This is a genomic window from Sphingobium sp. GW821-FHT02B05, assembly GCF_059421905.1.
This window is the reverse complement of the sequence record NZ_JBWKVW010000012.1, coordinates 1-57671: the sequence shown is the minus strand read 5'-3', so window position 1 is coordinate 57671 and position 57671 is coordinate 1. Positions and strand designations below refer to the sequence as shown.

The window sequence follows — 57671 nt, the reverse complement described above, 5'->3', positions numbered from 1 at the left end:
GTGTGTGTGGTCGAACGAATGACAGGAAGCGCGCCTGAACATGGATGAAGCCAAGCCAGCGAACCCCGCGCCCGCCATCGCCGCATTCATCGGCCTTTACGGTTCGGATCGGGCGCTGCTCGACATCTACGAAATAGGCGGTGTGCTGTTCGCAGACGGCTGTGGCCTGTCGCACCAGCCGATCGCCGATGCGGCGGGACGGCTTTTGCTATCAAACCACGGCGAAGTCACGGCGGTCATCGACGGAATAGCGCTGAAGCAGCGCGACTTTACCGGAGCGATGATCGCACAATTTCGTCGTGCGATCTCGGCCGACCTCGCGCGACTCCGCGCAGAGAGCATCAAAGTCTCGCCACCAAAGTTACCGGCGTCGGCCGGAGCGAGCGATCTCATCGACATTCGCACCGTCGATCCGAGCATTGCAATCGACATGCGCTACGCCTCCAGCAACAACTTCATGGGCCTGGCGTTGTACGATCGCGCTACCGCCTATCTCCAGCGGCCCGCGGCCAAGGCACTTGCGCGCGCGCAAGCCTCGCTGCGCGAGCACGGATACCGCCTGGTCGTCCTCGATGCCTATCGTCCGTGGTCGGTCACCTGGTTGTTCTGGCAAGCAGTGCCGCTGGAGGCACGCCAGTTCGTCGCCGACCCGGCGCTGGGTTCGAAGCACAATCGGGGTTGTGCGGTCGATCTTACCCTGATCGAGGGCGAGGGCGGCGACCCGGTCATAATGCCGAGCGACTATGACGAGGCAAGCGCTCGTGCCGGTCCCGGCTATCGCGGCGGCACCAGCCGCGCACGCTGGCATCGCGACCTGCTGCGCCGGACGATGGAGGACGCCGGCTTCAGTGTCGACCCGCACGAATGGTGGCATTACGACTTTGCCGACTGGCAGTCTTATCCGGTTCTCAACACGCCGCTCGCCGCTTTGGGCTGACGCTAGGCCGCGGCAAAGGAGAGCGGGGTCTGTTGCGGCAGCCACTTGGCGAGACGCTTGATCGCCTCCTCGACCAACGGAGTGGCTACGGCGAAGCTGAGGCGGATGAAGCCACCGCCCCGCACCGGATCGAAATCGATCCCCGGAGCTGTCGCCACCCCGGTCTCATTCAGGAGGCGCGTGCAGAAGGCCAGACTGTCCGCAGTGAGATGCGCGACGGAGGCATAGATATAGAAAGCACCGTCGGGCGGAGCAATTTCACCAAGGCCAAGTGCCGGCAATGCTTCGAGCAGCAGTGCGCGATTGCGCCGGTAGGTGTGAAGGTGCCCTTCAAGCTCGTCGATGTCGTCGAAGGCGGCCAGCGCTGCATGCTGGCTGAGCGATGGCGCGCTGAGGAACAGATTGCCCAGCCGTGCGCGTGCTGCCTCGACCAGATCGGCAGGTGCGACCACCCATCCCAGCCGCCAGCCCGCCATGCTGAAAAATTTCGAGAAGCTGCTGATGACGAACGCGTCGTCCGCATATCGCAGGATGGTCTCCGCGGGGGCGTCGTAGGTCAATCCGTGGTAGATTTCGTCGGACAGAATACGAATGTCGCGATCACGGCAGATCGCGACGATACGCTCGAGTTCTTCGGGCTCGATGATCGTCCCGGTCGGATTTGCGGGGCTGGCGATGATCAGGCCTGCGGGTGCCGGATCGAGAGCAGCGATCGCGTCTGCCGAGATTTGGAAACGGACATCTGCGCCGCAATCGATCTCGACCGGGGTCATGGCGAGGGCGCGCAAGCTGTTGCGATACGCGACATAGCCCGGGCGGGCCAATGCCACCCGATCCCCGGGCGAGAAGCCAGAGAGCAACGCCAGGACCAGCGCCGGCGAAGCGCCGCAGGTCAGCAATATGCGCGACGGATCGATTTCGACCGCCTGAGTATCGCGGTAGAACTGGCTGATGCGCCCCCGCAGAAGATCGCTTTCCCAATAGCCCATCGGATCGGTTTCGAGGACGTGGCGCGCCGCTGCGACTGCCGCAGCCGGCGCGCCGGTCGAGGGTTGCCCGAACTCCATATGGATCACCGACCTGCCCTCTGCCGCCAACCGGTGGGCGAGCCGGCTGATGGAGATGGCATGGAAAGGTTCGATAGTGTTCGGGGGCAAGGTCATATCAACGGTACCGGTTCATCGGGGCAACTACGCGGATCAGAAGCGGCTGGAGAGCGATACGCCCAGGGTCCGCGGCTGGATGACGGAGACCCGTACGTCGGGACCGAGGGTATAGGCCGCGACCTGGCCATGGGCGTCACCGACATTCTTTAGGAAGACATCGAGCGAGAATGTATCGAACCGCAGACCCGCGCGCAGATCGGCGACGGTGTAGGACGGCAGTTGATACCTTGTGACGCCCGCACCGTCGAAATAGCCGACACGATCATCGATATAGCGGATGCCGCCGCCGACGGCGCCGCGCAGGTCCTCGCCCAGCGGGAACTCATAGTCGGCATTGGCCTGCGCCGTCCATTTCGGCACGGACGGCAGGCGGTCGCCCTTGGCGGCAACGGCATTGCCCGGCGGCAGCGCCTCGGCAAGCACCGCATCGTTATAGCTGACATTGCCGTCGACGATCAGCCCCGCGACTGGCCGCCACGACAGCGATGCCTCGACCCCCTTGCTGGTTGCGCGGCCGCCATTGCCGTTATAGTTGAGGCCCGCGGCGTTGCGCTGATTGAGCTGGATGTCGCGCCAGTCGATCCAATAGGCGGCCAGATCGAGGCTCAGCCCACTGGCAAGGCCGGTCTTCACGCCGACTTCGTAATTGGTGGTGCGATCAGGCCCGTAGGAAGCCGGAGTGCCCGGCACAGGATTGTTGGGACCGCCGGGCCGGAAGCCGGTGGCAAACCGGGCGTACAGCATCGTGTCCGCCCCGAGCCGCAGCCGCGGGTTGACCAGATAGGTGACCGAATCATCGCTGGAAGTGGTATCGATCGCGGCGGCGCCGATGAAAAGGCCGTCATTGGTCTGGCGCTGGCGCTGCTGGTTATGGCTGTAGCGCAGGCCGGCAGTGATATCGAAGGCCGGCGAGAAGGCGTAGGTCACCGTGCCGAAGCCCGCGATTTCTTCGAACGTCGAGCGGACCTGAGCGTCGAGCAGCGTCGGCAGCGTTACCGGATAGGGTGCCCCGGTCGCGGCGAGGAACGCCGAGAAGAACTGGTGGGTGCGGGCCTTCTCATGGGTGTAGAAGGCCCCGACCTGCCATGATAGCGGCCCCGAACCGCTGGATGCCAGCCGCAATTCCTGGGTGAATTTATTGAGCCCGGCATCGGTGACAATGGCGACACCGGCCCCTGGGATGCCATTGGCGGCGAGGATACCGCCATAAGCGGCGGTGACGTCGAGGTTGAAGTCGAGATCCTGGTGATTGTACCCGGTTGCCGACGTCAGCGTCGCGAAGCCCAGGTCGCCCTGGACCGTGAGCGCATAGGCGCTGACGAATGTCTCGGTCTTGCCGGTACCCGGCGCGCGGGCCTGCTGGAGATTGCCATATTTCGGCGCGAAGCCGGTGATGAAGTGATCTTCTACGGCGTTGCCGTCCGATTCTTGCTTCTGCAGCGACGCCGAGGCGCGCACCGACCAGCCTGCCGCCGGGGTCCAGCCGAGCGCGCCGCGGCCCCCATAGACGCGCGACTGGTTGATGTCGCGCTCGCCGGTGGTGACGTTATCGACGAAGCCGGGATCCTCGCGGTAAAAGCCGCTCGCGCGCAGTGCGAGGGTGTCGGCCAGCGGCACGTTCGCCGCGCCGCGGAGCCCGAAGCCCGATCCGCCGCCATCGACAAACTGGCCATCGGCCTGCACCCGGCCGAACGCGGCATTGGGGTCGGGCGCGGCAGTGACGTATTTGAATAGTCCGCCAAGGCTGCCTGCACCGTACAATGTTCCTTGCGGGCCGCGAAGAACCTCGACGCGCTCAAGGTCTAGCGGGTCGAGATCGGGGACGGTCGAGCCGCCGAAGCTGCTGCTGTTGCTGCCGCCATAAGGCAGGTCGTCGACATAAATGCCGACCGTAGGATTGCCGCCGGTGCCGGTGTTGAGGCCGCGGATGGTCAATTGGTTCGCGCCGTTGGAAAAGCTGGTGTCGTCGAGGATCAGGCCGGGCACGCGAGTCACATAGTCCTGGAGCCTGGTTGCCCCGGTGCGGGCGAGCGATTCACCGCTAATCGCGCTTACGGCGGCGGGAACCTCGCGAAGCCGTTCGGTCCGCTTGTTGGCGGTGACGACGATGTTACCCTCGGACTCGCCGCCCTGCGCGGCGGTTGCGGCCGCGTCGCTGGTTTGCGCCGCCGCCGGAGCAGCAAATGCCGCCAGCGAGATGCCCGCGGCCAGCGTGAGATGATAAGATTTGCGCATGGTGTTGCCCCCTAGATGCCGACGGTCCTGCATCGCCGCCCTGTTCATCGATACGGCCGGTGTTCCGGCTCATGGTGCAACGGACCATGGCCGGAGCCTCTCTCCAATGCCGAAAAACTCAAAGGGGCATTAGCTGGAATGATAAGCGCCCGCATCGGCGGCGCGCAGCAGCGCGGCGAACTCGTCGTCGGGCAGCAGCGACCCCCCTGTCGCCCAGGCGACGTGCACCGCGTCCTGCAAATGCGGCGCGGCCTCGACGAACGGGGTGATCGCCGCCAACGCCGCTGCCGCGGAAGGTTCGAGCCGCAGTCCGGCCTCGCGCCACGCCCGTGCCACCCATTCGAGCATCATCCCGTCGGGGACGGCAACAACCGCGTCGATGCGGTCGCCCACCGTGTCGAGTACGAGATCCGACGCCAATGGAACGGCGAGGCCGTCCGCGATGGTATCATTGTCGAGCCCATATTCATAAATGGGGGCCGGGACGCCGCTATTGGCGAGCGCGATCATCATGCACGGCGACGCCACTGGCTCGACGAACACACAGTGCACCGCGGCGCCGAGGCGTTCCTTTAGCGCAAACGTCACGCCTCCAGGCGCGCCGCCCACCCCGCACGGCAGATAGACCACCAATGGTCGCTCGACACTCGGCACGGCCCCGGCATCGGCGAGTTGCTCGATGATCTCGTCGCCGGCGAGTGCGTATCCGATCATCAGATCGCGCGAACTTGTGTCGTCGATAAAGTCGTCGCCTGCGGCTTGTGCCGAAGCTTCGGCGGCAAGCACCGTCCGGGAATAATCGAACGGATGCTCGACGACCTCCACCCCCAGCGCGGTGAGCCGATCTTTTTTCCAGCGCTTCGCGTCATGCGACATATGGACCTGTGCGGCCATGCCGAAAGCGCGCGCGGCCAGGCCGATGCTGAAGCCGAGATTGCCGGTGCTGGCGACAACGATGCGATGGCGACCAAGCGCCCGCTTCGCATTGCTCGTGGTTAAGGCCAGATAATCGTCGCCTTCTCCAATCAGCCCCTCGGCAAGCGCGATCCGCTCGATCCGGCACAGCAGATCGTAGATGCCGCCGCGGGCCTTGATCGACCCGGTCATGGGAAGCGCATGATCGGCCTTGATCCGCAGATATCCGATCCCGGTGGGCACGATCGGGCAATCCAGCAATGCCGAGCGCACGCGCCCGTCCCATTCGCTTTGTGGAAACAGCCGGCGGAGCACAGGCTGGAAGCGCTCCATGCGTTTGCGCGCCGCGACCAGTTCGGCGATGGCGATCGGAGGTGCCTCGGCACGCGCGCGCTTGGCGGGTCCACGCCAGACGGTGACCTGCCTACTGCGCAATTGTCGAACCAGCGCGGACATGGCGTCCGAAAACCCAGGTTCGGGCGGAAGATCGATCGCCATGTCCTAATTGCTGCCGAGGAGGTCGGCGGTGTAGAAGGAGCGCTTCGAGATTCTGCTAAGGCTTTGGCTCATGATGCCAATGATCCCGGCAAGACCCCTTCCCGGCAACCCAGCATTGCTATTGAACTCATTAGGGGATGCTCATCCCGGATTCGTCAGGAGCGACAGGGTCTGCAACTGTGTCTCGCGCATCGCCTTGACCGACCAGGCGGCAAAGCGTCTGACCGGCGAATTGGCATTGCCGGGCCGGTGAGTCAGAAAGCGGAAGGTCGGGCCGGGGACAGGCGGCGCATCGAGGGCGAGGGTAAGCTCGCCGCGCGTCATCAGCCGGTTCACGATCACGGCGCGGCCCATTGCCAGGCCTCGTCCGCACATCGCGGCGTGATAAGCGAGATGCGCCATGTTGAAATGGCGCTCGGTACGCTTGCCGTCCGGCCATTGGCGGCCTGCGGCGTCGCGCCAGGCTGCCCATTCGTCCCCTGCGGCACCACCGATCCACGGGCTGTCGTCGTGCAACACCACGACTGGCTCGGAGGCAAGGTTGCCGTGCTGTTCTAATTGCTCGCGATATTCGCGTGAGCTCACCGGGAACAGCTGCTCCTGCAACGATGCCAATTCGTGGAGCCCGGCTGGGGCCTGGGGCGAATAGTCAATCGCCACGTCGATCCCGTCGTCCTCAAGTCGCTCGGCGGTCGACGGGAGCAGCTCGGACCGGACGAAGATTTCGATCCCCGGATGCTCGGCGTAGAAACTCTCGAGATTTGGGACCAGCCATTCGGTCGCTAATGATGGCAGGCAACTGACGACGATCGCTCCGCCTTGCTGGCGGTTTATGCCGCTGAGCGTGGTATTCAGCGTTGCGGCAACGTCGGTCATCGCCAGCATCAATGACGTGCCCGCCTCGGTCAGGCTGATGCGCCCCTTGTTTCTTGCGAACATCGCCGCGCCAAGCCGACCCTCCAGGCGAAGCACGCGCTGACTGACCGCCCCTTGGGTTACGTTCAGATGGCGGGCGGCCTCGGTGATCGACCCGAACCGCGCCGCAGCACGAAAAATCCACAGGTCGGACATGAGTTGCGCGTCAAGCCGATAGGCGTCCGGGGCGTCGTCGCGGTCTTGGTTCATGAGATCACAGTACTCACTACCCGGGCGAGCGGCAATGAACGAGATGAATAGATTAGCGATCTTGGTCGCAAAGACCGCCAACACACACGGCAAAATGCCCCGCCTCCGGCATCAGTCTTCATTGATGTAAAGCCGCATATTGCAGCGCACCGGCACGGCTGCTAACCGCTTTGCCATGATCCAGCCGCCCGAAACCATCCGAGTCTCCAAGTCCCGCGTGTCCTGCGACGGCAGCGGAGACATTCCCGCCGCCCTGGGCCATCCGCGCGTCTTTCTGGAAATCGACGAGCATGGCTATGTCGATTGCGGCTATTGCGACCGTCGCTTCGTGCTGATCGGCGGCGTGGCCGACCATGGCGACGTCGCGACGAAGCCTGACATTGCTTCGGGTGCCAGCCTCTAAAATTTCCGTTGGGCTTGGGTGATGCCGCCCCTATATCGGGTGGCATGACCGACCTCGCCCCCCTCTTCACTGATGCCCGTGGCCTTCTTTATCGTCCGGGCCTTCTCGATCCCGATGCTGCGCGCCGCCTGACCGCTCAGGCATTGGGCGCATGCGACGACGGCGAGCTCTATCTGCAATATCGGGCGAGCGAGAGCTTCGGCTTCGACGACGGGCGGTTGAAAACCGCCGATTATTCGACCGACGCCGGATTTGGCCTGCGCGGCGTATCGGGCGAAATGACCGGCTTTGCCCATGCCAACGACATTAGCGAAGCCGCGATCGCGAAAGCGGCGCAGACGCTGTCCCTGCTCGATCCGGCCAAAGGCCAGCCCGCCCCGCCGCCGCTGCACACCAATCGCCACCTTTACACCGATGCCAACCCGCTTGAGATCGTTCCCTTCGCTGAGAAGGTGAAGCTGTGCGGTGAGATCGACGCCGCCGCCCGCGCCCGCGATCCGCGCGTGGCGCAAGTGTCGGTCAGCCTGGCTGGCAGCTGGTCGGTGGTGGAAATCGTCCGCGCCGACGGCTTTACCGCGACCGACATTCGCCCGCTCGTCCGCCTGAACGTTTCCGTCATTCTGGAGGAGAATGGCCGTCGCGAGACCGGCGTGTTCGGCATTGGTGGCCGCTATCTGTATGACGAGGTGATGGACCCGACGATCTGGAACCGGGCCATCGACGAAGCTCTTGCCCAAGCGCAGGTCAATCTGCGCTCCATCGCCGCGCCCGCCGGCGAAATGACCGTGCTGCTTGGCCCAGGCTGGCCCGGCGTGCTGGTGCATGAGGCGATCGGCCACGGCCTGGAAGGCGATTTCAACCGCAAGGGCACCAGCGCCTTTTCCGGCCGCATCGGCCAGCGCGTCGCCGCGCCCGGCGTCACGGTGGTGGACGATGGCAGCATCATGAGCCGCCGCGGTTCGCTCTCCGTCGATGATGAAGGCACGCCGACGCAGGAAAATATCCTGATCGAGGATGGCATCCTCAAGGGCTATATGCAGGACCGGCTGAACGCCCGGCTGATGGGCGTCGCCCCCACCGGCAATGGCCGCCGCGAAAGCTACGCCCATGCTCCCATGCCGCGTATGACCAATACCTTCATCAAGGGCGGTCAGGACAATCCGGAAGACCTGCTGAGCCGCATGAAGTCAGGCATCTTCGCCAAGAGTTTCGGCGGTGGGCAGGTCGATATCGTATCGGGCAAGTTCGTCTTCTCCTGCACCGAAGCCTACAAGGTCGAAAATGGCAAGATCGGCGATCCGATCAAGGGCGCGACCCTGATCGGCGACGGGCCGACCGCGCTGACCAAGGTGATCGGTATCGGCAACGACTGGGCGCTGGACGAAGGCATCGGCATGTGTGGCAAGGGTGGGCAGAGCGTGCCGGCGGGTGTGGGCCAGCCCACATTGCTGCTGGAAGGCCTGACGATAGGCGGCACGGCGACCTGAGCCTGCTATCGCATGAATGGCGGAACGGCATCGCATGATCATTGTTCATTGGGTATGAACATGCTGACCGATAGCCACGATGCGGTGACGGCCGACTGGGCCGCCGCCCTGCTCGATTTCTGGTTCAACCAGGTCGGTGAACAGGGTTGGTATAGCCATGACCCCGACCTTGACCGGGCCTGTGCTGCGCGTTTCCGGACCTTGTGGCAGGAAAAGCAGGCGCTGTCCCCGGAAGGCTTTCTCGATCGCGCGGACGATGCACTCGCAGCGATCCTGCTGTTCGACCAGTTACCACGCAACATGTTCCGCGGTACGGCAGAGGCCTTCGCGACCGACCCCTTGGCGCGCGACGTGGCCCGTGGCGCTATCGCACTGGGCTACGACATCCAGATCGGCGGCGCCGGGCGCCTTTTCTTCTACATGCCATTCCAACATAGCGAAGCGATCGAGGATCAGGACTTCTCGTTGGCGTTGTTTGAAGGTGCTGGTGACGAACAGTCGCTCGATTTTGCACGCAAGCATCATGCAACTATCGCGCGTTTCGGACATTTTCCCCATCGCAACGCGGTACTGGGACGCCCTACTACGCCGGAAGAGGCAGCAGCAGTCGCCGAAGGCGCGCACTGGTAGGCGGCCGCAGGTGGCCGCTGCCCATTTTTTAGGCAGCAAAATCGCGCTGCACAATTTTTTGGCGTCATTTCGATAACCGTCGCAGCATAACCTCGCGTTAACGCGCCTTTAGTGTTTTGGCACGCCTCTTGCTGAGTATGTCCCCGCACACCAGTAACAGGGGGCGACATGAAACTTGTCATGGCTATCATCAAGCCGTTCAAGCTTGACGATGTCCGCGAGGCACTCTCCTCGCTCGGCATCGCAGGAATGACGGTCAGCGAAGTGAAGGGCTTCGGCCGCCAAAAGGGGCAGACCGAAATCTACCGCGGCGCCGAATATTCGACGAACATGGTCCCGAAGATCAAGATCGAGGTGGTCTGCGACGACGACCTCGCGCCCCGCGTCGTGGAAGCGACCCAGGCGGCCGCCAATTCGGGCGCCATCGGCGATGGCAAGATCTTCGTCCTCGATGTCGGTCAGGCCGTGCGCATCCGCACCGGCGAGACCGGCGAAACCGCGCTGTAAGAAGGGGGGAATGATGACCTTTTCCAAGAAAATCAGCAGCGTGGCGGGGGCGACCGCGCTTTCGCTCTTCGCTGCCCTGCCCGCCTGGGCGCAGGACGCTGCGGCACCCGCCGCCACGGTCGACAAGGGCGATACCGCCTGGATGATGACGTCCACCATCCTGGTGCTGGCGATGATCCTGCCGGGCCTGGCCCTCTTCTACGGCGGCCTGGTCCGCAGCAAGAATATGCTGTCGGTGATGACGCAGATCGGCGCTGCCGCCTGTCTCGCGATGCTCATCTGGGTCATGTACGGTTATTCGATGGCCTTCGGCCCCGACTATACCAGCGGCCTTTCCAACTTCGTTTCGACCTTCGACAAGGCGTTCCTGAAGGGCATCACACCCGCTTCGCAGGCTGCGACCTTCACGGCCGGCGTCGAAATCCCTGAATATGTCTTCGTCTGCTTCCAGATGACCTTCGCCGCGATCACCGTCGCGCTGGTGCTGGGTTCGGTGGTCGAACGCATCAAATTTTCGGCCGTCATGGTGTTCGCCGCCATCTGGCTGACGATCGTCTATTTCCCGATCGCTCACATGGTCTGGGCCGCCTCGGGCTATTTCTTCAAGGCGGGCGCACTCGACTTCGCCGGCGGCACCGTGGTGCACATCAATGCCGGCGTATCCGCTCTGGTGGCCTGCCTCATCCTGGGCAAGCGTATCGGCTTCCCCAAGGAACCGATGGCCCCGCACAGCCTGACGCTGACCGGCGTGGGCACCGGCCTGCTGTGGGTCGGCTGGTTCGGCTTCAACGCCGGTTCGGCACTGGAAGCCAACGGTTCTGCCGCACTCGCCATGATCAACACCTTCGTCGCTACGGCTTCGGGTGGTCTGTTCTGGATGCTGGCCGAAAAGCTGAACGGTCACAAAGGCTCGGCCCTGGGCTTCTGCTCGGGCATTATCGCCGGCCTCGTTGCCGTCACGCCTGCCGCCGGCAACTCCGGTCCGTTCGGCGCGATCATCCTGGGTGCTGTGGCTTCGATCATCTGCTTCTACGCCGTCACCGTCCTCAAGCCCAAGCTTGGCTATGACGACTCGCTGGACGCCTTCGGCATCCACGGCATCGGCGGCATGATCGGCGCGATCGGTACCGCGATCGTTTACTCGCCCGCCTTTGGTGGCCCCGGCGCGGAAGATTATGCAATCGGCGCCAAGCTGCTGGTTCAGATCGAAGCGGTCGTCGTGACCATCATCTGGGCATCGATCGGCACTGCCATCGCCATCTTCATCGCCAAGGCCGTCACCGGTCTGCGGGTCAGCCAGGAGGTCGAATATGAAGGCCTCGACCTCGGCGAACATGGCGAGCGCGCCTACAACCAGTAAGTTTTCACCGCATTGGCCGGGCGGCTTGTTCGCCGCCCCGCCTTCCGATGTTCCTCCTGCGAACATGCCTTGGGTCGGTACGAAAGTACCGGCCCTTTTTTTGTCCTGCGCCAATGCAGACGGCCAGGCCGCCGCGCCGTTAGTCGGAGCGGGTCCAGAGCGTAGCGGGACGAAGGGTGGAAGCCGGCCAGCGGCGCGCCCTGCCGACGACCTGAACCGCTGCTCTTGCCACCCAGCCCAGCTTCTCGCGCTTGGGCGTCACGACGCGCTGGTCCCACGCATGTTCGCCCCGGTGTGCGACATGTCGGGCGATATCGCCATAAATGCCCGCCGCCGCCAGCACGGCCCAGGCCGCACGAGGCGGCAACGCACCCGTCCCGTGGCGCGCGCTTGCCTCATAAGCGGCGGCCATGTCGGCCATGCGGCGGGCAAGGATGGCAAGGCGCGGGCGAACCCAGGGCTTCATATGCTCGCCAGGTGGAATATCCATTTCCGCCAGCCACTCCTGCGGCAGGTAGCAGCGGTCGGCTGCCTCATCCTCACTGATGTCGCGGGCGATATTGGCGAGCTGGAAGGCAAGGCCAAGGTCGCAGGCCCGGTCGAGCGTGGCCTGATCTTCCGGATCGACCCCCATCAGCACCGCCATCATGCAGCCGACTGCGCCGGCGACATGATAGCAATAGCGCAGCATGTCGTCCTCTGTGCGAGGGCGCCAGTCGCGGGCGTCGAGCGCGAACCCCTCGATCAGGTCATGGGCATAGACGGCGGGGATCGCGCATTCGCGCATCACCACGCCGAAGCCATCAAAGGCGGGGTCACCGGTCGGCTCGCCGCGTAGCGCCTTGTCCGTCAGCACCCGCATCATGGAGAGGCGCGCCTGCGCATCGGACACGCTGGTCATCGCGCCCCCATGATCCTGGCCATCGGCGATATCGTCGCACTTGCGGCACCAGGCGTAGAGCAGCCAGGCCCGTTCGCGCGTCACGCGATCGAACAGTTTCGACGCCATGGCGAAGGATTTGGAGCCGCGCGCGATACTGTCGCGGGCATGGGTGACGAGGGCAGCGCGATCGGGGATAGCGGAAGACATGGTCACGACATGCCCTGCTCCGCACGGAAAGTCACCCGCCCTCCGTTCGTTTCGAGCGTGTCGAGAAACCAGAAGCACCGCGCTAGCAGCTTCTCGACTTCGCTCGAAGCGAACGGAGCATTTTAAAACTGAATCAAAGCCGCGCAGCCTTCATCGCGAAGATCGTCTCATGCGGCTGATAGGCGGCCATCGCGTCGACCAGCCCTTCGATGCTGTCGTCGTGGATGAGGATGCCGGCATGCTGGGCACGGATGAAGCCGGCCTCCACCATCTGACGATTAAAGCCGATGAGTTGATCGTAGAAGCCCGCGACGTTGAGAAGCCCCACCGGCTTGCTGTGATAGCCCAGTTGCGCCCAACTGATCGCTTCCCATAATTCGTCCATCGTGCCGACACCGCCCGGCAGCGTCACGAACCCGTCCGACAGATCGGTGAAGAGCTGCTTGCGCTGGTGCATGGTCTGGACGACGTGCAATTGGGTGCAGCCACGATGCGCGACTTCCGCACCGACCAGCGCTTCGGGGATCACGCCGATCACCTCGCCGCCTGCGTCCAGCGCCGCATCCGCCACCGCGCCCATCAGGCCCAGACGCCCGCCGCCATAGACGACGCCGATGCCACGCTCCGCCAGCGTGCGACCGACATGGCGCGCCGCGTCGATATAGGTGAGGTCGGCCGGCGTCGCCGATCCGCAATATACTGCCAGTCTCTTCATTTCGTCCGTCCGTGGGGCCGTGCCCCTTATCGTAAATCGTCCAACATCAGCGCTGCGGTAGCCTTGGCGCTGCCTACCACGCCGGGGATGCCCGCACCGGGGTGGGTGCCGGCCCCTACCAGATAGAGGTTGGGAATGACATCGTCGCGATTGTGCGCACGGAACCATGCGCTCTGGGTCAGCAACGGCTCCAGGCTGAAGGCGCTCCCCATATGCGCGTTGAGATCGCGGTCGAAATCGGTTGGCGCATAATGGAACCGCGTGACGATCCGCGACCGGATATCGGGAATCAGCCGATGCTGGATTTCATCCAGGATGCGTTCTGCATAGGCATGCCCGAACTGATCCCAGTCTATCGGCAGCTTACCCATATGCGGCACGGGCGCGAGCGCATAGAAGGTCGAATGGCCATCCGGCGCCATCGACGGATCGGTCACGGTCGGATGGTGCAGATAGAGGGAGAAATCCTGCGGCAGGACGCCATGATCGTAGATGTCGGTCAGCAGCCCTTCATAGCGCGGACCGAACAAAATCATATGATGCGGGATGCCCGGCCAGCTTCCCTTGATGCCGAAATGCAGCACGAACAGGCTGGGCGACCAGCGCTTTTGCGCCAGCTTCTGGCCCTGCTTTTGTCCGCGCGGATGGTGGCCCAGCAGATCGCGATAGCTGTGCATAAGGTCGGCATTGGTGGCGATCGCATCCGCCTCCCCCCGCCAGCCCGACGCGGTATGCACCGCAGTCGCCTTGTCCCCATAGGTTTCGATCCGGGTGACCGCGTCGCCCAGCCGCAATGTGCCGCCAAGCCGTTCGAAATGCGTGGCCATGCCCTGCACCAGTCGATTGGTGCCGCCCTTGGCGAACCAGACGCCGCCATCCTTTTCCAGCTTGTGGATAAGCGCGTAGATCGCGCTGGTCTTCATCGGATTGCCCCCGACCAGAAGCGTGTGGAAAGAAAGCGCCTCGCGCAGCTTCTCATTCTTCACATGGCTGGCGACGACGGAATAGACGGACCGCCAGGCCTGATATTTGGCAAGGCTGGGCGCAGCCTTGATCATGGAGGCGAAGTCGAGGAAGGCGACTGCGCCGAGCTTGCGATACCCCTCCTCATACACGCCGGCGGCATAATCGCAGAAGCGTTCGTAGCCGGCGACATCGTTCGGATCGAGTTTGGCGATTTCGGCGCGCAAGGCAGCTTCGTCGTTCGAATAATCGAAATTGGTGCCGTCGCGCCAGTTGAGCCGGTAGAAGGGCGAGACCGGCATCAAGGTGACATCCTGTGTGATGTCATGGCCCGACAGGCGCCACAATTCCGCCAGGCAATCGGGGTCGGTGATGACGGTCGGGCCGGCGTCAAAGGTGAAGCCGTCCTTTTCCCACATATAGGCCCGGCCGCCAGGGCGATCGCGCGCCTCCACCAGCGTCGTGTCTATGCCGGCCGATTGCAGCCGAATGGCAAGCGCCAGGCCGCCAAAGCCGGCGCCGATGACGATCGCGCGTCTGGGATTTGGCCTGTTCATCAGGCGGGCGGATTCCACAATGTTCGCATGGCATCCCTTATGGGCACGGGCGGCCGTCCGCACAAGATGCGGATGCGGTCGGCGATCGTCGACCGACCGGCATAGAAGCGCTGGATCAGCGCGGGGCGGAGACGATAGAAACGGGCGAAAATGCGCCAACGCTGATCGGGGCGGGCAGCGCCGAACAGCATTTTGCCAAGCAGACGATAATAGCCGCCGTGCCGCCAATGTGCCCTGGCATAGGCGCGGGTCGCCGCGGCGAGGCCGTCGAGCGGCTGATCGGCCAACCAGCGGGCGAATCGCACCGCGTCAGGCAAGGAATAGCCGGTCATCGGCTGGAACAGGCCGGCGCGCACCCCGGCGCGGGCGACGGGATCATCCTTTGGCCAGTAGCGGTCGAAGTCCCCGCCATGAACGACGGGCAGCACGCCCCGTTCGCGATGGACGACCTCGCCGTGCCAGCCTTTCGCCTGCGCATAGGCGGCGATGCGGGCATCGAGGGTGGGAATGTCGAGGTTTGGCCTGTCGCTATAATAGGTATCCTCGATGAAAATGGTTCGATCGTCCCAAGGGAGCAGATAGACGAACCGATAGCCGTCCTGTTGATCGACCGTCGCGTCCATGATGACCGGGCGGTCGATGCCGTGGGGCGCATCGCATCGCAGGGCATGACCGACGAACTTCTGCCAGCCGCACCGCAGTGCCGACAGGTCGCCCGCGCCCCGCGCATCTATTACCGCTTGCGCCCTGATCGTCCGGCCGTCTGCCAGTGCGACATGATCGGACGCAAGCGCCTTGACCGTAGCATGGACAAGCAATTTTTCGCCCAAAGACCGTTCAAGTGCGACAGCGAGTTGGACAGTATTTACGCTGTTATAGGGCGTGCTCAGTTGCCGACTATAGGCTGGAAAATCAACCTGATGCCCCTGCGGCCAGCGATGGGCCACCAGCGGATCGACCAGCCAGCGATCAGCAGGCGCGACATCGCCGTCGAAGAAGGACCAGATATGGTTGCCGCCAGGCCGTTCCCCCTGTTCGACCAGCACCAGCCGGACTTCCGGCCGCAAGGCAGCAAAGGCAAGCGCGATCAGGCCGCCGGAGAGGCCGCCGCCAATGATCGCCAGGTCGCAGTCCAGTTCGTCCGCCATGCCCCCTGTTAGGCGAAAGATGGGCTATGCGTCTTGGGAAATATAGTATAGGGGGGTACCCTATGCACATTATCGCGGATCGAGACAAGTTGCTGGCGCGGGTGCGCCGGATTGCAGGCCAGGTCGCCGCTGTCGAACGACAGTTGGCGGGAGACGCGGGCTGTTCTGAAACGCTGCAACTGGTCGCGTCGGTGCGCGGCGCGGTCGGCAGCCTGATGGAAGAGTTGATCGAACAGCATATGCGCGAGCATGTTGCCAGACCGGGCCTGTCCGACGAGGCGCGGACGGCCGCGACCGAGGAAATGCTGGCGCTGATTCGCCGCTACGGGAAATGACGATGCACGATCATGACGAAAATGGGCACGGGCACCGGCACGAACATGGCCACCATCATGGCGGACATGGCCATGACACCCAAGACACCGCCCTCCCCGCATCGGACGAGGGCGATGACCGCCATTATTTCGACCATATCTATCTGTCCGCCGGTCATGACCAGAATGCGAAGCGGACCTTGTGGGTCGTATGGCTGACCGCCACGACCATGGTGGTGGAGATCGCCTTCGGCTGGATCACCGGGTCGATGGCATTGCTGGCGGACGGCTTTCACATGGCGACCCATGCCGGCGCGCTGGCGGTCGCGGCGGCCGCCTATGGCTATGCCAAGCGCCATGCGCGTAACCCGCGTTACACGTTCGGGACCGGCAAGGTTGGCGATCTGGCCGGCTTCGCCTCCGCCCTGCTGCTGCTGGGTACGGCGCTGTTCATCGCCATCGAATCGGGCATGCGGTTCTTCCAGCGCATCGATGTGTCTTTTGGCGAAGCGACGCTGGTGGCGGTCATCGGCCTTGTCATCAACATCATCAGCGCCTTCCTGCTGGGGCATGACCATGGTCACGATCATGGGCACGGCGATGGGCATGGGCATGGGCATGGCGATCATGACCATGGGCACAAACAGGGCCATGGCGACAATAATCTGCGCGCTGCCTATGTGCATGTGCTGACCGATGCGTTGACGTCCGTGCTGGCGATCGGCGCGCTGCTGGCCGGGCGTTATCTGGGCTGGTGGTGGATGGACCCGGCGGTCGGGCTGCTGGGCGCCGTCGTCATCGCCCGTTGGGCCTGGGGATTGATGAAAGATACCGCCGCAATCCTGCTCGACACGGCAGAGCCGGCGTTGATGGCGCGGGTGCGCGGGTTGGTGGAGGCCGAGGGTGCGACCATATGCGACCTGCATGTCTGGCGCATCGGACCGCATGCCCATGCCGCGATCATCAGTTTGGCCCCCGGCGCGGACGGCGCCAAGGTGCGGGCACGGGTGCGCGCACTACCGCGCATGGAACATGTTACGGTGGAGTGCGGCTGAAGATCAGGGCCGATCGTCCCAGCGCACCAACATGACCTTGCCGTCGGCATCGACCGCCAGTTCGCCAAAGGCGCCGGTGCGCAATTTGAGCGCGCCGAGGGGCAGGCCCGCGGCAATCAGGGCGAACCGGGCCGCGCCGTTGCTGGTGACGAGCAAGTCGATGCCCGTGCCGCCCTCCGCGAAAAAGGCGTGCCAGGCGGCGACGCGCCGGTCGGCATCGACGATCCAGCCGTCCGGCGCGATGCCACGTTCATCCCAGTCGGCCAGCGCCTGCGCGCCGATGCGGGCGAGCACGTCCGCTTCCGCCTTGCCTTCATCAGGGCCGTGGTCGATTTCCCCCAGCCAGTCGAGGCTGCCGTCGCAGGCATGACCGGTGGCCGCCGCGATGCGATCGGCCGTTTCGCGGGCGCGTTGCAAGGGGCTGGAGAAAAGACGGTCGATGGGCAACGCCTGCCGGGCGAACCAATCCCCCAGCCTATCCGCCTGGGCGCGGCCGCTTTCCACCAGCGGGATGTCGGTCCGCGCGCCGACGCGGCAGGCTTCCGCGCTGGTGGCAAAGGTGTTGCCGTGCCGAATGATGAAGAGGCGACGCATGGTTCGGCGCTTAAAGTGGTGGCGTGGGATCGCCATAGAGCGCGATCAGCGCTTCGACCCGACTGATATCCGCTTCCGTATCGATGCCGCTGCTGTCGAAACGCGGCGGAGCGACGGCGACGGTCATGACCGGAATCCCCAGTTCGAGCAGCCGCAATTGCTCCAGCCCCTCCAGATCTTCGAGCGCGGTGGGCGGACAGGCCTCGAACCGCTCAAGCGCGTCGAGGGCATAGCCGTAGAGGCCGACATGCCGCCAGACCGGCGAGCGGGGCGTGGTTTCGCGCAACTTGTCCTCGCCGCGAATGGCGGGGATGATGGTTTTGGAAAACCAGAGGGCATGACCGTCCGGCGCGCGGGCGCAGGTGGTGCCGCTGAAGGGCGAGCGCATCTTATGTTCGCGCAGCGCATCGAGCGCGGGCCAGTCGAGCAAAATCACCGGGGTGGCGACCGGCGCGCCCGCCTGAAGCGCAGCGATCACGGCACCGAGCGCGCCTTCGGGCTGGAACGGCGAATCGCCCTGGAGATTGACGACGAGACGCGGCGGTTCCGGTTGCGCGCGCGCGGCGGCCAGCGCGCGACCGGAGCCAGTGGCGATGGCGCTGTCCGTCATCACCGCATCGCAACCGGCCGCGCGGGCATGGTCGGCAATGGCATCATCATCGGTGGCGACCGTCAGCGCGACGTCGGCGCGATCACCTATCGCCGCCCGCGCCATGGCGATGGTACGGTGCAGCAGCGTCCGCCCCGCAATCAGGCGGAGCGGCTTGCGCGGCAGGCGGGACGATCCAGCCCGCGCGGGAATGACGACGAGAAGGCTCAGGCAACCCCGGCGTTCAACAGGTCGTGCATGTGAACGGCGCCGACCAGGCGACCATTGTCACAGACGAACAGCAGCATGATGTTATGCTCATGCATCAGATGCAATGCTTCGGATACCAGTTCGTCGGGGCCGACAGCCAGCGGCGTCATGGTCATGAAGCGGCCGACCGAATCGGTCAGATTCTGCTTGCCGGTCACGGTACGGCGCAGGTCGCCATCGGTGAAAGCACCGATCAGCCGGCCGTTGCGATCGACGACCGCCGTGCCGCCGAGACGGGCGCGCGTCATTTCTATGGTAGCGTCGAGGAGCGAGGCATCCTCCCGCACCATCGGCACGTCGCCGCCCTTGGCCATCAGTTCGCGCACCTTGAGCAGTTGCGCGCCCAGCTTGCCATTGGGGTGGAATTTGTGGAAATCGTCGGCAGAGAAACCGCGCATTTCCATCAGCGAGATGGCGATCGCGTCGCCCAGCGCCATCTGCACCGTGGTGGATGTGGTGGGGGCCAGCGAATTGGGGCAGGCTTCCTCCACTTCGGGCATCAGCACGCACATGTCCGCCGATGTGGCGACCGTGCTTTGCGCCTGAGCGGTGATGGCGACCAGCGGGATGGCGAAGCGCTTGCAATAATGGATGATCGGTCCGAGTTCGGTCGATTCGCCCGAATGGGACAGCATCAACACGACATCGTCCGGTGTGATCATGCCAAGATCGCCATGTCCCGCATCGGCCGGATGCAGGAAGATCGCGGGTGTGCCGGTGGAAGTCAGCGTCGCCGTCATCTTTCGCGAGACGATACCGCTCTTGCCGATGCCCGTCACGATCACGCGACCGCGCACCTTCATGATAACGCCGATTACGCGAAGGAAAGTCGCGGCGAAATCCCGCTCGGCAAATTTGGCTTCCAGCGCATTCAGTCCGGTAGCCGCGATCGCCAGACTGCGGCATGCAGTCTCCACGATACGGCTGCCTGATCCGATGGGGACGATTTTCGAAGCTGGTGTCGACACGCGTTAGCCCTTTTATCCGTTTCAACCGACCGGAAGACCCCGTCGGATCCACGGCGACGAACCATCGCATTCGATGTGCCGTCTTCCTTCGTTCCGCGACCCCTAGCCAGTTTCGCAACCGACATGGGTGACGGCTTACGCCGTTTCAGGCACTTATGGCAATCTATTTTGCAAGTGCGAGATAAAATTAGCACTTTATATCGGTTGCTCCCCAATAGCCCAAGATGAAGCGACCAAGGTTAGCGATGAGCCGCTGAACATCTCACCCCTTAGTGCCGCGGCGCACCATGACGTCACGATGCCGCGTGATAGTCACGATACCATTGCACGAATTGCGGTACGCCCGATTCGATTGCGATGCTCGGCGCAAAGCCGACATCCTGCGATATGGCGCTGATATCGGCATAGGTCGCATGGACATCGCCCGGCTGCATCGGCTGAAAATCAATCTCCGCCTTCCTGCCCAGCGCATCTTCCAGCACGGCGATCAGATGCATCAATTCCTCTGGCCGGTTGTTGCCGATATTGTAGAGCCGGTGCGGCGCGCGGCTGCCGCCAGCCTTGACCGCACCGTCATCGGCAGGTGGATGGTCGAGGCAGGCGATGACGCCATCGACGATATCGTCGATATAGGTGAAATCGCGCTGCATCCGGCCATGGTTGAAGACCGGGATCGGTTCGCCCGCCAATATCTTCTTGGTAAAGATCCACATCGCCATGTCCGGACGCCCCCATGGACCATAGACGGTGAAGAAGCGCAGTCCGGTCATTGGGATACGGAAGAGATGGGCGTAGGTCTCGCCCATCAGTTCATCGGCCCTTTTGGTCGCGGCGTAGAGGGAGACGGGATGGTCGGCCCGATCCTCCACCCGGAAGGGCAAGCTGTCGTTGCCGCCATAGACGGAGGAAGAAGAGGCATAGACCAGATGCCGCACCCGCCGTTCGCGCGCCAGTTCAAGCATGTTGACATGGCCGGCCAGGTTGGAGCGAACATAGGCATGGGGATTGATCAGGGAATAGCGGACCCCCGCCTGCGCCCCCAGATGAATGATCGATTCTATCACCTGATCGGCGAGCGCGACCTGCAACGCATCAAGATCGGCAAAGTCCAGTTCGTGGAAGGTGAAGAGCCGTCCATGGGCCGCCTGCAACCGGGCGATGCGATCGCGCTTCAGCGAGACGGCATAATAATCGTTCATATTGTCGATGCCGACCACCGCATGGCCCTGCGCCATCAACCGGTCGGCGACGTGCATGCCGATGAAACCGGCGGCGCCCGTAACGAGGATCGTCATGCATTTCCCTCTCGGCATTGGGATGAGCGGCGAATAAGCCTCCGTCCCTGCTCCATCCCTCTCGAACAATCTGCGGCGGCTTGTAAACCCCTCTTGCGCCAACCACCCCTCCTGACCGGCGCGGGACGAACGGGCTTTCCCGTATCTTTACCGCCCCCTAATCTTTGTCGCCTATGGCAGGGCCATGGACATGGCTTCCCATCCCGCGCTTCCGACAACCGGTTCCGGCACCGATCAGGGTGCGCGCGCGCCCTGGCTCTCGCTGGCGCGGGAGGCGGCCGAGGCCAACGGTTTTTACGCGCCCGACATGCTGGGCGCGGCCATCGACCATCTGGCCGCCGGGCAGGATGTGCATCTGATCGAAGCATGGGACGGCGACCGGCTCATCGGGCTGATGCCGGTGGTGGGCAAAATCCGCCATGGGCGGCTGCCGATCGGCTGCGTCGGCAACTGGATGCACGATCACTGCTTTTTCGGCGCGCCGATCATCCGGCAGGGTGACGAGATCGCGGCCTGGCGCGGCTTTCTGGCGCAACTTGACGCGGCGTCCTGGGCCGGTGGCTTTCTGCATCTGGAGGGATTGGATGCGGCCGGCGCCAATGCCGCCGCGCTGGAGGCGCTATGCGTAGAGCAACGGCGCGGGCGGGTGGAAATCCATCGGTACGACCGGGCGATGCTGCGGTCCGAATTGAGCGCCGACAGCTATTGGGAAACCCATGTTCGGTCCAAGAAGCGCAAGGAATTGCGCCGCCTGCAAAAAAGGCTGGCGGAACTGGGAACGGTCGAGACGCGGCTGCTGAGCGCGCAGGAAGATCTGGCGGGTTGGTGCGACGATTTCCTGAAGCTGGAAGCATCGGGATGGAAGGGACGGGAAGGCACGGCGCTGGGATGCAAACCAGCCGACGCCGCTTTCTTTCGGGCTGCCTGCATGGCCGCCCTCGACGCGGGGCGGCTGCATATGCTGCGCATCGACCTGGACGGACAGGCGATCGCGATGTTGGTCAATTTCCGCCATGGCGAAGGCGCCTTCTCCTTCAAGATCGCCTTCGACGAGACGCTGGGCCGTTTTTCGCCCGGCGTGCTGATCGAGATCGCCAACCTCCATGCGGTGCAGGACGATCCGACGATCGGCTGGATGGACAGTTGCGCCGCCGCCGATCATCCGATGATCGACAGCCTGTGGGCGGAACGGCGGACCATCGTACAATATCGTATCGCGCTGCACGGCAGCGGCATGGCACGGATGCAGCGCAGCGCCGCCTTCGCCATCGCCAACGGCGTCGAGACGCTCGCCCGAAGATTGAAAGGACAGGCATGACCGCCCATAGCCCGATTGCGCCGGCCGCCCGCGCCACCTTCCCCGATGATGCGCGTGCCATCTTTGCCGCCGCCTATCCCGACCGGTCGACCAAGCTGAGCCATGGGCTGGTCGGCCATGGCCTGCTGACGCTGGACGCACTGGCGATGCTGGCCGAACGGATGCCGACGACGTCCGTGGAATATAATCTGGGCAAGCTGCCGCTGGGCGTGACCGCCGAGGAGACGCCGTCCAACGGGCTGACGCTGGGCGAGACGATCCGCACGATCGAGACGAACGGCAGTTGGGCGGTGCTCAAGAATGTCGAGCGCGACCCGGCCTATGCTGCGTTGCTGGACGATGCGCTGGCGGAACTTGAGCCGATCGTGGCGACGAAAACCGGGTCGATGCTGCACCGGGAAGCCTTCATCTTCCTCTCCTCCCCCGGCAGCGTGACGCCGTTTCACATGGACCCGGAGCATAATATCCTGCTCCAGATCATGGGCGTGAAGACGATGACCGTTTTCCCCGCGCGCGACGAGCATCTGGTTCCGGCGCAGAAGAGCGAGGATTTCCATGGCGGCGGGCATCGCAACCTGGTCTGGCAGGACGGGTTCAAGGCGCGTGGCGAGGCAGTTCGGCTGGAACCGGGCGACGCCATCCATGTGCCGGTGAAAGCCCCTCATTTCGTGGAAAATGGCCCGACCGTATCGGTGAGCCTGTCGGTGACATGGCGGTCTCACCGCAGCGTGGCGGAGGGCGAACTGCACAGTTTCAACGCACTGCTGCGCAAGCGCGGCCTGCCGGTCGGCAAGGTCAGCGCCCAGCCCGAAGCGCAGGGCATCCGCCGGCTGGTCTATCGCATCATGCGGAAACTGGGCGCCTGAGCAGACGGCGGAGCAGCGCTTCGGCTTCGAGGCGCGGGCTGAAGCGTTCCAGCACCCACCATTCGAGCGACTCCTCGCAAGTGGCGAGGCTCTGTTTATAGCGATCCTTGCCCGCGAGCAGCGAATAGCGGGTCAGGTCACGGGCAGCATAATGGCCCACCGCCGCCGCATGGCAGAGCAGGCCCGGCTTGTCCTTGGCCGTACGGGGCGATGCGAAGGCGGACTGATAGTTCATCGCCGCGCCGCGATGGACGAAATTGACAAGCAGGCCAACCACGCCGCCGGCGTCGGTGAAACGAAGCAGTTCCACCGTGCCAGACGGCAGCCCCCGAGCGGCGATGGTCGCGACGAAATTGCGGAAACCGGCATCGTCCCACGCATTATTCGCATGACGGCCGCCGTTGAGCGCGGCCATTTCGTCCAGCCAGATACCGACATCGTCCAGTCCGCCGACGCTGACGTCGGGGAGCGGGCCGCCATGATCCTTCATCGCGCGCCGGATCTGGCTGCGGCTATTGCTGCTGAGCAACGAGAGATAGTCGCCGTCGGCGGCACGCACCGCGTCGAGATCCACCTGATAGACCGGCGACCGATCGACGCGCGTGCGGCGCCGGACCGGCAGGGCAAGAAGCGCCGCATCCGGCGCGATGCCGCTTAGTTGCAAGGCACGCCAGTCGCGGCGGCGGATTAAGGCGGCGAGGGCAGCGGCGGTCGCTTCCGCCTCCCGCCCCTTTTCCACCAGTAGGCCGTTATATTCGACATAGGGGCGGTCGGCCTGTGGATCGCCTGATTGGTTGAGGCTGAGCGTCGCGACCCGGCCAAGCGGACGGGGCCGCATCGCATGGCCCAGCAGCGCCAGCGCCACATCCGATCCCGCTGCGTCGGTCACGGCGAGCAGGTCGGGGCGCACGCCATAGCTGTCGAGCCAGGCTGAAATCCAGGTCCACCCAAGGAAGAAGCTGCCGTCCGACCGCGCCTCCAGCGCCTGCCAACGTTGTGCCAGGGTTGCCCGGTCGGGCTGCGAGAAGGTGGCGGACAAGGTCATCGCGCCCCTTGTGGCAGAGAGCAGGACCGGGTCAAGCCATCAGGCGGACACGCGCCGTGCGGGATCGACCGTGCCGTCCGGGCGCACCCCGGCGCGCGCCAGATCGCATCCCATGCGGCCGGTCAGGAAGCGATACCACATCACGAAATCGGCTCGCAGCGACCAGAACGGGTAGCGGAAGGTTGCCGGGCGATTCCGCTCGATCAGGCCATGGCCGGCCCAGGCGAAACCATAGCCCGCCAGCGGCACCGCCGCCGCCATCCACCAGCCGCCGGCAAAGGGCAGGCTTGCGATCAGCCCGACCACGAGGCTGGTGCCCGCATAATGAAGCGCGCGCGTGCCGGGTCGGGCATGTTCCTGCAAATAATAGGGCCAAAAATCCCGGAAGCGGGTGATACGGCTCATATCTTGTATCTCCGGCATCCTCTTCAGGCGCCAGCGTAACGACAGCCTTGATCCCTGTTAAGAGTTATGCGCCAGACCGTGCGCCCGGTCGGGAGCATAGAGGAAATAATCATAGGCGGCGCGCGAAGCCTCCGCGATGATCCGGTCGCGCGACACATGGCCCTTGCTGTCCTTCATGACGAAGGCGACCACGGCGAAGCGGCGGCCATCGGGCAGGCGGACGATGCCGACATCATTGCCGGTGCCGTTGAGCGACCCGGTCTTGTGCGTGACCGCCGTGCCGGGCGGCAGCATGCCGACGATCCGCGCCTTGCCCGTTTCGCAATGGGCCATGATGGTGAAGAGCCGCTGGGTACTGGCCGCCGACAAGGCGCGGCCCGATTCATAAGCGGTGATGAGGTCCAGCATCGCCGTGGGCGTGGCGGTATCCTGCGGCTCCATGGCGAAGGCCAGATTGGGCAGGTCGCGAATATCCCGCGTGACAAGCAGCGGGTTGGCCCGGCGCGCGGCGTCGGCATTCTGGCGGAAGCTGCCCGACTGCGGATGGATGCCCATGGCGCGATAGAGAAGATGTGCCGTGTCGCTATCGACGCGCAGGCCGGTGACGCCCAATTTCGTCACGAAGGCGGTGATCGCCTGCGGCCCGCCGGCGCGCGCCACCAGCACGTCGGTCGCATTATTGTCGCTCTTTTGCAGCATCAACGCCAGCAGCCGATCGACCGACAGGGTCGCGCCGGGACGGTTGAACATCCAGGCTATGCCCCCCTCGCTCGCCAGCGCGGGATCGAGCGCCAGTTGATCGTCCAGCCGCAAGTCGCCGGCGTCCACCAGCGCGAAGATTCGGCCGGCCACCGCGACCTTGTAGGCGCTGGCCATGGGGAAAAGGGTGTCGCCGTTCAGCGCCTGCGTCTCTCCCGTCTGAAGATCGCGCACCGCGACGCCGACCGTACCGTCAGACAAGGCGGAAAAGCGGGTAAACTCACCGAGCAGCTTGGCCTCCGCCGTCTGCTGGACCTGCGACTTGGGCGGCGGGCCGAAAGCGTCGGCACTGGGCAGGGGCGCGAAGAACAGGCCAAGGGCGGCCAGCAGGCTGATCGAACGGTGAAGCGGCATGATTGTCCTGTTACGGATCGCCGCGCGGGAGGCAAGACCCTTTACCCCGATCCGGATCGGCAAATGCGCCCGGTTGACAGGACTTTGTGCCGCGCCCCATCTGGCGGGCATGAACGATATCATCAAGCTCGACGACAGCTGGCGCGCGCCGCTGGCCGAACAATTTGCCGCCCCGCATATGCAGGGCCTGAAACAGTTTCTTCAGGCCGAAAAGGCGGCGGGAAAGCGCATCTTCCCCAAGGGCAGCGAATATTTCCGCGCGCTGGACCTGACGCCGCTGGATCAGGTGAAGGTGGTGATATTGGGGCAGGACCCCTATCATGGCGAAGGGCAGGCGCATGGCCTGTGCTTTTCGGTGCAACCGGGCGTGCGGACGCCGCCGTCCCTGGTCAACATCTACAAGGAGATGGAGACGGATCTGGGCATCCCGCGCGCGCGCCACGGCTTTCTGGAACATTGGGCGAAGCAGGGCGTGCTAATGCTGAACAGCGTGCTGACGGTGGAGATGAGCCGCGCCGCATCGCACCAGGGCAAGGGTTGGGAATTGTTCACCGACGCGATCGTACGCCTGGTCGCACAAAAGGAAGAGCCCGTCGTCTTCCTTTTGTGGGGCGCCTATGCCCAGCGCAAGGCCAGCTTCGTGGATCAAAGCCGGCATCTGGTCATCAAGTCCGCCCACCCCTCCCCTTTGTCGGCCCATAACGGTTTTCTGGGATCGCGGCCCTTTTCCAAGGCCAATGCCTTTCTGGAAGCAAAGGGACGCGGGGCGATAGACTGGGCGCTGCCGGAACTGGACGGTCAGCAACAGGGGCTGTCACTCTGACGCGGGATCGACTTAGCTGAACGCCGGATAACAGGGCGGTTCAGGATCGCAACATGGTGCGCATGCCATAACCCGAATCACAGTCAGAGATTACAGGTTCGAGGAGAAGCAGCATGTTCATTCGTAAGGCCATCATGGCTACCGCTCTTGCCGCCGCCACCATGACCGCCGTCGTGCCATCGGCATCCTTCGCGCGCGATCATGACCGTCGCGGTTATCATCGCGACTATCGCGGCGACCATTATCGTGGCGATCGCTATGCCGACCGCCGTGACTATCGCGACGACCGCCGCTATCGCTGTCGCAAGTCGGGCGGCACGACCGGCCTGCTGGTCGGTGGTGTAGCCGGTGCCCTGCTGGGCCGGGCCGTCGATACGCGCGGCGACCGTGCTCCAGGCACGATCATCGGCGCTGGTGCCGGTGCGCTGGCCGGCCGGGCGATCGATCGCAACGGCAGCTGCTAACAACCGAAATGAAAAAGCCGCGGAGGTTTGCCCCCCGCGCCTTTTTCTTATCCCTGTAAAGGTCGAGGCCCGGTCCCGCTTGCGCGGGCCGAGCCTCTTTCCCTCTCCAAACTTTTGAAACGATCAGCCGTCGTAGTCGCCACCGATATTCTGGTTGCGCGGCGGCGCAGCAGCGGTGAGGCGCAGCGCCTCCGCCGACTGGGCGATCGAGCCGATCTCATCTGGTGTATCGTCATCGTCGATCTGCACCTTTTGCAGCGACGCGACGACCGAATCATGCAGATCGTCGGGCAATACGGTTTCTTCGGCGATTTCGCGCAGGGCGACGACCGGATTCTTGTCGCGGTCGCGGTCGAGCGTCAGCTCTGCACCACCGGAAATTTCGCGCGCACGCTGGGCGGCGAGAAGGACGAGGTCAAAACGGTTGGTAACCTTGTCGACGCAATCTTCGACTGTAACGCGGGCCAAACAGGGCCTCCTGCAAACAAGGAATGGAAAAATCCTGAACCGGTCGCCTAGCAGCCCCCCTACCCAGAGTCAATGAAAAGGCCATAAAGCCATGGCGGTGCTCGGTTAAAATGGGCATGAAGACAGATATGGCAACGATCGAGCCCACCCCCTCCCATGTCGAAACGGACGATATCAGCCTCAGCTTGCAGGACAATCATCTGCGGCTGATCGCGGACGGAGCGGCGCTGCGCGACACGCTGATCGCCCTGATCGACCGGGCGCGGCACAGCCTGAAACTCTATTATTATATCTTCGCAGACGATGGCAGCGGGACATTGGTGCGCGACGCGCTGATTGCTGCGCGGGGACGCGGCGTGGCGGTGACGTTGATGGTCGATGGGTTCGGTTCGTCGCAGACTCCCGACAGCTTCTTCGCACCGCTGATCGAGGCGGGCGCGCATTTCGCGCGATTCGGGACCGGCCGCACCACCCGCTACCTGATTCGCAATCATCAGAAGATGGCGATCGCCGACGACCGGCGGTTGATGATCGGCGGCTTCAATGTCGAGGATGGCTATTTCGGCATCCCGGCGGAAGATTGCTGGCGCGACGTCGGCCTGCTGATCGAAGGCGATCAGGTGGAGGCGATGACGCGGTGGTATGGTCAACTCTGGCGCTGGACGGCGACACGCAAACATCGGTTCCGCACGTTGCGGCACATGGTGCGGCAATGGCATCCGTCGCTGCATCATCATCCGGCCGACCCGTTCCGCTGGCTGATCGGCGGACCGACCCGGCGGCTCAGCCCCTGGGCGCAGGTGGTAAAGCGCGACCTGGAACAGGCGGGCCGGGTGGACATGATCGCCGCCTATTTCTCGCCGGGTCGGGGCATGCTGAAACGTATCGCGCGCGCAGCACTGCGCAAAGGCGCGTGCCTCATCCTGCCGGCCAAATCGGACAATGGCGCAACGGTGGCGGCGGCCCGATTGCTCTATGGGCCGCTGTTGAAGCGCGGCGTGGAAATTTACGAATATCAGCCCTGCAAGCTGCACATGAAGCTGATCGTCATCGACGATGCGGTCTATGTGGGGTCGGCCAATTTCGACATGCGGAGCCTGTTCATCAACCTGGAGGTGATGCTGCGGATCGAAGATGCCGCTTTTGCCGCGCAGGTACGCGATTTCATCGGACGCGAGGCGCAGGCTAGTCGGCGCATCGCGTTGGACACGTATCGGGCAGGGCGCAGCGGCATTACGCTGTTGAAACAGTGGATCAGCTATCTGCTGGTGGGCGTACTGGACTATACGGTGACACGACGGCTCAATTTCCGCGATCCGGATGCCGATTGAAGGGACAGTCCAAGCTTGCCCCTTCCATCGCCCGGATCAGCGGTGCCAGTTAGCGGCCATTATCCGTCAGGACGCGCACTTCGCCGACCGGATAGCCTTTTTCGGCCATTTCCTTGGCATAATCGCCGCGCGCATCGGCCAGTTCGGCACGATATTCCTCCCAGGCGTCGCGATTATCCTCCGCATCGGAGGAGCCGCGCAAATCCTTGGTCAATTCCTTGCGCGCTTCGGCCAGGTCGGTCTGATAATTGAACCAATAGTCGTTCTGGACCCCGGCGATGGGCGCCTGATAGACAAGCTGGGTTTCGACCTGCGCTAGCTGCTCTTCATAGCTCACCGGGCCTTCCTGCGCGATCGCGGCGGCAGGAACCATGGCCAGCAGGGCAGCGGCGGCGACAATCTTCGAACGAGTCATGGGCTCTTCTCCTCTTTCGATCTGAACCATGACCAACACAACGCGCCATCGCCCGGACTTTTCGCCTGAACGGATGTGCAGAATGGACGAAGCGTGAGGCTAAGACGACGGAGCGTAACGTGACAATCGCAGCCTTACCGCGATTTTTCGCGTAAAATCAGCGCGATATCTTCATCGAACGACCATGTAGAAGGCCGCAGGTGCCGCACCGCCATTTTCGATCACGATGTCATAGCGATCGGTAAAAAGCGGCAGCCAGACACAGTTCGCCTGCGAACCGCCGATCGGCTTGGCGCAGAGCGTATTGCCGTCCGCCGCCTGCACCCGCATCGTCAGATTGGCGGCGCCACGCGCAGGAGCAACCGAAATCTGGGCACGCTGCCCGGCAAAGAAAAGCTGGCGCACCGTCATGCTGCGTCCTGCCTCCAGGGAGCCGTGGCGATAGGCCGGTCCTAGCGCGCGTCCACGAAAACCGAGTCCGGAAGCCGTGACGCCATGGTCATGCGCTTCCTGCGTCCATTGGGTGACGAGGTCAGCCTGCCCGTCTGCGGGCTTCGCGCCCAAGGCCGTCAATATCTGCGCCGTGTCGAGCAATGCTGCATGGTTACCCGCCCGATCAGCCGCATCACCTTCCAGCAGCGTGCGCAGCACGGGGTCGGGCGGCGATAGGTCCGCCGCGGGCGCAGCGGGGCCAGCAATCATCAGCAATCCGGGCAGCAGCAGCCTAATCATCGCGAATCTCCGGCTGAAGCACGAAGCGCGCACCGGGCGCGGCGTCCTCCACATGCAGCGACAAGTCATGCCGCTCTGCGATCGCCCTGGCGAGGGCGAGGCCAAGGCCATGCCCGCCACCCCGCGCGCCGTCAAGGCGGACATAGCGTTCAAACACCCGGTCCCGATCGGCAGGAGGTATCCCCGGACCGTTATCCTGCACCACGATGCGCGGCCCCGGCCCCAGTTCGAGGACGACGGACCCGCCGCTCGGCACATATTTGAACGCATTGTCCAGCAGGTTGGACATCAGGCGCGTCATCTGCATCGGGTCCGCCCGGCTGCGCACTCCCGGCGCGATCCGCGCATGGAAGCCGATGCCCAGATCCTCCGCACTGGCGCCGTAGAGGTCGGCCAGACTTTCGGCGATATCGCTCAGATCCACTTCGGCCATGCCGCGCGGATCCCCCCGCATCGCCTGCGTACCTGCAATGTCGAGCAGCGAATCGAGCAGGCGGACGACGCCGCGAATTTCCGCCCGCGACTGGTCCAGAGTCCGCAGCAGGGCCATATCCTGCGTGCTTTCCATCGCCTTGAGGATGCGCGTATCGAGGTGCATCAGGGGCGTCCGGATTTCATGCGCGGTCTGGTCCGACACGGCGCGCTGCGCCTCCACCAGCCGTTCGACCTGGTCGAGCATCTCGTTGGTGTTGGCCGCCAGTTCGGCCAGTTCGTCATTGGCCCCCGCCCCCGGCGCGCGGGCGGCGATGCGACCGGCGCGCACGGCGGCGAATGTGGCATTGACCACCTCCACCCGCGCGCGCAGGCGACGGGCGGCGAAATGACCCGCAATGAGACTGAGCAGCGCAATGCCCGCGCCCGCCACGGCAAAGGCGGTAGCAAGGCGGCCAAGCAGCGCCTGCCCGCGATAGCTGCTGCGCCCCACCAGCAGGCGGGCGCCAGTGCCCAATTGCGTGGCACGGGCGAACATGCGGTCGCCGTCAGGCAGCGTAATGAAGCGCGCTTCCGAAACTTCGGATGCGATGACGGGCCAGCGATCGAGATTGCCGGCAAGGCGGCGACCTGCCGGATCGGTCAGCAGATACCAGCTGCGCTCGCCATCCTCCCGGTTCATGGCGAGACGGTCGGCGATGCGTGCGCGCAGTTCGGTTACGTCGCTGCTGAGATAGATGTCGGCAAGGCCGGCCAGGTCGGTATCGACTTCGCGCGCCAGCATGGTCCGGCCATCATCATCGACGATCTTCTGCACCACCAGGAACAGCGCCAGCGTAGAGAGCAGGCTGACCAGCAGCGCCGAAAGCGTGACCCGCCCGAAGACCGAGCGGAACAGGTCGGGTCTAGGCAAGGCCGGGTCCCGACGTCGCCACGATCAGCCGATATCCGGTACCCCACACGGTTTCCAGCACCGGACCGTCAAACCCGTCCTCCAGCTTGCGGCGCAGACGACCCACATTGACATCGACCACATTGGTCTGCGGATCGAAGCTGAGCTTCCACACCTGACGCAGCAGCATTTCGCGCGTCACCACTTCACCGGCATGTTCCATCAGGTAACGGAACAGTTCAAATTCCTTGGGCGAGAGCGGCAGATGCCTGCCCTGACGAAAGGCGGTGCGCGCCTTCACATGGCATTCCAGATCGCCGAACAGCAGGACCGGTTCATGGCTGCGCCGGCTGGCACGGCGCCAGAGTGCGCGGACGCGGGCGACGAGCTCCTCCGGCTCGAACGGCTTGGCGAGATAGTCGTCGACGCCGCTTTCCAGCCCCTCGACCCGATGTTCGCTGCGGCCCAGCGCCGACAGCATCAGCACAGGGGCGCCAACGCCCGCGACGCGCAGGCGGGTGACGATGTCTATGCCGGACAAATGAGGCAGCATGCGGTCGAGGATGATGACGTCGTGGCCGCCGCCGCCCGCGCGGTTGAGGCCGGTGACGCCATCGGTCGCCTGTTCCACAACCATGCCGGCGCCGCTCAATATGGTTGCGATGTTGGCGCGTGCCGCCTCGTCATCCTCCACCAGCAATACCGAAATTGCGTCCGCCTGCGCCATCATGGTCCCCCCGCTCGCAGATAACGCGAAAGGCCGCCAGTGACAAAGCCTGTTAAAGCGTGTCGCTGGCGGCCCTGCGCAATATCGGAACTGGCGGGCTTTAGAACTTCAGGCCAGCACGCAACATCAGGGCGCCGATGATGAGCAGATAGACGCCGAAAATCTTCTTGAGCGGGCCGGCCGGCAGGCTGTGGGCGGCGGCAACCCCGAGCGGCGCGGTCAGCATCGACATGGACGCGATCGCCAATGTCGCGGGGATGTTGATATAGCCGAGCGATCCCCACGGCAGCCCGCCTTCCTTGAGGCCGATGATGGCAAAGCCGATGGTCGTGGGAATGGCGATCAGCGTGCCGATGCCCGAAGCTGTGGCGATGGCGCGGTGGATCGTGCGGCCGCACAGCGTCATCACCATGATGGCGATGGTGCCTCCGCCGATGCCCAGCAGCGACGAAAAGGTGCCCAGACCGCCAGCGATGCCGACGCGCAGGATGCCCGACGGCATATGGTCGCTGACCACCTTGTCGCTGACCTTGGGCAGCAGGAAGTTGAGCGACATGAGGATGACGCCGCCGCCGAAGATCATCTTGAGCGTGGTGCCGTCGACATGGCTGGCGAGCATGACACCCGCACCGCAACCCAACACGATCCAGGGTGCCCAGGTCTTGAGCACATCAAACTCGACCGCGCCACGCTTGGCATGCGCCAGCAGCGAACGGATGGAGGTGACGATGATCGTCGCGGCGGAGGTGCCGATGGCGACATGGGCGATGGCGTCATGCGTGCCGCCCAGCAGCGGCAGGACGACCAGCAGCGCAGGCACCACGACAAAGCCGCCGCCGATGCCGAAAATGCCGGCGGCAAAACCCGCCAGCAGCCCGGCGGCGAGCATCGAAATCAGCGGAATGAGCCAGGTCATGACATCGCCCTGCATCACCGTACCCCCTTCTGCTCAATGCGGCCAGCGCGCATGTTGCTGCGTTCGCCTTTGCGGATCAAGGCGGCGAAAGTAGGGAAATCGACCATGATGTTAGACCATGCCTCTCTTCGGCGAATTCAAGCTGCATGGGGGGCATGTCGTCATGTCCCCCTGCCCCGCTCAACGAAGGACGGGCCGTAATCCACAAGCCCCTCTTCCAAAGTATGACGCAGGCGAGAAACAAAATCGCGACGCCCACCTATGAGAAATCGGCAAAGTCGCGGTCGCGCGTAATCGACCCACAGCGGCCGGACCGCGATGATTTTCAGATTGTACTGCGCTCGCGACGCTATCCGCGCCGCAGCACAGGTTCCGCCCAAAGGCCAAAGGCAATGCCGATCGTTCCCCAAAGGACCGCCTGGCTGGCGATCGATGCGATGCGGAAATTCCACAAAAGGGAGGCCGGGAAATCGGCCGGCACTTCATCGATGACGGGTAGCAGATGTTGGCCGACGCCCACGACCAGCGCAAAAACGCCCACGGCCAGCAAGGTCGCGTCGAGAGGCCGCAGCGAGCGCAGCAGCGCCGTGCGGACATGGGCCGCAATCACCGCCGCGGCTATCGACAGGCCGATCATCATGAAATAGGCGGCGGTGCGGATGTCCACCGTTTCATGCTGGCCCACGGCAGGGGGCGTTTGGGGATATTTGATCCCCGGCACGATGACGACCAGCAGGAAAGCGAGGCCGGCCAGCAGCAGCGCGAAGCTGCGCGGTCCGACCCGACCGAACCGGCCATAGCCGTAAGCGAACACCAGCGAGAAGATGCCGCCCACCGCAGCGCCATAGAGAGCCAGCGCCGTGAACAGCCCAGCGCCCTTCTGCGTATCGCGGCTCACCAGTTCCGGTTCACCACCCGGCGCCGGGGCATGATGCGCGGCATGCGACGCCTCATAACCGATCGCCAGGTCGATCTGCGGTTCGGCGATCACGCGCGCGACCAATGTGGCGAGCAGGGCCGCCAGGATGCCGGCCAGCATCCCGCGCCACAATAATGTCCGGGTCATGACCGGGCGTCAGTGACAGGGAAAGCCGAGGAGATGGCGGCCGTCATGCACATATTCATGCACATACATGCCGTCGAACAGCGCCAAGGCCCCCTGTTCGGTGCTGACGAAATAGAGGAAGATGAGCGCGATCAGCGTGCCCAGCACGGCCCAGGGCGCGATATCCGCGACCGGGATGGTGGCATCGCCACGAACGGGGATGAACGGATCGTCGAACAGAGCGGCGGTGTTCGCCATGGCCTGATACTCCTGCACGGGATTGCGCGTCCCCGGAAATGATGTCGCAGTTCGGAAGGAAGGTCTGGCTCTCGACGTCGGCTATGGACGGCGATAACAGTGGCGCGACCGCGCCGGAATTGCACCGGCTTCTTCTTTCTGAACGACCCGTGCTTTAGGCTGAGCGGGGGGACGCCGTCAATCATCTGCCGGAGGCTGTGCTGCCGACATTATTGCTGTTGCTTTGTGCCGGACCGACGCGCGCCAGCCGACGGGGTGGCTTTCCTGCCGTTGACGAGGCGCTGGACGATGCTGGCCGGCGCGATGCCGCCGCGCTGTCGCTGCCCGCCCGTTTCCGACATTCGGTACAGTCCAGTCCCTCCCTGTCCGCCATGGAAACGGCGCAGGCCATGGGCGTCACGCCCCTGCCCCAACCGGCATTGCGCGACATCGACCATGGCCGCTGGGCCGGGCACGGTTTTGCGACGATCGCGGCGCAGGAACCCGACGCGCTGGCCCAATGGCTGGCCGATCCGGCGCAGGGTAGCCCGGATGGCGAGAGCCTGTATGCCTGTCAGTTGCGCATGGGCGCCTGGCTTGATGCCCTTGCCGCGAGCGAGGCATCCGTCTGCGCCCTGACCCACCCGATGCCGATCCGCGCCGTAATCGCCCATGCGCTCGACATGCCGTTGCGCGCCAGCCTGTCCATCGACATCGCACCGCTATCGCGCACCACCCTGTCCTTCAATGGCCGCTGGCGGCTCCAGTCGCTGGAGCCGGGCTGAAAAGAGTTGCGGACCTTCATTGCCGCCTCTATCCGCATGTCTGCCCATGCGTCTTGCGACATAGGGCGAAAAGATCGCGCCGGTGCCTCGCAAGAGGCTTAAAATGGGAACGCGGTGCGGGCGGCGACAAGCAGCCCTAATCCGAGGCTGTCCCTGCAACTGTAAGTGGCGAGCGCGATACACAGATGCGACGGGGCAAGGCGCCCGTGCCGCAGCCACTGGGCCGGACGCTGCAACATGCGAGGCCTGGGAAGGCCGTGTATCAAGCGATGACCCATGAGCCAGGAGACCTGCCGGCGTCTGGTCGCTCTTGCTTTGGTCCAGGGGATGGCCAGGGCACGGTCCAACCCGTCTGAGCGACGAACGAAGCGGCAGGGGCCGCACGATGCGCGAAGGCCGGCTGCCCTGACATGGGTGCCCGACCGCTCTCGCTCATCGACCGTTCGCAAACGGTACGTCCCTGCGTTTTTGATAACGCGCGATAAGGGACAAGATCATGAGCAAAGTGCCGACCACCGTCATCACCGGATTTCTGGGCGCGGGCAAGACCACGCTGATCCGCCATATGTTGCACAATGCCAAGGGGCGCCGGCTGGCGCTCATCATCAACGAATTTGGCGATGTCGGCGTGGACGGCGAACTGGTGAAGGGCTGCAATGACGCGGCCTGCCCGGAGGACGATATCGTCGAACTGGCCAATGGCTGCATCTGCTGCACCGTGGCCGACGATTTCCTGCCGACCATGCAGAAGCTGCTCGACCGGCCCAATCCACCCGACCATATCATCATCGAAACCAGCGGCCTGGCCCTGCCCAAGCCGCTGGTGAAGGCGTTCCAATGGCCCGACATCCGCACCCGCGCCACGGTGGACGGGGTGATCGCGCTGATCGACGCCGACGCGGTGGCGGCCGGCCGCTTCGCCACGGACGAGGCGGCATTGGCGGCGGCGCGCGCGGCCGACCCCAATCTGGACCATGACAGCCCGCTGGAGGAATTGTTCGAGGAGCAACTGGTCTGCGCCGACATGGTGGTGCTGAACAAGACCGACCTGGTCGACGCCGCCACGCTGGCGACGGTGGAGGCGCAGGTGAAGGCGGAAACCCGCCCCGGCGTGGCGATCATCCATAGCGCGCAAGGCGCCGTCGATCCGGCCGCACTGCTGGGCCTGAGCGCGGCGGCCGAAGATGATCTGGACGCCCGCCCGTCGCATATCGACGGGATGGAGGAGCATGACCATGATGATTTCGACAGCTTCATCCTGTCGGGCGGCGATATTGCCGATGTCGATGCGCTGGTCGCGCAGCTGAACGCCACGATTGCCGCCCATGACATTTTGCGGGTCAAGGGCATGGTGGCGGTGGCCGGCAAACCATCGCGGCTGGTGGTGCAGGCGGTCGGCCCGCGCATCCAGCATTATTTCGACCGCGCCTGGAAGGACGGGGAAACCCGGCGCACCCAGCTGGTCGTGATCGGCCAGAAGGGGCTGGATCGCCCTGCCATAGAGGATGCGCTCAAGCCGGTCATCGGCTGATGCATCTTCTGTCCGCCACGCCCGGCACGATATCCAATGGCGAGGAGGCGATCGACCTGGACCAGTCGCCGGGCGATATCGTGATCCTGACGGTGGCGGACAGCGAACTGGCCTGCTTCGCCAAGGCGGCGGCGCGCCTGACGGATGAAGATCCGACGGGCAGTGCGCCCAGCGTGCGCCTCGCCAATCTGCTCCAGCTGCGCCACCCCTATTCGGTCGACCTTTATGTCGAGAAGGTGATCGCCAAGGCGAAATTCGTCTGCGTCATCCTGCTCGGCGGCAAAAGCTACTGGCCCTATGGCATAGATGAAATCGCGCAGGTCGCGCGGGAGCGGGGCATCGCCTTCGCCGCGATCGCCGACGGGCGGGAGGATGACCCTGCGCTCGACCGGGCGTCGACCGTGCCGGCGGCATTGATCGACCGGCTGCGCGCCTATCTGCGGCAGGGTGGCATGGCCAATGCGCTGGGCTTCCTGCGCACGGCTGCGCACACGATCGGGCGCGATGCCGGCATGCCCGACGATCCGGTGCCGGTCGCCGATGCCGGCCTCTATCTCTCCGGCGTCGATCGCCCTGCCCTGTCCGACCTGCGCATGCGCTGGAGGCAAGGCGCCCCCGTCGCCTGCCTGATCTTCTACCGCGCGCTGATGGTGGCCGGCACGCTGGACGCGGTGGATGCGATGACCGCAGCGCTGGAGGCGCGCGGTTTCAATGTCGCGCCGATCCACGTCCGGGCCTTGCGCGAACCGTTCGCGATGGACTGGTTGAAAGGCATATTGGCCGACATCCGGGCGGACGTCATCCTGAACGCGACCAGCTTTGCCGCCTCCACCACATCCGATCCGCGCACGGCCAGTATATTGGAACGGGCCGACTGCCCCATTCTCCAACTGGCCTTTGCCGGCGTCGAACAGGGCGAATGGCAGGATGCCGCCCGCGGCCTTGGCCCCCGCGACCTGGCCATGAATGTGGTGCTGCCCGAAGTGGACGGGCGCATCTTCACCCGTGCCGTCGCCTTCAAGGCGGCTGAGCGGTTCGATGATCTGACCCAATGCGGCATCATCGTCCCGCGCGTGGCGCCCGACCGCGTCGCCTTCGTCGCCGATCTCGCCGCCAACTGGGCACGGCTGCGGCGTAAGCCAGCAAGCGAACGGCGCGTGGCGCTGGTGCTGGCCAATTATCCCAATCGCGATGGGCGGATCGGCAATGGCGTAGGCCTCGACACGCCGGCCAGCGCCGCCGCGATCCTCGCCGGACTGGCGGCGGCGGGCTATGATATCGGCAGTGCGCCCAGGACCGGCGCAGGCCTGATGGCCCTGCTGACCGGCGGCGTCACCAACGACCTGTCCTCGCTGGATCGTCCCGGCGACGTCGCCCTGCCATTGACCGATTATCGCGCCGCCTTTGCTGGCATTCCGGCACAAGCGCGCGCCGCCATGGTCGAGCGCTGGGGCGATCCGGAGGCCGATCCCTTAGTGCGCGACGGCGCCTTTCGCCTCGCCGTGCATCGCTTCGGGGGTGTCGCACTCGCTGTTCAGCCGGCGCGCGGCTATAATATCGACCCCAAGGCCAGCTATCACGACCCCGCGCTGCCGCCACCGCACGCCTATCTCGCCTTCCATATCTGGCTGGAGGCGCATTTCGGCGCGCAGGCGGTCGTCCATGTCGGCAAGCATGGCAATCTGGAATGGCTGCCGGGCAAGGCGGTGTCCCTGTCCGAAAACTGCTTCCCGGAAATCTGCGCCGGGCCGCTGCCGCAACTTTACCCCTTCATCGTCAACGATCCGGGTGAAGGCACGCAGGCGAAGCGGCGCATCGGCGCGGTGATCGTGGATCATCTGACCCCGCCGCTGACCCGCGCCGAAACCTATGGGCCGCTCAAGCAACTCGAAGCGCTGGTCGATGAATATTATCTGGCGGCCGGCATGGACCCGCGCCGGCTGGACCGGTTGCGGCGCGACATCATCGACCTCGCGCAGAGCCAGGGTCTGGACAAGGATGCCGGCGCGCAGGGCGATGACGACGATGCGCTGTCGGCGATCGACAATTATCTGTGCGAGCTGAAGGAATTGCAGATCCGCGACGGATTGCATGTCTTTGGCGTTTCGCCAGAAGGCCGGCTGCGCCGCGACCTGCTGATCGCGCTGGCGCGGACGCCGCGTGGATACGACCATGGCGGGCAAACGTCGCTGCTGCGGGCTATGGCGCAGGATCTGGGCCTCGATTTCGACCCGCTCGATTGCCGGATGGGCGATCGCTGGAGCGGCACGCGGCCAAAGGCATTGGCCGATATATCGGACGAGCCTTGGCGCACCCATGGCGATACGGTGGAACGGCTGGAATTGCTGGCGGCGATGTTGGTCGACAGCGACCCTCGCCCCGCATGGGGCAAGGCCACGGTGATGGTGCTGGACGCCATTGCCGACGACCTCGCCCCCCGCGTCGATGCTTGCGGCCAGCGTGAAATGCAGGCGCTGTTCTGCGGCCTGGATGGCCGTTTCGTCATGCCTGGGCCATCCGGCGCGCCGACACGGGGGCGGCCCGATGTGCTGCCGACCGGGCGCAATTTCTTTTCGGTCGATACCCGCGCCGTGCCCACCGCCGTCGCCTGGGAACTGGGGAAGAAGTCGGCGCAACTATTGGTCGAGGATTATTTCCAGCGGGAGGGCGATTATCCGCGCGCCATGGCCCTGTCCGCCTGGGGCACCGCCAATATGCGCACCGGCGGCGACGACATCGCGCAGGCGCTGGCGCTGATGGGCGTGCGGCCGCGCTGGGACTGGACGTCCGGGCGGGTCGTCGGATTCGAGATGATGACGCTGGCGGAACTGGGCCGGCCGCGTGTGGACGTGACCTTGCGCGTGTCGGGCTTCTTCCGCGATGCCTTTCCCGAACAGATGGACCTGATCGACAGTGCCGCCCGCGCGGTCATGGCATTGGACGAGCCGGAGGCGGATAATCCCGCCGCCGCCCGCCACAGGCGCGAGACCGAAGCCCTGATCGGTGAGGGGCAGGACGACGCCACCGCCGCCCGGCGTGCGGGGGCGCGCGTCTTCGGGTCGAAGCCGGGCGCCTATGGCGCGGGGCTTCAGGCGATGATCGACGAGAAATTATGGCACAGCCGCGCCGACCTGGCCGACGTCTATCTCGACTGGGGCAGCTATGCCTATGGCGCGGGGGTGGAGGGCGACGCCGAACGAGGCCTGTTCGCCACCCGCCTGAGCGAAGCCGATGCCGTCGTCCAGAATCAGGATAATCGCGAACATGACCTGTTGGACAGCGACGATTATTATCAGTTCGAAGGCGGCATCGCCGCTGCGGTCGAGCATCTGAAAGGGCAAAAACCCGTCAGTTACCATAACGACCATAGCCGCCCCGAACGCCCCGTGATCCGCACGCTGGAGGATGAGATCGGCCGCATCGTACGCGGGCGCGTCACCAATCCCAAATGGATCGCGGGCATCATGCGCCATGGCTATAAGGGCGCGTTCGAGATTGCCGCCTCGGTCGATTATCTCTTCGCCTTCGCCGCCACGACCCATGCCGTGCGCGACCATCATTTCGACGCCGTCCACGCCGCCTTCATCGAGGATGAGGCGGTGCGCGCCTTCATGGCGGACGCCAACCCCGCCGCCCTGCGCGAAACCGCCGCGCGCCTGAGCGAGGCGCTGGAACGCGGCTTGTGGAAACCAAAATCCAACAGTGCGGGCCTGCTGCTCGCCAGCCTATCGGGAGCATGATGATGGTGGAACGCACCGAGGAACAGCATAGGGCCAAGATGCAGAAGAAGCAGGCGGCGCATGACCGGATCATCGCCGGCAAGACGGTGGAGAAGGGCCTGCTGATCGTCCACACCGGAAAGGGCAAGGGCAAGACCACGGCCGCGCTCGGCATGGTCGTGCGCGCGATCGGCCATGGCATGAAGGTCGGCGTCGTCCAGTTCGTGAAGGGGGCGATGACCACGGGCGAACGGCAAGTGTTCGATGCCTTTCCCGACAGGATCGAATTCAAGGCGATGGGCGAAGGCTTCACCTGGAACACGCAGGATCGCGCGCGCGACATCGCCCTGGCGCGCGAGGCGTGGGAAGAGGTGAAGCGCATGATCGCCGACCCCGGCTATGCCATGGTGCTGGCCGACGAGCTCAATATCGTGCTGCGCTACGACTATCTGCCGCTGGACGAGGTGCTGGCGGTGCTGGCCGCGCGACCGGATATGAAGCATGTCATCGTCACCGGCCGCAACGCGCCCGACGCGCTGGTCGAACAGGCCGATCTGGCCACTGAAATGACGCTGCTCAAGCACCCCTTCCGCGAGCAGGGCGTCAAGGCGCAGCCCGGCATCGAATTTTAGGACGCGGCTGCCTGCGCCATAGCGCGGGCGGCCTTCACATAGGCCGGGCCGCCGCACACGGTCCACGCCTGTGGGATGCCGATCCGCTTGATGCTGTGGAGCGCGGGGTGGTGCATCATTTCCGTGCCCTGATCGGTCACCCGGTCGGTCGCACTATCGACGATCAGATAGTCAGGTCGTGCAGCGACGACCTCCTCCAGCCGCATCTGCGACAGGGGTGGCCTGCCCAGCGTACCGGCAAGGTTGGTGAGGCCGGCCCGCTGCATCAGATCGTCGATCAACGTACCCGTGCCTGTCAGATAGCCGCGCCGCTGATAATAGGCCGCGATCCGGCCGGGCGGCGCCTTGCCGATATGGCTAAGCTCCGCATCCATCTGCGCGATGAGGGTTTCGCCCCGCGCAGAATGGCCGACCGCCTTCGCCACATCGCGGATGGAGGCGACTATCGCCTCGTAACTATCGGCGCCCTTGAGATCCAGCGCCGGATAATGGCGCGCCTTGAGCACCGCGATCGCCGGATTGCGCCGCACCGGCATGCCGATCATCAGGTCGGGGTTGGCGGCCAGCACGGCTTCGGCCGATCCGTTCAGGACAGGCAGGCCCCGTACCTGCCCGGCCACGGCGGACATATGCGGATCGGCGGCATTATGCGTCAGCCCGGCGATCTGGTCGCGATCGGCCAGCGCCACCACCAGCTGATCCGCGCACAGGTTAAGCGACACGATCCGGCGGGGTGCAGGTGGGGCCTTGCGCATCGGCGCAGCAGACAGCGCCCATCCCGTCATGCCTGCCGCCACGGCCAGGATCAGGCCGCCCAGCAACCGGGAAGACGGGACATGGTTCATCGCAACCGTCCCATAGCGCCCCGTTTCGGTGACGCAACCTTGATCGCCTGGAGCGCGCTATTGCCCCACCGGCGCCAATGCGATCTGCGCGACCTCACGCCTTGCGCTGCCCTCCACCATCTCAAGCGGCGGGCTTCGTCGCACACCCACTGGCAGGGGTATGGCCGGCGCCGGGGTCCAGCTCTTGTTGGCGGCTGGCATGACCAGCCCCGCAACCGGCACGGCGCCGCTCGGATCGGCGCTTTCTTGTGCCGCCATTGCGGGCAATGCGCCGTCGCGATGGGCCATAGACAGGCGTGCGATCCGGCCGATCAGCGGCTCGGTACCGCCAGTCGAAGACTGAAAGGCGGGCGGTGTGCCCCACCAGCCGGCCCAGCGGAAGAAGAGGTGCGTGCCGACCTTGGCCGTCTTGTCCAGACTGGCGCTCCAATAGGGCACGACCCAATCGGTATGATAATGGGTCGCGAGTCCGACGGGCCGGAATATCGCGCCAGCCAGCGCCGCTTTGGCGATAGTCCGCGCGCGCGTCCAGGCCGCAGGCGATGGCGTCCGCGCCAATGCCCCGTCGCAAGTGAAGGTAAACTGGCAGCCGCTCCGCCGCTCCTGCCCCTGAAACACGACGCCGCACACCGATTTGGGGAAAGCGGGATGACGCACGCGGTTGAGCACCACCTGCGCCACCGCCTGCTCGCCAACGACATCGTCGCCCGCCTCATAGATTTGCGCGGAGGCAAGGCAGTCAGTGGCGCGGGCCAGATCCGACGCGCCGCCGGTAAAGTGAAAAGGGCTGGCAGCGGGATTGGCCCGGTGTGAGAAGGGCATGGCCGCATTGAGCGCCCGCGCCTTGTCCGTGGGGAGCGCATAGATTTGGGCCGGCTCCACTTTGGGCACGGCTGGCGCCTGATCGATCGGTACGGGCCTCGCCCGAACGACGATGGCGGTCTGTGCTGGCACGGCGGTTGGCGACTGCCGCCACAGCGCCGGCATCGCCAAAAGCGCGATCAGTATCAGCGCCGACAAAGTGGCAGAGACGATCCTGTGCGCGGCGGATGTCATGCGTCAGCTACAATCGCGCAGACCATTGGGCGACCGGCGCGGGGTTAGAGGAACGAAGGAAATGGGGCGGATCGGGACATCGCTATGCGACGCCGTCTCGCCGACCTCGAACAGATGCTGAAGGAAGGAGATCATCGCCTCCCGCCCCTTATCGCTCAGAACCACCCGCATCCGGCGATGATCGCGCGGGTCGAAGCGGCGGACGACGAGCTCCGCCTCCTCCAGGCTTTCGATACGGCGCATCGTGCCCGTGGCACTCTCGCCGGATATGGCCATGATGTCCTTGACGCACAGGAAGCGGCCCTCCTCCGCGACTGCGAACAGTTCCAGCATGATGTCCCAGGCGGAATCGCGGAACACATTTTTGGGAAAATGTTCGGAACAGTTTATCCGCGCCTGCTGCGTCTGGCGGGCAAGGGCCAGCAGCGAGGGTCCGGACATGTCCGGGCTCGATAAATCCTCTCTTCGTTCGCGCGAGGCCATGCCGTCATCCTTGCATCGGTTTCTCGTGGAGCGGCCCAAGGCTGCGCCTTCCACCTTAACGAATTATAAACGCCGTAATTTTCTTGCGATCATGCGACCGAAACCATCTCCACTTCGGACATATTTTCACCCCCCGCTTCCGCTTTTAGCCGAGCGACCAATTCGTGAAGTCCACTACCGTACGATCCTTTTACAAGGATGATGTCGCCATCCCGCATCGTGTCCCGCAGGCAGGCGTATAATTGACCGATATGCGCCGCGTGGAGGCCGCGCCGTTCCGGCGACAGGTCCGCCCAGAGCGGCGTATATAGGGCACCTGCGGCATGGACGCAGTCGATGCCCAGTCGCTGGATCAACGGCGCCAGCGCGGCGTGATAGGCCGTCGCATCCGGCCCCAGTTCCAGCATTTCGCCCAATATCGCGATGCGCCGTCCGCCGATCCGGCCGCCCAGCAGCTCCAGCGCCGCCGCCATGGAGGCAGGATTGGCATTATAGGCTTCGTCGATCAGCGCTATCCGCCGCCCGTCGATGGTCAGGGCCACTTCCTCGCCGCGCCCGGCGAGCGGGCGGAAATCGGCCAGTGCTCCCAGCCCGCGCGCCATATCCAGCGACAGAGCGAACAAGGTCGCCAGCACCGCGAGGCTATTGAGCGCCATATGGTGCCCCGGTGCCCCCAACCGATAGTCGATCATGCCCATGGGCGTTTCCACCCGCACCTGATCGCCCCGGCGCCCGACCAGCCGGAAATCGGCTTCTGCCGCTTCGCCATAGCTGACGACGCGCAATTCCTGCGCCAGCGCCAGCGCACGCACCTGAGCCAGCTCCGCCATGTCCGCGTTGAGAATCGCGACGCCACCCGGCGCCATCCCCGCAAAAATCGCGCTTTTCCGCCGCGCGACGGTGGCGAGGTCATGGTGGAATTCCAGATGTGCCGGCGCGATGTTGGTAAAGACCGCGATATCGGGCCGGGTCAGCAACGCATTCTGCTTCATTCGGCCGATCGCCAATTCCATCACGATATGGGGCGTGTCCCATGGGATGGAGGCCAGATTCCAGGCGATACCGTGGGGCAGGTTGGCATTGAGCCGCGTTTCTCCGACATCCCCCCAGGGACGGAGCGCCTGCGCCAGCATCGCGACCATGGTGGTCTTGCCCGCACTGCCGGTCACGCCGATCAGCTTGCCGGCCATCGCCGCGCGGGCATGACGTCCGAGCGCGAGGATTGCCTCGTCATTATCATGCACCGCCAGAACCGGCAGGCCGGTGGTTGCGAAACGTTCGGGTGCGCTGGTGATGATCGCCGAGGCTTGTGGCCGGAGCCGGTCGATCAGGCGCGGGGCGATGCCCCGCTCCCCCGCCGCGCCGCGCATCACCACCATCTCGCCGTCGCGCAGGCTGGGCGGAAAGATACACAGGCCTTCCGCCCGCCAATCGGCCGGCGGCGGCACGAACCAGCGCCCGCCCGTCGCCTGGCAGACGCTGCGCGCGGTCCAGCCACGTTCGACCGGCAGCGCCGCCTGCTCTGCCTGCGTTCCCAGCAGGTGCCGACGATAGGCGACGAGGCCCGACAGATAATGTTCGACATCGTCAATCCGCACGCGAAAGGCATGATGGCGGATGAAGAAGCTGCCGACGATCCGACGGGGATTGGCAAAGAACATGGCCAGTTCTGGCCAGAAATGACCGTTTAGCAGATAATGGGCACGGGCATGCAGCGCCCGATGGAATTTGCCGAGGTCGATCGTATCGAGCAGGTGGCGGTGGTCCGGATCGGCGGAAAGGCGCGCGATCATATGCTGCGCCGCCATCATCAGCTCCAGCAGCGTCGGGAAGGTGGTGATGCGATTTTCCACGAAATCCAGATGGTCGCGGACATTGTCGAGGCCGAAGCGGAACCAGGCCTCGTCGGTGCGGTAGCGGGTCAGTTCATTGACGCAATAGCTCAGCCAATGGTCGTGCGCGGCCGCGTGGCCCGCCGCGATGAAATGGGTGAAGGCGCGCGCCACCGCCTCGATCCAGCGCGGATCGCCGGTGAGCCCGTAAAGCCGCATCAGGCCGAACGCCGCCTCTCCGTCATAATAGATGATGCGAAAGTCCTGCTTCACCCCCAGCGTCGGATAGTCCAGCACATGGACGAAGCGCCCACTGTCGGCATCCTGCATATGCAGCATGCCGACGGCCAGCCAGTCGAGCAGCGGGCGATAGCGGTCGGTCGCCATCAATTCGCTATATTTGACCAAGGCGAGCAGGCAGACGGCGTTGCCGCCCAACTTGATCTCGTTGCCGGGGTCGATCAAAAAGGCCGCCGGCGTGCCGTCGGGCAAGGTCGCCGGGCGGATCAGCTCCTGCTCCAGATAAGCCAGCGCCCGCTCGATCGCGGCCAGCAGGTCCGGGCACCGCGTCACCTCCCAGCTTTCCAGCATGGCATAGGTGCTGCTGGCGTGGCGCAGGCTGTTATAGGCGGCGATCGGCCGGTCGAAACAGGGATGCCAGCCATAATGGAAACGGCCGTCCGCCTGCACCTGCGACGCGAGATAGGCGCTGCCGTCGTCGATCAGGCGCAGAAGCAGGTCAGGATCCAGCCGCTCCACCGTCCGCCGCCCGGCATTGCGACCTTGTTCGCGGATCGTGTGAAGGACGCCGTCCTTGCCCATGAACAGGCCGGCGGTCGAGAACAGCCAGATGGGCGCATTATCGCTGAAATCGATCGCCCTGATGCCGTGGCGCAACCGGGCATAGCGCAGGAAATTGCCTTCATTGACGATGGCCGTGGGATGCCGGTTGCCGCCATAGAGCATGGCATTGGCGTTGATTTCCGTCTCCAGAAAGGCCTGTTCCAATCTCGCGTCCAGCCCGATGCCCAGCCGGAAATAATTGCGCTTCGTCGCATCCAGCCGTTGGCGCAGGCTCTGCCAGTCGGTCCGTTCGACCGCACGGACCCAATCGACGCGCAGCCAGTCCAGCCGATCCGCCGCCGCCCGCAGCAGCGGCAGCGCCTTTTTCCAGCAGAGTGCGGCATCCGGCCCGCTGACGGTCATGGTCCGCGCCCGCGCCGTGCCGTCGGTGAAGGACAGGAACAGTATCACAGCCGGCGTGCCGTCGATCGCCAGCGGCGCCACCTGCCGCACCCGGTCGTCGATCGCGGCCAGCCTGTCCTCCAGCGACACGCTCATCGTTCGCGCAGACCTTCACGGGCACGGTTCAGGGGCTTGAGCAGATATTGCATCACAGTCTTGCTGCCGGTGTGGATATCGACCGTCGCGATCATGCCCGGCACGATCGGGAAGCGCTTGCCCGCCTTGTTGACCACGGCGACCGACTTCGTCCGCACGAAGACGCGATAATAATAGATTTCCGGGTTCACCTCATCCTTGATCGTGTCCGGCGATATGCTCGATACCGTCCCTTCCAGCCCGCCGTAGATGGCATAATCATAGGCGGTGATCTTGACCGTCGCCCGCTGGTTGGGGTGGATGAACGCGATGTCGCGCGGCGAAATGCGTGCCTCGATCAGCAACTGGTCGTCCAGCGGCACGATCTGCATGATCTCGCCATTGGGCGACACCACGCCGCCGATGGTGGACACGTCGATGCTCTTCACCACGCCGCGCACCGGGGACCGCAACGTCAGGCGCTTCAACGTATCGGACCGGCCGCGCACCACCGGCGCCAGCGCCTCCACCTCTTCGCTGACCTTGGCCAGATCCTGCTGCGCCTCGACCAGATATTGCGAGCGCAGATCAGATTTCTTGAGGGCCAGTTCGGCCTGCTGCCGCTTCAGCCGCAACACCTCGACATTGCTGGCGGCGCCGACGGCGATCAGGGATTCGCCGATCTTCACCTCCTTGCTGATGAGCGCAAGGGACTCGTCGATCAGCCGGTCGGAACTCATCAGGCTTTCCCGACGGTCGCGATAGAGGCGCGTTTCCGCCGCCTTCAGCTCCGGGTAGGGATCCAGTTCCCGCGAAAAGGCGATGGGCGTGCCGCCGACCTCTGCCCGCAAGCGCGCGGCGCTCGCCAGTGCGGCGCGATATTTGGCCGCGCTTTCATCGACCGTCGATCCCGCCTGGGTCGGGTCGAGCTGCGCCAATATCTGGCCTGGCTTCACGATATCGTCCTGCTTGACCATCAACTTGGCCAATATGCCGCCCTCCAGCGACTGGATGATCTGTTCCCGGCTGGTCGGCACTACCCGCCCGCTGCCACTGGCGACCTCGTCCAGCTTGGCGAACCAGGCCCAGGTGAAGGCGACGACGAAGAGCGCCGTGACCAACCACAACAGCCGCTTGGCCCCGGTGATGCGGCCGCGCCCTTCATCGTCGAACTGCCATTCGTCATCGATGATCGCGACGCCGCTCATGCCACCCTCGCCCGGTTGGCCTGCATGGTGCGGATCGCCGCATCCTTGGGCTGGTCCAGCAAAATGCCACCATTGTCGATCACGATCACCCGGTCGACCAGCTCCAGCACCCGCATCCGGTGGGTTGCGATCACCAGCGTGCGTCCCTGCGCCCATGTCTTGAGACCGTCGATGAAATGGCGTTCCGACACTTCGTCCATCGCGGCGGTCGGCTCGTCCAGCAGCGCGACGGTCGGGTGACGCAGCAGCAGTCGCGCCAGCAGCAGTGACTGGATCTGCCCGCCCGACAGGCCATTGCCGCCTTCCAATATGATATGTTCCAGGCCGCTGCGCAGGCGTCGGACGAACTGGATCGCCCCGGTCATCGCCAGCATGGAGAGAATCTCCTCATTGGATACATCCGGCGCGCCCAGCGTCAGATTTTCGCGGATGGTGCCGTGGAACAGCCTGCTGTTCTGCGACAGGAAGCTGACGTCACGGCGCAGGTCGTTGGGGTCGATATGGTGCAGCGCCAGATTGTCGATCAGCACTTCGCCCGACACCGGCTGCATCATGCCCGACAGCGCCTGCAACAGCGTGGATTTGCCCGCGCCGTTGCGGCCCAGCAGCGCGACCTTCTCCCCAGCCCTGATCTCCAGTTCCGGGATGGTGAGCGCCGGCGGGCTGTTGGGATCGGCATAGCTGAACACGCCGCCATGGATCGTCATTGCGCCGGCAATCGTGTTCACTGAAATACGATGTTCCGCATCGGGCCGGTCGACCGGCAACCCCATGATCTGATTGAGGCTGCCGATCGCTACACGCGATTGCTGGAAACGACTGAGCAGCGACGTCACCTGCGACATCGGCGCCATCATCCGCGACCCCAGGATGGAAGAGGCGACGAGCGCGCCGGTCGTGATGTCCCCCGCGATCACCATCGGCGCGCCGACGCACACGATCCCGGCATAGACGCCATTCTGCACATTCTGCGTCCAGACGGTCAGGCTGTTGGTCAGGCCACGCAGCTTCAACTGCTGCTCTCCGGCCTCGGCATTGTAGCGGTTCCACAGTTGCTGGAAGCGCTCCTCCGCCTGCAACGCCTTGATATCTTCGATGCCCTGCACCGCTTCTACCAGCATGGCGTTGCGCAGCGAGGCTTCGCGCATCGATGCGGTCGCATAAGCACGCAGTTTGCGCTGGGCGAGCAGGCCCGGCACCAGGAGCAGCACCAGCGCGGCCAGCGGCACCAGCACGAGCGGCCCGCCGATGAACCAGAGGATCACGAGGAATATCAGGAAAAAGGGCAGGTCCGCCATCGCCGCCACGGTGGTGGAGGTCAGCAGTTCGCGCACCTGGTCGAGGTCGCGCAGCTGGGCGATGAAGGTGCCGGTGGAGGTCGGTCGCGCCCGGTTGCGCACGCGCAGCGCATGGCCGAACACCTTGTCCGACATGCGCAGGTCGGCGCGCTTGCCCAGCACATCGACGATGTTCATCCGCAGCCGGCGCAGCAGGAAATCGAAACCGATCGCCAGCGCCACGCCCAGCACCAATATGTAGAGCGTCGGGTAGGATTCCGCCGGGACCACCCGGTCATAGACCTGCATCGAGAAGATGACGCCGGACAGGCCCAATATATTGGCGATGCAAGACGCCACCATCACATGGACATAGGACCGGCTATCCTGATGAATGATCCGCCGCAGCCAGTTTTCGTCCTGCTGGTGGATATACGGATCTACGCGGGCATCGGGTGCCGCACGTACCGGCCGGGCAATCACCAACAAGGTCGCGCCCCGCGCCACGTCCGCGATCGCCATATGCGCGCGCAACCCGCCTTCGCCCGCCAGCGACAGGGTCGCCTCCCCATCCTCGGCGATCGCCGTGACCAGCGCCAGCGCGCCGTCGCTCATCCGCACGATCATCGGCAGGCGCCAGCCGGACAGCTTGTCGCGTGCGTCGGGCGTGCGGAAACGGATCGACAAGCCCAGCGCACGGGCCATGCCGCGCACCTTGGCCTGCTCGCCCTCCATGCCGGCCCACAGGCCCGCCAGCTTGGCGCCCTGTTCGCTGTTGGGCAGGCCATAATGGCGCGCCACCTGCTGCAACAGGTCCAGCCAGGCATCGATCGACACGGCGCCCGGAGCCGGACCAGTGGTCGCGCCGGCACTTCCGGCCGGCTTGATCGGCGGCATCATGTTCATAGCGTCACCCCGCGCACCACCGTGCCGGTGAGGTGAAAGGCCGCGCGGGTCCGGCCCGAATTATACAGACAATCCATCTGCAACCGCCGCAGGTCGTGCGCGGTATTGGCCGCTTCGAACCGAACCTGCTGAAACTCCTGCTCGGCATTGAGCAGGTCGACCAGCGTGCGCGTACCCATTTCCAGATATTGCATGCGATACAACTTTCCGGTTTCGTCCATATTGCCTTCCCGCGACGCCAGCGTCTTGAGCAGCGCGCCCAGACTGTCGATCTGCTGTTGCGCCTCGGCCAGGCGCTGGGCGGTTTCGTTGCGCGCCCGCTCGGTCGCCGCATCGGCCGCCTCCAGCGCAAAGGCCGCGCCGCGCACCCGCGCCTTGGTAATGCCGCCGCCCATCACGTTGCTGGTTACGTTCAGGCCCAGCGAATAGGCGCTTCGGCGGCTGGACAGCGGATCGGACACATCGATCGTGCTGGTGCCGGCGATGGAGACGGTGGGCAATTGTTCCGCCTTGCGGCGCTTGAGGTCCGCCGCCGCCTGATCCTTCTGCGCCTCCGCCACCATGACGGCGGGCACATCGGCCCAGTCGGGCGGCGGCTGCCGGCAGGCCGCCATCAGCCAGACGGGGACTTCCTCATCGACCTGTGTCGGCGGCGCGGTCCGCCCCAGCAGATAGGCCAGGTTGCTGGACCAGCGCCGCCGCGATGCCTCGATCTGCGACAGGGTGGCGATCGCGGCTTCCACGCGGGCCTGCGCCTGCAAACCATCGGATCGGGTCGCCGCGCCTTTGCTTACGCGGCTATCGACCAGGTCACTGATGGCCCGAACCCGTTCCAGCTGCTCCAGACCGATCCGGTGCAGTGCTTCGCCGCGCTGCATTTCGATCATCGCATAGCCCGTGTCGCGGATCAGCCCGTCCACCGCCAGCAGCATTTCCGCCTCGCCGACCCGCGTACCCGCCCGCGCCGCGTCCACGGCGCTCGACACCTTGCCGAAATCATAGAGCATCTGGGAGGCGTTGATTTGCGGCCGGGGGCGCCAGTCGGCGGTCAGGCGGCTGTCATAGCCGGTGGCAAGACCGGCGCTGATCTGCGGCGAATAGCCGGCACGGGCGACGTCCACCTCCGTCGTGCGGGCGTTGAGTTCGCCCGCTGCCTGGGTCAGCAGCGGGTGCCAGGCGATCGCCTCCCGCGCGGCTTCCTCCAGCGTCACCGGATCGGCGGGGTTCACCGCCGGTCCGGTCTGTGCATATGCGGCCGAAATCAATAAGCCGCCGGCGAGCGATAGATAGGCTCTGCCGTATTGGAACCATGTTCCCACGCCGGTCATATCCTTATCCAGTTATGACCAGAATGAATGCCATTGGTTACGGACATACTAACGTAGCAACTTTAATATCATATCGTTTTCGTAATGGATGATATTTCTTTCTATGCTTTCGACATATCCTAGAACACATGACCGTTATTTACATTGTGCTTTTCGATATCATCAGGAGAGGAGAGATATCCCAACGGATCTTGCGGCACGTCCACCGGGGTCAGATCGACGCTTTCCGGGCTGGACACTGCGCTCGCCTCGGTCAGTTCCACCCGCTCGGGTAGCGGCTGACGTTCGAGATAGGCTGTCAGCACATCCTCCAATACGCCCTGACCTTCGAACATCTGATAGGCCAGTTCGCCCAGCACCTCGTCGGAGACGGGCGTATCCGCCGGGTCCGTCGCCGCCATCGCAGGCTCATCTGGAATTGGTGCATCGACCGGATCTGCGGCGGAGGCCGCCGCGACCAGATCCGTACCCGACACGGCTGCATCGTCCGCGCCGGGCGCAGGCGCCTCTTCGAAGGTCGAGGATATCCTTGCTTCGGGAACTGGATCGACCGACTGGTCCGACGTCGTGTCGGACGTCAGGCTGGCCATCTGGTGCGTGTCGTCGCTGACCAACGACGCTTCATCCATGCGCAGGCTCGCCTCCTCGATCGACATCACCGCCGACGTCGCGCCGGAACCGACATTGATCGTCACGTCCAGCGTGGCGGTAGCCGTCACGCCATTGGGCTGGACGATCTGGTAGGTAAAGCTATCGACCAGATTGACCGTCGAATGCGGGATCGTCGTCCCGGGCGTGTAACTATAATGACCCGTCTCGTTGACCGTCAGCGTGCCATAGGTGCCCTGAATGGTCACCGCCGTTTCACCGACTTCCACAAAGCCACTGCCCGTCCCGACCTTTACCACCGGGAAAGCCGTTCCGGTCACATCGTTGGCGAGCAGCTCGCCCTGCGTACCGGTCACGCTCGACACGCTGAACTGGTCCAGATGGGTGATGGATTCGCTGATATAGACGGTCGAGCCATAGGCCGTCCCCAGCAGGTTGGTGCTGGACACGGTATAGGTATAGTTGCCGGCTGGCAGATCCTCGAACGTGTGCGTGATGCCCGATCCCAGTGGCAGCCCGGCGACGGTGGTCCCGGTGTAGGTGCCCACAGTCACGCCCGCCGCATTCTTTACCGTGATCGTGTAGCTCGGCAACAGCGCGATCGTACCACCCCTGATGACGGTGATAGTGATGTCAGACTGGCTGTTGGCGGCTACGGTGAAACTATCGTTGCCGGACCTGGTGCTCAGAATCGGCGTGCTGAACGAAAACTCGACCGCTGGCCCCACCGTCTCCACGACATTCTGATACTGTACCGCTGCGGTCGCCATATCATGATTGGCCACAGGGGCGGCGGTGATGTCGTCGCTGCCGATCCTGATCGACAGGTTGGCCGTTTCCGTCTCCCCGTCGCTGCGGTCGATCAGCGTATATTGGAACACGTCCGTCTTGCCGATCGACGCGGCGGTCGGCGACGGGGTGTAGGTATAGCTGCCGTCCAGATTGATGACCAGCCGGCCGAAGGCGCCGTTCACCACGGTGCCGTTGGCCGTGACCGCCGTCGTCACCCCGTTGACCGTGACGCTATCGATCACCGTTTGCGGACTGATGATGTCGATATGACCGTCGGGACTGGGATCGGTGATGACATTGCCCTGGATCTGCTGGGGCACGATGCCGCCGATGTCGGTGAAGTCCGAATCGGTCCCCGCGACATTGAGCGATCCCAGCAGCCCAACGCCCAACGTCCCGTCGAAGGTGACGAAGGCACGATATTGACCCGGTCCCAACGTTTCGGTGCTGACCAGATTGCCGTTCAGCAACCCCAATTGCAGCAGCGATGCGCCAGTGCCGCCGCCCACCGCGACCCAGGCCGATCCGTTCCAGCGCTGCACCGCGACCGAATAACCGGAAAGCACGCCGATGCTGAGCGTTGCGTCATAGGTGAAGACCGCGTTGAGGCTATGCCCGTCCGCCACGGTGAAGCCCACGCTGGGCGTCGCCAAGACCTGCGCGTTGATGTTGAGCACGCCGAGCGACACCAGTGCCAGATAATTGGCCGTGCCATGGTTCACCGCCGTCGATACCGGCAACAGGTCGACCAGGGCGATCGTGCTGTTGTCGAAGGCGGCGATGTCGAACGGCGCGCCGACGGTGCCGGGAAGGGACTGGTTGCCAGCGCCATCGGTCTGGGTGACGGTCAGATTCTGGCCGCCCACCTGCGGGCTGGACAGGGTGACCGTGAAACGACCGTCCGATCCCACCTGCCCGGTGCCGATCACAGTGCCGGTTCCGTCACGGACCCGAACCGTCGCCCCCGCTTCACCAATACCGGTCAGCGTGGTGCCGGCGGTATCGACGGCCAGATTAGCCGGCGCGTTCGGCGCGGTGATATCCGGCGCGATCGCGCTGGTGGAGGTGGACGGATTCCCGGCGGTATCGGTCTGGATGACACCGATCGTCTCGCCATTGGCTTGCGCCTGGGTCAACGTCACCGAATAGCTGCCATTGGCCGCGACCAGCGCCGTGCCGATCACGACGCCTGCCGCATTGGTGACGGTGACGGTCGCGCCCGCTTCACCCGTTCCCGTCACCACCGTACCGGTCGACGACACAGCGGCTGTCGGTGCGGCGGGTGGCGTATGGTCGGGTGCGGTGACAGCGATATCGGGCGATCCATTGCCCGCCCCGTCCGCCTGGCTCACGCTCAGTCGCTCGCCATTCAGTTGCGCGGGCGTGAGCGCTGCTGTGTAGCTGCCATTGGCCGCTACGGTCGCGGTGCCCAGGATCGTGCCATCGGCCGCCCGAACGGTGATCGTCGCGCCGGCTTCACCGGTACCCGTCACCGATCCACCATTGGCAGAAACGGCGGCGGTCGGTGCCACAGGCGCCGTCGTATCCGGCGCGGTGATCGGCACGGTAGGCGATATATTGCCTGCCGGGTCGCTCTGTACCAGCGTCAACCTCTCGCCATTGGTCTGCGGCGTGGTCAGCGTGGCGCTGTAGCTGCCGTTGATCGCCACCACCGCCGTGCCGAGCAACGTGCCAGCTGCGTTGGTGATACGGATCGTCGCACCAGCCTCACCGGTGCCGCTGACCACGGCGCCATTGCCGCTGATCGTGCCGGTAGGCGCCGCTGGTGGCGTGCTATCGGGCGCCAATGCCGTCGCGCGTGGCGACACATTGCCGGCCGCATCCGCCTGGGTGATACCCAATGTCTGGCCATTGGTCTGCGGGGTCGTCAACGTGACGCTATAGCTGCCATTGCCTGCCACGATCGCCGTGCCGATGACGGCCCCTGCCGGATTGGTGATGCTGATCGTCGCACCGGCCTCACCGCTACCGTTCACGACCGTACCATCGGCCGTAACCGACCCGGTCGGCGCCGCCGGTGGCGTGCTGTCTGGCGCCAGGGTCGGCACGCGCGGCGACACATTGCCCGCCGCATCCGCCTGGGTGATGCCCAATGTCTGTCCATTGGTCTGCGGGGTCGTCAGCGTGGCACTATAGCTGCCATTGCCTGCCACCGTCGCCGTACCGATGACGGCGCCGGCCGGACTGGTGATGGTGATCGTCGCGCCAGCTTCGCCCGTACCGTTCACGACCGTACCGTCGGACGTGACCGACCCGGTAGGCGCCGCCGGTGCGGTGATGTCAGGCGCGACCGTCGGCACGCGCACCGATATATTGCCGGCGCCGTCCGCCTGGGTCACGCCCAGCGTCTCGCCATTCACCTGCGGCGTGGACAATATCGCGCTATAGCTGCCATTGACGCCCACCGTCGCGGTCCCGATGACGGCACCGGCCGGATTGGTGATGCTGATCGTCGCACCAGCCTCACCAGTGCCCGTCACGGTCGTGCCGTCGGATGTTACCGTGCCGGTCGGCGCATTGGGCGCTGTCGTATCGGGCGCCGTTATCGGCACCTGCGGGGACGCAAGCCCGGCCCCGTCGGTCTGCACCAGGGTCAACTTCTCGCCATTGGTCTGCGGCGTGTCGAGCGTGACACTATAGCTGCCGTCGCCCAACACGGTGGTGGTGCCCAGCACCGTCCCGGCCGCATTGGTTACGCTGATCGTTGCGCCGGCCTCACCGCTGCCGCTGACCACCGCGCCATCGCCGCTGATCGTGCCGGTCGGCGCAATCGGTGCCGTGATGTCGGGTGCGGTCAGGTCAACCTCGCTCGACGCATTGCCGGCGACGTCGGTCTGGCTGAGGCCCACCGTCTCGCCATTGACCTGCGGCGGCGTAAGCGTTGCGACATAGCTGCCATTGGCGCCCACCGTCGCCGTGCCCAGCACCGTGCCATCGGCGGCGGTTATGCTGATCGTTGCGCCCGCCTCTCCGGTTCCGGTCACCACCGTGCCATCGGTCGAAACCGTGCCGGTCGGCGCACCGGGGGCCGTGATGTCCGGCGCGGTGATCGGCACTTGCGGCGACACCAGGCCCGCCCCATCGGTTTGCACCAGCGTCAGCGCCTGGCCATTGGTCTGCGGCGTGTCGAGCGTGACGCCATAGCTGCCGTCACCCAGCACCGTGGTGGTGCCCAGCACCGTGCCGGCCGCGTTGGTGACGGTGATCGTCGCCCCCGCTTCGCCGGTGCCAGTCACCTGTGCGCCATCGGGCGTGATCGTCCCGGTCGGTGCGGCAGGTGCCGTGATATCGGGCGCGACCACATCGACCTCAGCGGAGGCATTGCCCGCAGCATCGGTCTGAGTCAGGCCCAGCGTCTCGCCATTCACCTGCGGCGTGGAGAGCGTCACGACATAACTGCCATTGGCACCCACCGTTGCGGTGCCCAGCACCGTGCCGTCGGCCGCCATGATGCTGATCGTCGCGTCCGCCTCACCCGTGCCCGTGACGGTCGTGCCATCTGACGTCACCGTGCCGGTTGGGGCATCGGGTGCCGTGATGTCGGGCGCGGTGATTGGCACGGTCGGGGACGCATTGCCTGCGCCGTCCGTCTGGCCCAGCGTCAGCGCCTGGCCATTGGCCTGAACCGGGTCGAGCGTGACGCTGTAGCTGCCGTCGCCCAGCACCGTCGTCGTGCCCAGCACCGTGCCGGCCGCGTTGGTGACGGTGATCGTCGCCCCCGCTTCGCCGGTGCCATTCACTTCAGTCCCATCGGGTGCGATCGTGCCGGTCGGCACGGCAGGCGCGGTGACATCGGGCGCGAGCGCATCGACTTCCACCGAAGCATTGCCAGCGGCGTCGGTCTGGACGACGCCCAACGTCTGGCCGTTCAACTGCGGCGTGGAGAGGATGGCGATATAAGCGCCATTGGCCCCCACCGTCGCCGTGCCCAGCACCGTCCCATCGGCGGCCATGATGCTGACCGTCGCACCGACCTCGCCGGTGCCCGTAACGGCGGTGCCATCGGAGGTCACCGTACCGGTCGGCGCATCGGGCGCCGTGATGTCGGGCGCGGCGATATCGACCTCTCCGGACGCATTGCCGGCCGCGTCGGTCTGCACCAGCGTCAGCGGCTCGCCATTGGTGAGCGGCGGGTCCAGCGGAACGTTGTAATTGCCGTCACCATCGACCGTGGCGGTACCCAGTACCGCACCGGCGGGATCGGTGACGGTTATGGTCGCCCCCGCTTCACCGGTGCCGGTGACTGCACTGCCGTCCGGTTCGACGGTGCCGGTCGGCGCGTCGGGCGCCTCCAGATCAAATGTCGCGACTGGCGTCGGATCAGACACATTGCCGGCCGCATCGCTCTGCGTGACGCTCAGTTGCGATCCATCGGTCTGCGGCGGCGTCAGCGTCACCGCATAATGGCCCTGGCCATCGACCGTCGCCGTTCCGATCAGCGTACCGTCGGCATCGCGCACTGCGACGGTCGCGCCCTTTTCGCCCGATCCGGTCACGACAGCGCCGGTCGGATCGATCTGCGCGGTCGGCGCGGCGGGTGCAGTGATGTCGGGCGCGGTGAGGATGACCGGAACGGAGCTGTTATTGTCCGCATCGGTCTGCACCACGACCAGCTTTTCGCCATTGGCCTGTGCCGTGTCCAGGGTGATGCTGTAATTGCCGTCGCCGTCGACGGTCGCGCTGCCCAGCACCACATTGCCGGGGCCGGTTACGGTCACGGTCGCACCGATTTCACCGGTGCCCGAAACCGTCTCACCGGCGCCATCGATCGTTGCGGTCACCGGATCGGGCGCATCCGGCCCGTTGAGATTGGGCGCGGTCACCGGCACTTCGGCGGATTCATTGCCCGCGCCATCGCTCTGCACCACGATCAGCGGTTCGCCATGAATTTGCGGCGGAATCAGCGCCGTGTCCCAGTTACCGTCACCATCGACAGTGGCGCTACCGATCACAATCCCGGTCGGATCGGTGATGGTGACTGTAGCGCCGATTTCCCCCGTTCCGCTCATCGATGCGCCGTCACCGGCAATGTCGGCGGTCGGCGGTGCGGGCGCGGTCAGGTCGGGCGCGGTCAGGTTGGTCGGATCGGACACATTGCCGGCGGCATCCGCCTGGGTCACGACCAGCGGTTCGCTATCCAGTTGCGGGGGCGCCAGCGTGACGCTGTAATTGCCCTGGGCATTTACGGTGGCGCTACCCAGCAGCATGTTGTCAGCCGCCCGCACCTCGACCGTCGATCCGGCAATGCCGGTGCCGGTCACGATGCGCCCGGTATCG

48 protein-coding genes, 1 pseudogene and 1 riboswitch (1 of these 50 running past the window's edge) are annotated in these 57671 nt (G+C 64.8%); of the genes and pseudogenes, 18 read left to right on the top strand and 31 right to left on the bottom strand.

Annotation, left to right across the window (positions count from 1 at the left end):
* Nucleotides 1-48 carry the 3' end of a hypothetical protein gene (locus AC07UX_RS19680; protein WP_495193665.1) on the top strand. It extends 153 nt beyond the left edge of the window, so the window shows 48 of its 201 coding nt (coding positions 154-201); the start codon falls outside the window, past its left edge; its stop codon occupies nt 46-48.
* Entirely contained in the window at nt 41-937 is an 897-nt protein-coding gene (locus AC07UX_RS19675; RefSeq protein WP_495193664.1) for a M15 family metallopeptidase, read from the top strand. Before AC07UX_RS19680 ends, AC07UX_RS19675 begins: the two co-directional genes overlap by 8 nt.
* Nucleotides 938-939: 2 nt before the next feature.
* Here the strand turns inward: AC07UX_RS19675 and AC07UX_RS19670 are convergent, their stop codons facing one another.
* From AC07UX_RS19670 to AC07UX_RS19655, 4 genes are all read right to left on the bottom strand, one after another.
* Nucleotides 940-2100 carry an aminotransferase class I/II-fold pyridoxal phosphate-dependent enzyme gene (locus AC07UX_RS19670; protein WP_495193663.1) on the bottom strand — a complete coding sequence of 387 codons (1161 nt, stop codon included), beginning with the start codon at nt 2098-2100 and terminating at the stop codon, nt 940-942.
* A gap of 36 nt (nt 2101-2136) precedes the next feature.
* Nucleotides 2137-4338: a TonB-dependent receptor gene (locus tag AC07UX_RS19665; protein ID WP_495193662.1), complete on the bottom strand. Its 2202-nt coding sequence runs from the start codon at nt 4336-4338 to the stop codon at nt 2137-2139.
* Nucleotides 4339-4467: 129 nt separating this feature from the next.
* Entirely contained in the window at nt 4468-5751 is a 1284-nt protein-coding gene (dsdA, locus tag AC07UX_RS19660) for a D-serine ammonia-lyase (protein ID WP_495193661.1), read from the bottom strand.
* Between the two features lie 141 nt (nt 5752-5892).
* On the bottom strand, nt 5893-6876 hold the full coding sequence (locus AC07UX_RS19655; RefSeq protein ID WP_495193660.1) for a LysR substrate-binding domain-containing protein: 984 nt from the start codon (nt 6874-6876) through the stop codon (nt 5893-5895).
* Between the two features lie 175 nt (nt 6877-7051).
* On the opposite strand from AC07UX_RS19655, the gene AC07UX_RS19650 reads away from it, so the two are divergent.
* The 5 genes from AC07UX_RS19650 to AC07UX_RS19630 all read left to right on the top strand — a co-directional run bounded on the left by AC07UX_RS19650 (nt 7052) and on the right by AC07UX_RS19630 (nt 11263).
* A complete protein-coding gene (locus AC07UX_RS19650; RefSeq protein ID WP_184269542.1) occupies nt 7052-7279 on the top strand; it encodes a zinc-finger domain-containing protein in 228 nt (75 codons plus the stop codon).
* Nucleotides 7280-7323: 44 nt separating this feature from the next.
* A complete protein-coding gene (gene tldD / locus AC07UX_RS19645) occupies nt 7324-8766 on the top strand; it encodes a metalloprotease TldD (RefSeq protein ID WP_495193659.1) in 1443 nt (480 codons plus the stop codon).
* A gap of 54 nt (nt 8767-8820) precedes the next feature.
* Complete coding sequence (locus AC07UX_RS19640; RefSeq protein WP_495193658.1) at nt 8821-9396, top strand: DUF924 family protein; 576 nt, start codon at nt 8821-8823, stop codon at nt 9394-9396.
* 168 nt (nt 9397-9564) lie between these two features.
* On the top strand, nt 9565-9903 hold the full coding sequence (locus AC07UX_RS19635; protein ID WP_004209785.1) for a P-II family nitrogen regulator: 339 nt from the start codon (nt 9565-9567) through the stop codon (nt 9901-9903).
* 13 nt (nt 9904-9916) lie between these two features.
* Entirely contained in the window at nt 9917-11263 is a 1347-nt protein-coding gene (locus AC07UX_RS19630) for an ammonium transporter (protein WP_495193700.1), read from the top strand.
* 139 nt (nt 11264-11402) lie between these two features.
* Here AC07UX_RS19630 and AC07UX_RS19625 read toward each other — a convergent pair whose 3' ends face one another.
* The 4 genes from AC07UX_RS19625 to crtY all read right to left on the bottom strand — a co-directional run bounded on the left by AC07UX_RS19625 (nt 11403) and on the right by crtY (nt 15736).
* Nucleotides 11403-12353 carry a phytoene/squalene synthase family protein gene (locus AC07UX_RS19625; RefSeq protein ID WP_495193657.1) on the bottom strand — a complete coding sequence of 317 codons (951 nt, stop codon included), beginning with the start codon at nt 12351-12353 and terminating at the stop codon, nt 11403-11405.
* A gap of 133 nt (nt 12354-12486) precedes the next feature.
* The gene (locus AC07UX_RS19620) at nt 12487-13068 is read right to left on the bottom strand and encodes an LOG family protein (protein WP_495193656.1); all 582 of its coding nucleotides are present in this window, start codon (nt 13066-13068) and stop codon (nt 12487-12489) included.
* 26 nt (nt 13069-13094) lie between these two features.
* Nucleotides 13095-14588, bottom strand: coding sequence for a phytoene desaturase (locus tag AC07UX_RS19615; protein ID WP_495193655.1), 1494 nt, complete (start codon nt 14586-14588; stop codon nt 13095-13097).
* Nucleotides 14588-15736 carry a lycopene beta-cyclase CrtY gene (gene crtY, locus AC07UX_RS19610; protein WP_495193654.1) on the bottom strand — a complete coding sequence of 383 codons (1149 nt, stop codon included), beginning with the start codon at nt 15734-15736 and terminating at the stop codon, nt 14588-14590. Before crtY ends, AC07UX_RS19615 begins: the two co-directional genes overlap by 1 nt.
* A 62-nt stretch (nt 15737-15798) precedes the next feature.
* On the opposite strand from crtY, the gene AC07UX_RS19605 reads away from it, so the two are divergent.
* Nucleotides 15799-16071 (top strand): metal/formaldehyde-sensitive transcriptional repressor, encoded by a 273-nt coding sequence (locus tag AC07UX_RS19605; RefSeq protein WP_495193653.1) that lies wholly within the window; start codon nt 15799-15801, stop codon nt 16069-16071.
* Nucleotides 16068-17105, top strand: a complete 1038-nt coding sequence (gene dmeF, locus AC07UX_RS19600) for a CDF family Co(II)/Ni(II) efflux transporter DmeF (RefSeq protein WP_495193652.1) — start codon at nt 16068-16070, stop codon at nt 17103-17105. Before AC07UX_RS19605 ends, dmeF begins: the two co-directional genes overlap by 4 nt.
* 3 nt (nt 17106-17108) lie before the next feature.
* On the opposite strand, the gene AC07UX_RS19595 is transcribed toward dmeF, so the two are convergent.
* The 4 genes from AC07UX_RS19595 to AC07UX_RS19580 form a co-directional block, all read right to left on the bottom strand.
* Nucleotides 17109-17699, bottom strand: a complete 591-nt coding sequence (locus AC07UX_RS19595; protein ID WP_495193651.1) for a histidine phosphatase family protein — start codon at nt 17697-17699, stop codon at nt 17109-17111.
* Between the two features lie 10 nt (nt 17700-17709).
* Entirely contained in the window at nt 17710-18519 is an 810-nt protein-coding gene (gene kdsB / locus AC07UX_RS19590; RefSeq protein ID WP_495193699.1) for a 3-deoxy-manno-octulosonate cytidylyltransferase, read from the bottom strand.
* Nucleotides 18516-19475, bottom strand: coding sequence for a KpsF/GutQ family sugar-phosphate isomerase (locus AC07UX_RS19585; protein ID WP_495193698.1), 960 nt, complete (start codon nt 19473-19475; stop codon nt 18516-18518). Before AC07UX_RS19585 ends, kdsB begins: the two co-directional genes overlap by 4 nt.
* 344 nt (nt 19476-19819) lie before the next feature.
* Nucleotides 19820-20821 carry an NAD-dependent epimerase/dehydratase family protein gene (locus tag AC07UX_RS19580; RefSeq protein ID WP_495193650.1) on the bottom strand — a complete coding sequence of 334 codons (1002 nt, stop codon included), beginning with the start codon at nt 20819-20821 and terminating at the stop codon, nt 19820-19822.
* A 184-nt stretch (nt 20822-21005) separates the two neighbouring features.
* Between AC07UX_RS19580 and AC07UX_RS19575 the strand changes: the two genes are divergently transcribed.
* Complete coding sequence (locus tag AC07UX_RS19575) at nt 21006-22139, top strand: GNAT family N-acetyltransferase (RefSeq protein ID WP_495193649.1); 1134 nt, start codon at nt 21006-21008, stop codon at nt 22137-22139.
* Nucleotides 22136-23005 carry a cupin-like domain-containing protein gene (locus AC07UX_RS19570; protein WP_495193648.1) on the top strand — a complete coding sequence of 290 codons (870 nt, stop codon included), beginning with the start codon at nt 22136-22138 and terminating at the stop codon, nt 23003-23005. The genes AC07UX_RS19575 and AC07UX_RS19570 overlap by 4 nt, the downstream gene beginning before the upstream one ends.
* Here the strand turns inward: AC07UX_RS19570 and AC07UX_RS19565 are convergent.
* The 3 genes from AC07UX_RS19565 to AC07UX_RS19555 are packed head-to-tail and all read right to left on the bottom strand — an operon-like array spanning nt 22983 to nt 25568.
* Entirely contained in the window at nt 22983-24050 is a 1068-nt protein-coding gene (locus AC07UX_RS19565) for a GNAT family N-acetyltransferase (RefSeq protein WP_495193647.1), read from the bottom strand. The genes AC07UX_RS19570 and AC07UX_RS19565 overlap by 23 nt on opposite strands.
* Nucleotides 24051-24089: 39 nt before the next feature.
* A complete protein-coding gene (locus AC07UX_RS19560; protein ID WP_495193646.1) occupies nt 24090-24455 on the bottom strand; it encodes an Mpo1-like protein in 366 nt (121 codons plus the stop codon).
* Between the two features lie 57 nt (nt 24456-24512).
* Entirely contained in the window at nt 24513-25568 is a 1056-nt protein-coding gene (locus AC07UX_RS19555; protein WP_495193697.1) for a serine hydrolase, read from the bottom strand.
* Between the two features lie 109 nt (nt 25569-25677).
* Between AC07UX_RS19555 and ung the strand changes: the two genes are divergently transcribed.
* On the top strand, nt 25678-26391 hold the full coding sequence (gene ung / locus AC07UX_RS19550) for a uracil-DNA glycosylase (protein WP_495193645.1): 714 nt from the start codon (nt 25678-25680) through the stop codon (nt 26389-26391).
* 113 nt (nt 26392-26504) lie between these two features.
* The gene (locus AC07UX_RS19545) at nt 26505-26855 is read left to right on the top strand and encodes a glycine zipper 2TM domain-containing protein (protein ID WP_150426711.1); all 351 of its coding nucleotides are present in this window, start codon (nt 26505-26507) and stop codon (nt 26853-26855) included.
* Between the two features lie 123 nt (nt 26856-26978).
* On the opposite strand, the gene rpoZ is transcribed toward AC07UX_RS19545, so the two are convergent.
* Nucleotides 26979-27323: a DNA-directed RNA polymerase subunit omega gene (gene rpoZ, locus AC07UX_RS19540; protein WP_120250960.1), complete on the bottom strand. Its 345-nt coding sequence runs from the start codon at nt 27321-27323 to the stop codon at nt 26979-26981.
* Nucleotides 27324-27451: 128 nt separating this feature from the next.
* Here rpoZ and AC07UX_RS19535 point away from each other — a divergent pair, with 128 nt between their 5' ends.
* The gene (locus AC07UX_RS19535; RefSeq protein ID WP_495193644.1) at nt 27452-28654 is read left to right on the top strand and encodes a phospholipase D-like domain-containing protein; all 1203 of its coding nucleotides are present in this window, start codon (nt 27452-27454) and stop codon (nt 28652-28654) included.
* A 49-nt stretch (nt 28655-28703) separates the two neighbouring features.
* Here the strand turns inward: AC07UX_RS19535 and AC07UX_RS19530 are convergent, their stop codons facing one another.
* The 7 genes from AC07UX_RS19530 to AC07UX_RS19500 form a co-directional block, all read right to left on the bottom strand.
* Nucleotides 28704-29069: a hypothetical protein gene (locus tag AC07UX_RS19530; RefSeq protein ID WP_495193643.1), complete on the bottom strand. Its 366-nt coding sequence runs from the start codon at nt 29067-29069 to the stop codon at nt 28704-28706.
* A gap of 171 nt (nt 29070-29240) precedes the next feature.
* The gene (locus tag AC07UX_RS19525) at nt 29241-29801 is read right to left on the bottom strand and encodes a hypothetical protein (protein WP_495193642.1); all 561 of its coding nucleotides are present in this window, start codon (nt 29799-29801) and stop codon (nt 29241-29243) included.
* Complete coding sequence (locus tag AC07UX_RS19520; RefSeq protein WP_495193641.1) at nt 29794-31146, bottom strand: sensor histidine kinase; 1353 nt, start codon at nt 31144-31146, stop codon at nt 29794-29796. Before AC07UX_RS19520 ends, AC07UX_RS19525 begins: the two co-directional genes overlap by 8 nt.
* Nucleotides 31139-31852: a response regulator transcription factor gene (locus tag AC07UX_RS19515; RefSeq protein ID WP_495193696.1), complete on the bottom strand. Its 714-nt coding sequence runs from the start codon at nt 31850-31852 to the stop codon at nt 31139-31141. The genes AC07UX_RS19520 and AC07UX_RS19515 overlap by 8 nt, the downstream gene beginning before the upstream one ends.
* A 100-nt stretch (nt 31853-31952) precedes the next feature.
* On the bottom strand, nt 31953-32783 hold the full coding sequence (locus tag AC07UX_RS19510) for a sulfite exporter TauE/SafE family protein (protein ID WP_495193640.1): 831 nt from the start codon (nt 32781-32783) through the stop codon (nt 31953-31955).
* 334 nt (nt 32784-33117) lie between these two features.
* On the bottom strand, nt 33118-33834 hold the full coding sequence (locus AC07UX_RS19505) for a CbtA family protein (protein WP_495193639.1): 717 nt from the start codon (nt 33832-33834) through the stop codon (nt 33118-33120).
* Between the two features lie 9 nt (nt 33835-33843).
* On the bottom strand, nt 33844-34071 hold the full coding sequence (locus AC07UX_RS19500) for a CbtB domain-containing protein (RefSeq protein WP_495193638.1): 228 nt from the start codon (nt 34069-34071) through the stop codon (nt 33844-33846).
* Nucleotides 34072-34268: 197 nt separating this feature from the next.
* Between AC07UX_RS19500 and AC07UX_RS19495 the strand changes: the two genes are divergently transcribed.
* From AC07UX_RS19495 to cobO, 4 genes are all read left to right on the top strand, one after another.
* A complete protein-coding gene (locus AC07UX_RS19495) occupies nt 34269-34835 on the top strand; it encodes a histidine phosphatase family protein (protein ID WP_495193637.1) in 567 nt (188 codons plus the stop codon).
* 68 nt (nt 34836-34903) lie between these two features.
* A riboswitch (cobalamin riboswitch) is annotated at nt 34904-35147 on the top strand.
* Nucleotides 35148-35331: 184 nt separating this feature from the next.
* Entirely contained in the window at nt 35332-36366 is a 1035-nt protein-coding gene (gene cobW, locus AC07UX_RS19490; RefSeq protein ID WP_495193636.1) for a cobalamin biosynthesis protein CobW, read from the top strand.
* Nucleotides 36366-40106: a cobaltochelatase subunit CobN gene (gene cobN / locus AC07UX_RS19485; protein ID WP_495193635.1), complete on the top strand. Its 3741-nt coding sequence runs from the start codon at nt 36366-36368 to the stop codon at nt 40104-40106. The genes cobW and cobN overlap by 1 nt, the downstream gene beginning before the upstream one ends.
* Nucleotides 40107-40108: 2 nt before the next feature.
* Nucleotides 40109-40717 (top strand): cob(I)yrinic acid a,c-diamide adenosyltransferase, encoded by a 609-nt coding sequence (gene cobO, locus AC07UX_RS19480; protein ID WP_495193695.1) that lies wholly within the window; start codon nt 40109-40111, stop codon nt 40715-40717.
* Here the strand turns inward: cobO and AC07UX_RS19475 are convergent.
* The 8 genes and pseudogenes from AC07UX_RS19475 to AC07UX_RS19440 form a co-directional block, all read right to left on the bottom strand.
* A complete protein-coding gene (locus tag AC07UX_RS19475) occupies nt 40714-41562 on the bottom strand; it encodes an ABC transporter substrate-binding protein (protein ID WP_495193634.1) in 849 nt (282 codons plus the stop codon). The genes cobO and AC07UX_RS19475 overlap by 4 nt on opposite strands.
* A 216-nt stretch (nt 41563-41778) precedes the next feature.
* Nucleotides 41779-42618: pseudogene (locus AC07UX_RS19470) on the bottom strand (cell wall hydrolase); the annotation flags it as partial.
* 3 nt (nt 42619-42621) lie between these two features.
* On the bottom strand, nt 42622-43059 hold the full coding sequence (locus tag AC07UX_RS19465; RefSeq protein ID WP_495193633.1) for a winged helix DNA-binding protein: 438 nt from the start codon (nt 43057-43059) through the stop codon (nt 42622-42624).
* Between the two features lie 131 nt (nt 43060-43190).
* On the bottom strand, nt 43191-46274 hold the full coding sequence (locus AC07UX_RS19460) for a UDP-N-acetylmuramoyl-tripeptide--D-alanyl-D-alanine ligase (RefSeq protein ID WP_495193632.1): 3084 nt from the start codon (nt 46272-46274) through the stop codon (nt 43191-43193).
* Nucleotides 46271-47461, bottom strand: a complete 1191-nt coding sequence (locus AC07UX_RS19455) for a beta-barrel domain-containing protein (protein ID WP_495193631.1) — start codon at nt 47459-47461, stop codon at nt 46271-46273. The genes AC07UX_RS19460 and AC07UX_RS19455 overlap by 4 nt, the downstream gene beginning before the upstream one ends.
* Nucleotides 47458-49644, bottom strand: a complete 2187-nt coding sequence (locus tag AC07UX_RS19450; RefSeq protein ID WP_495193630.1) for a type I secretion system permease/ATPase — start codon at nt 49642-49644, stop codon at nt 47458-47460. Before AC07UX_RS19450 ends, AC07UX_RS19455 begins: the two co-directional genes overlap by 4 nt.
* Complete coding sequence (locus AC07UX_RS19445) at nt 49641-50873, bottom strand: TolC family protein (protein WP_495193629.1); 1233 nt, start codon at nt 50871-50873, stop codon at nt 49641-49643. The genes AC07UX_RS19450 and AC07UX_RS19445 overlap by 4 nt, the downstream gene beginning before the upstream one ends.
* A 218-nt stretch (nt 50874-51091) precedes the next feature.
* The gene (locus tag AC07UX_RS19440; protein ID WP_495193628.1) at nt 51092-57655 is read right to left on the bottom strand and encodes a BapA/Bap/LapF family large adhesin; all 6564 of its coding nucleotides are present in this window, start codon (nt 57653-57655) and stop codon (nt 51092-51094) included.
* Nucleotides 57656-57671: the final 16 nt, after the last annotated feature.

Excerpts from the sequence above, each read along its gene's own strand:
- AC07UX_RS19675 (WP_495193664.1), top strand. The coding sequence starts at position 41 with ATGGATGAAGCCAAGCCAGCGAACCCCGCGCCCGCCATCGCCGCATTC.
- AC07UX_RS19670 (WP_495193663.1), bottom strand. The coding sequence starts at position 2,100 with ATGACCTTGCCCCCGAACACTATCGAACCTTTCCATGCCATCTCCATC.
- AC07UX_RS19665 (WP_495193662.1), bottom strand. The coding sequence starts at position 4,338 with ATGCGCAAATCTTATCATCTCACGCTGGCCGCGGGCATCTCGCTGGCG.
- dsdA (WP_495193661.1), bottom strand. The coding sequence starts at position 5,751 with ATGGCGATCGATCTTCCGCCCGAACCTGGGTTTTCGGACGCCATGTCC.
- AC07UX_RS19655 (WP_495193660.1), bottom strand. The coding sequence starts at position 6,876 with ATGAACCAAGACCGCGACGACGCCCCGGACGCCTATCGGCTTGACGCG.
- AC07UX_RS19650 (WP_184269542.1), top strand. The coding sequence starts at position 7,052 with ATGATCCAGCCGCCCGAAACCATCCGAGTCTCCAAGTCCCGCGTGTCC.
- tldD (WP_495193659.1), top strand. The coding sequence starts at position 7,324 with ATGACCGACCTCGCCCCCCTCTTCACTGATGCCCGTGGCCTTCTTTAT.
- AC07UX_RS19640 (WP_495193658.1), top strand. The coding sequence starts at position 8,821 with ATGAACATGCTGACCGATAGCCACGATGCGGTGACGGCCGACTGGGCC.
- AC07UX_RS19635 (WP_004209785.1), top strand. The coding sequence starts at position 9,565 with ATGAAACTTGTCATGGCTATCATCAAGCCGTTCAAGCTTGACGATGTC.
- AC07UX_RS19630 (WP_495193700.1), top strand. The coding sequence starts at position 9,917 with ATGACCTTTTCCAAGAAAATCAGCAGCGTGGCGGGGGCGACCGCGCTT.
- AC07UX_RS19625 (WP_495193657.1), bottom strand. The coding sequence starts at position 12,353 with ATGTCTTCCGCTATCCCCGATCGCGCTGCCCTCGTCACCCATGCCCGC.
- AC07UX_RS19620 (WP_495193656.1), bottom strand. The coding sequence starts at position 13,068 with ATGAAGAGACTGGCAGTATATTGCGGATCGGCGACGCCGGCCGACCTC.
- AC07UX_RS19615 (WP_495193655.1), bottom strand. The coding sequence starts at position 14,588 with ATGAACAGGCCAAATCCCAGACGCGCGATCGTCATCGGCGCCGGCTTT.
- crtY (WP_495193654.1), bottom strand. The coding sequence starts at position 15,736 with ATGGCGGACGAACTGGACTGCGACCTGGCGATCATTGGCGGCGGCCTC.
- AC07UX_RS19605 (WP_495193653.1), top strand. The coding sequence starts at position 15,799 with ATGCACATTATCGCGGATCGAGACAAGTTGCTGGCGCGGGTGCGCCGG.
- dmeF (WP_495193652.1), top strand. The coding sequence starts at position 16,068 with ATGACGATGCACGATCATGACGAAAATGGGCACGGGCACCGGCACGAA.
- AC07UX_RS19595 (WP_495193651.1), bottom strand. The coding sequence starts at position 17,699 with ATGCGTCGCCTCTTCATCATTCGGCACGGCAACACCTTTGCCACCAGC.
- AC07UX_RS19580 (WP_495193650.1), bottom strand. The coding sequence starts at position 20,821 with ATGACGATCCTCGTTACGGGCGCCGCCGGTTTCATCGGCATGCACGTC.
- AC07UX_RS19575 (WP_495193649.1), top strand. The coding sequence starts at position 21,006 with ATGGACATGGCTTCCCATCCCGCGCTTCCGACAACCGGTTCCGGCACC.
- AC07UX_RS19570 (WP_495193648.1), top strand. The coding sequence starts at position 22,136 with ATGACCGCCCATAGCCCGATTGCGCCGGCCGCCCGCGCCACCTTCCCC.
- AC07UX_RS19565 (WP_495193647.1), bottom strand. The coding sequence starts at position 24,050 with ATGACCTTGTCCGCCACCTTCTCGCAGCCCGACCGGGCAACCCTGGCA.
- AC07UX_RS19560 (WP_495193646.1), bottom strand. The coding sequence starts at position 24,455 with ATGAGCCGTATCACCCGCTTCCGGGATTTTTGGCCCTATTATTTGCAG.
- AC07UX_RS19555 (WP_495193697.1), bottom strand. The coding sequence starts at position 25,568 with ATGCCGCTTCACCGTTCGATCAGCCTGCTGGCCGCCCTTGGCCTGTTC.
- ung (WP_495193645.1), top strand. The coding sequence starts at position 25,678 with ATGAACGATATCATCAAGCTCGACGACAGCTGGCGCGCGCCGCTGGCC.
- AC07UX_RS19545 (WP_150426711.1), top strand. The coding sequence starts at position 26,505 with ATGTTCATTCGTAAGGCCATCATGGCTACCGCTCTTGCCGCCGCCACC.
- AC07UX_RS19535 (WP_495193644.1), top strand. The coding sequence starts at position 27,452 with ATGGCAACGATCGAGCCCACCCCCTCCCATGTCGAAACGGACGATATC.
- AC07UX_RS19530 (WP_495193643.1), bottom strand. The coding sequence starts at position 29,069 with ATGACTCGTTCGAAGATTGTCGCCGCCGCTGCCCTGCTGGCCATGGTT.
- AC07UX_RS19525 (WP_495193642.1), bottom strand. The coding sequence starts at position 29,801 with ATGATTAGGCTGCTGCTGCCCGGATTGCTGATGATTGCTGGCCCCGCT.
- AC07UX_RS19515 (WP_495193696.1), bottom strand. The coding sequence starts at position 31,852 with ATGGCGCAGGCGGACGCAATTTCGGTATTGCTGGTGGAGGATGACGAG.
- AC07UX_RS19510 (WP_495193640.1), bottom strand. The coding sequence starts at position 32,783 with ATGCAGGGCGATGTCATGACCTGGCTCATTCCGCTGATTTCGATGCTC.
- AC07UX_RS19505 (WP_495193639.1), bottom strand. The coding sequence starts at position 33,834 with ATGACCCGGACATTATTGTGGCGCGGGATGCTGGCCGGCATCCTGGCG.
- AC07UX_RS19500 (WP_495193638.1), bottom strand. The coding sequence starts at position 34,071 with ATGGCGAACACCGCCGCTCTGTTCGACGATCCGTTCATCCCCGTTCGT.
- cobW (WP_495193636.1), top strand. The coding sequence starts at position 35,332 with ATGAGCAAAGTGCCGACCACCGTCATCACCGGATTTCTGGGCGCGGGC.
- cobN (WP_495193635.1), top strand. The coding sequence starts at position 36,366 with ATGCATCTTCTGTCCGCCACGCCCGGCACGATATCCAATGGCGAGGAG.
- cobO (WP_495193695.1), top strand. The coding sequence starts at position 40,109 with ATGGTGGAACGCACCGAGGAACAGCATAGGGCCAAGATGCAGAAGAAG.
- AC07UX_RS19475 (WP_495193634.1), bottom strand. The coding sequence starts at position 41,562 with ATGAACCATGTCCCGTCTTCCCGGTTGCTGGGCGGCCTGATCCTGGCC.
- AC07UX_RS19465 (WP_495193633.1), bottom strand. The coding sequence starts at position 43,059 with ATGTCCGGACCCTCGCTGCTGGCCCTTGCCCGCCAGACGCAGCAGGCG.
- AC07UX_RS19460 (WP_495193632.1), bottom strand. The coding sequence starts at position 46,274 with ATGAGCGTGTCGCTGGAGGACAGGCTGGCCGCGATCGACGACCGGGTG.
- AC07UX_RS19455 (WP_495193631.1), bottom strand. The coding sequence starts at position 47,461 with ATGAGCGGCGTCGCGATCATCGATGACGAATGGCAGTTCGACGATGAA.
- AC07UX_RS19450 (WP_495193630.1), bottom strand. The coding sequence starts at position 49,644 with ATGAACATGATGCCGCCGATCAAGCCGGCCGGAAGTGCCGGCGCGACC.